Raw genomic sequence first — 57671 nt, 5'->3', positions numbered from 1 at the left:
CGGCCAGCGACTGCACCGACGCGCAGCTGCACGGCGCTGTTGTACTGACGTGTCCGGACGGCTGGACGGCGACACCCGCGGAGTTACCGTTCACGCTGGGCTGCGGCGAGCACCGGGAGGCCGATGTGGGGCTGGCAATTCCGGCCGATGCCGCGCCCGGGCTGTACCCGCTGCGGGTGCAGTTGCGCATCACCGGCGACAAGGTTCCGGCCGCTTGGCGGCAGACGGTCGAGGATGTGTGCGTCGTGGAGGTCGGCGCGGGCCAGGACACCGAGCTGGTCTACCTCGTCGACGGGCCCGACCAGATCGCGCTGCGCGGCGGCGAGACGGCCTGCCTGGCTGTGACGATCGGCAGCCATGCCCGGGCGGACCTGTCGGCCGAGGCGCATCTGATCAGCCCCTGGGGCACCTGGGAGTGGATCGGTCCGGCCAGCCTCGGTACGGTGCTGCCGGCCCGCGGCACCGTCGAACTCGGCTTCGACGTCAGCCCGCCCGTGTGGTTGGAACCCGGCGAATGGTGGGCCCTGATCCGGGTCGGCTGTGCCGGCCGGCTGGTCTATTCGCCCGCGGTCAAGGTGACCGTGACATGAGCGTGCACCCGGTTGCTACCGTCGCCGGCACGCCCGTCGCGGTCGAGGAAGTCGACGCGGCCGAGGCGCGACTGCGCAACGGCCCAGCCGCTGCCGCGCTGCCGGCCAGCCGCACCAGCGAGGGCCGCCAACTGCGGCGCTGGCTGACGCACTGCTGGTAACTGAACGCGTGCTCGCGGCTGAGATCGCAGCCCGCGGATTGACCGCGCACGGCGCACCGGCCGAGGACGAGCTGCTGCCCGACGTGACGGCTCGGCTGGAGATCGGCAGCGTGGCAGCGGCGGCGCTGGGGGACCCGCGGGCCCGGGCGCTGTTCGCCGACGTGACCTCGGCGGTCCGGGTCAGCGATCGCGAGGTGGCTGACTACCACGCCCGCAATCCGCTGCGGTTCGCCGCGGCGCGCCCCGACCAGCACGGCTGGCTCGCGCCGTCGTCCGTCGCGCCGCCGCTGGCCCAGGTCCGGTCCGCGATCACCGAGCACTTGGGTGGCGCCGCGCGGCGCCGTGCCTTCCGGATGTGGCTGGATGCCCGACGGTCCGCACTGGTCGAGCTTGCTCCGGGCTACGAGCACCCCGGCGACCCGCGCCAACCCGACAACACCCATCGGCACTGATCCGCCATGCTCACTCTCTGCCTGGACATCGGTGGCACGAAAATCGCTGTGGGCCTTGCTGATTCCGAAGGGTCGCTGGTGTACACCGCGACCCGGCCCACCCCGGCAGGCGGTTCAGCCGATCAGGTGTGGGCAGTGGTCGCCGCGATGATCGCCGAGGCGTTGGCGGCGGCCGACGGTGTGGTGCGTGCGGTGGGCATCGCCTCGGCGGGCCCCATCGACCTGCACAGCGGAACGGTCAGCCCGATCAACATCGAGGGCTGGCAAGGGTTTCCGCTACGGGACCGGGTCGCCGCCGCGGTGCCCGGCGTGCCGGTACGGCTGGGCGGCGACGGCGTATGCATGGCACTCGGCGAACACTGGCTCGGCGCGGGGCGGGGTGCGCGCTTCCTGTTGGCGATGGTGGTGTCGACCGGTGTGGGCGGCGGATTGGTGCTCGACGGGGCGCCCTATCCCGGGCGCAGCGGCAATGCCGGGCACGTCGGTCACGTGGTGATCGAACAAGACGGCGAGCCGTGTACCTGCGGGGGCCGCGGCTGCGTCGAAACGGTGGCGGCCGGACCCTGGCTGGTGCGCTGGGCGCGGGCTCACGGCTGGTCCGCACCGCGCTCAGCCGACGCCCGCGAGCTGGCCGCCGCGGCGACGGCCGGCGACGAGGTCGCGTTGCGTGCGTTCGACAGGGGCGCCACCGCGCTCGCGATGATGATCGCGTCGGTGGCGGCGGTTTGCGACCTGGACCTTGTCATCATCGGGGGAGGCGTGGCCAAATCCGGGCACCTGCTGTTCGACCCGCTGCGCGCGGCGCTGGCCGGTTACGCCGGGCTGGATTTTCTGTCCGGTCTGCGCGTGGTGCCGGCCGCTCTCGGCGGCGAGGCCGGCCTGATTGGTGCGGCCCGGCTTGCGGGAGCCTAACCAACTTCGTTGCGTTGCATGTGCTTTCGTCCCCAGTCGCACAAGCTCGCCAGCACCGGGCCCAGCGTCAATCCGTACTCGGAAATCGAGTAGTGCACGCAGGGCGGAACGGTGCGGGCGTCGTGGCGCTGGATGATCCCGGCGTCAACCAGCTCGTGCAGGTGACGGATCAGCATCCGTTCGGTGATGCCCGGGATGCTGCGCCGCAGCTCGGCAGTGCGCAGCGGTCCGTCGTACAACCGCCAAAGGATGGTGCCCTTCCAGCGGCCGTCGATCACCGACAGCGCGGCGTCGATCGGGCAGTCGCCGACTTCCTTTTTTGATACTGGCATTGCAGTTCCCAGCCTCGCAGCTATACTGACTAATTTGTCAATACCGTGATATTTGGCAGCATAACAGCCAGGGTCGTTCTGATGAGCGACATTCTGAACGCGGTTGCGGTTATGGTCACCGGCCCGATGGTGGGGGTGGAGTTATCGGTCGCCGCGTTCTTCAACCCACTGTTCGCGCGGCTGCCCGACGATGCCTTCCGCGCGGCGCGCGGGCGGGCCGCGCGGGTCCTGGGTGCGGTGATGCCGTTCTGGTACATGGGCACCCTGTTGGTCCTGGCCGTCGCCGCCGTCCGCGCGTGGGGCGGGACGGCCGGCTGGCTGTGTGGCGTCGCCGCGGGTCTGATGGCCGCCGCCGTGCTGTTGACGGTGACGATGTTGGTGCCGATCAACAATCGCATCGCGAAGTGGCCGGCCACCGGTGAGATATCGCGCGAGCTTGCGGCGCGCTGGGACCGTCTGCACTGGCTGCGGGTGCTGGTGCTGCTGGCCCTGCTGGCTCTGCTGAGTGTCGCCGTCACCTGAGATTCGCCGTTTTGGTGACCAGAGCTTGTCACGCTATTCTTGGTCCCGATCCACCGAAGACCGTCGGTCACCGAGCAATCGGTCGAAGGTCCGGGACATCCCGGCGGCCCACGCAGGAGGACGAGGCATTACCGCCGGCACCTGTGCCGGTGTATCCCAACGCCCCGTGCTGCTTCCTGCGCCGGGGCGTTCGTCGTTCCTCGGGTGATCACAGACGACACGTCTAACCGTGACTTTTCACCGAGGAGGTATGCATGGCCAGAGCCGACAAGGCCACCGCCGTTGCGGACATTGTCGAGCAGTTCAGCACCTCGACCGCGACCGTCATCACTGAATACCGGGGCCTGACGGTTGCCAACCTGGCAGAGCTGCGCCGCTCGTTGTCTGGATCGGCCACCTACACCGTGGCCAAGAACACGCTGATCAAGCGGGCTGCGACAGAAGCGGGGATCGAAGGTCTCGACGAGCTGTTCGTAGGCCCGACGGCCATCGCGTTCGTCAGCGGCGAGCCCGTCGACGCCGCCAAGGCCATCAAGACCTTCGCCAAAGACAACAAGGCGCTGGTCATCAAGGGTGGCTACATGGACGGCCACGCGCTGACGGTGGCCGAAGTCGAGCGCATCGCCGACCTGGAATCGCGCGAGGTGTTGCTGGCCAAGCTGGCGGGTGCCATGAAGGGCAACCTCGCCAAGGCCGCCGGCCTATTCAACGCGCCGGCCTCGCAGTTCGCCCGCCTCGCGGCCGCCCTGCAGGAGAAGAAGGCGGCCGAGCCGGCCACGACCCCGGCCGCCGAACCAGCTGCGGAAGCACCCGCTGCCGCAGCACCCGCCGATTCACCGGCCGACGCGGCACCCGCTGCGGAGGCACCCGCCGAGACATCCGCCGACGCCGAATAACCCAAAAACCCAAATTCAGGAAGGACCCACACCATGGCAAAAATCTCCACCGACGACCTGCTTGACGTCTTCAAGGAAATGACCCTGTTGGAGCTCTCGGAGTTCGTGAAGAAGTTCGAGGACACCTTCGAGGTCACCGCGGCCGCTCCGGTCGCCGTCGCTGCTGCAGGTGGTGCCGCCGCCGGTGGCGCGCCCGCCGAGGCCGCCGAGGAGCAGTCGGAGTTCGACGTCATCCTCGAAGCCGCTGGCGACAAGAAGATCGGCGTCATCAAGGTTGTCCGCGAGATCGTCTCCGGCCTAGGCCTCAAAGAGGCCAAGGACCTGGTCGACGGCGCGCCCAAGCCGCTGCTGGAGAAGGTCGCCAAGGAAGCTGCCGAGGAGGCCAAGGGCAAGCTCGAGGCCGCCGGCGCGACCGTCAGCGTCAAGTAGTTCAACTCGCGCAAACCCCCGGGAACCTAGTAGCTGGCCAGCTACTAGGTTCCCGGGGGTTTCGTGTGCTCAGGCCGAGATCGCGGACTGCAGCGATTGAGCCACATGCTCCGTTGAATCTCCCAGCGCGACAAGAAGATTTGACGTCATGGCGCCGAGCACCGGGGTGACGGCCGAGCCGTCGTCGCCGTAGTAGCCGGCGAGTTCTAGCATCACGAACCCGTGGATCAACGCCCAGAACTGCGCCGCGGTGGCGACGACGGCAGCATCGTCTTCTGCCGAGCCGACAGTGATCCGCCCGGCCTGCATGCACCGGTGCACGCCGCGCACCACGTGCGCAAAGCTCTGATAGCGCTCCTCGATCTCGGCGAGCGTCAGCGTTAGGACGTTGTGCGCGGGGGCGTTGATGCCGTGCGCACTGGTGCTGCCGAACATCAGCCGATACATGTGCGGTCGCTCGATGGCATAGCGGCGGTAGGCGCCGCCGACAATGAACAGGTCGGCGACCGGGTCGTCGGACGGCGGCACCGTCAACGCCTCGTCGAATTGCCGCAACCCCTCGTCAGCGACCGCTGCGATCAGCGCTTGCATCCCGCCGAAGTGGGTGTACACCGACATCGTCGAGGTCCCCGCGGCGCCGGCCACCTTGCGGGTCTGCAATGCGTCGGGCCCGTGCTCGTCGAGCAGGGCAACCGCGGCGTGCAGCATCTCGTCGCGGACACCGCGCTGAATTTCCGTAGCCATCTCTCCAACCATCTCCGATGAGGCCTTGCCATCTTCTCACCGCCGGCGTACCGTCTCAATAACGCTGAAATATCAATGTTATAGGAGTTCGGCCATGACTTCCACCCAAACCGCTAAATCCGAGAACCCGTATCTCGAGGGCTTCCTGGCGCCCGTCGCCGCTGAGGTAACCGCGACCGACCTGCATGTCACCGGGCAGATCCCGGAGCACCTGGACGGGCGCTACCTGCGTAACGGGCCCAACCCAGCCGCGGAGGTCGACCCGGCCACCTATCACTGGTTCACCGGCGACGCGATGGTGCACGGCGTGGCCTTACGCGACGGCAAGGCCTGCTGGTATCGCAACCGCTGGGTCCGCACCCCATCCACGTCCGCCGCGCTGGGCGAGCCCGAGCCCAAGGGTCTGAATGCACGGGCCGGGATGTTGTCGGTCGGCCCCAACACCAACGTGCTGACCCACGCGGGGCGCACGTTGGCGCTCGTCGAGGGGGGTGGCGCCAACTACCAGCTCACCGACGACCTCGACACAGTCGGCCCATGCGACTTCGACGGAACGCTGTTCGGCGGCTACACCGCTCACCCGCACCGGGATCCGCGCACCGGCGAACTGCACGCGGTGTCCTATAGCTTCGGCCGCGGGCATACCGTGCAGTACTCGGTGATCGACACCGCCGGCCATGCGCGGCGCACCGTCGACATCGAGGTGACCGGGTCGCCGATGATGCATGACTTCTCGCTGACGGATAAGTACGTGGTGATCTACGACCTGCCGGTGACGTTCGACCCGGCGCAGGTGCTGCCGGCCAACGCCCCGCGCTGGCTGAGTTTGCCGGCCCGCCTGGTGCTGCAGTCGGTGCTCGGTCGGGTCCGGATTCCCAGTCCGCTGATGACGGCGCTGAACAGCAATCAGCAACCCATTCATCGGATGCCCTACAGCTGGAAGGACAGCTACCCGGCGCGCATCGGGGTGATGCCCCGGGAAGGCGGCAACGCGGACGTGCGCTGGTTCGATATCGAACCCTGCTACGTCTTCCACCCGCTCAACGCCTACTCGGAGATGCGTGACGGCGCCCGAAAAAAGGAAGAGGTCCTGGTGCTCGACGTTGTCAGCTACGCGCGGATGTTCGAAGCCGACCTGCGGGGTCCCGGCGACAGCCGACCCGTGCTGGAGCGCTGGACCATCAACCTGACGACCGGCGCAGTGACTACCGAATGCCGCGACGATCGCCCGCAGGAGTTCCCGCGCATCGACGAGACCCTGCTGGGTGGGCGGCACCGATTCGGCTACGCCGTTGGGATGGATGGCGGCTACCTGTCCGGTGGCATGACCGAGATGACCTCGGCGCTCTACAAGCACGACTACGCGACGGGATCGAGCTCGGCCGCGACCCTGGACCCCGACGTTTTGATCGGCGAGATGTCCTTTGTGTCGAATCCCGCAAACGGCACAAAGGAGCGGGCCGAAGACGACGGCGTCCTGATGGGTTACGGATATCACCGTGGCCGTGACGAAGGGCAATTGCTGTTGCTGGACGCCCAGACTCTCGAGTCGGTTGCGACCGTTCACCTGCCCCAGCGCATACCTATGGGTTTCCACGGAAACTGGGCTCGGGCCACCTGAGCCCTTTACCGGCACGGCCATGACCACTAGCCTCCGTGCAGGGCGGGTCTCAGGTCAGCGAATTTTTCACTCCGGTGCTGTGCAACCATGCTGCGCGGTCCCGGGCGTGCGCTACAGTGACTCAAGCTACACAAAGGGGCAGGTGGCAGCAGGTGTCGACGGAAGGATTCCAATGGGCGTCGCTATCGAGGTCAGTGGTCTGACCAAGTCCTTCGGATCCTCGAGGATTTGGGAAGACGTGACCCTGGATATCCCCTCTGGGGAGGTCAGCGTTTTGCTGGGCCCGTCGGGTACCGGCAAGTCCGTGTTCTTGAAGTCCTTGATCGGCCTCCTTCGTCCGGAACGTGGCTCGATTGTCATCGACGGCACCGACATCATTGAGTGTTCGGCCAAGGAGCTCTACGAGATCCGCACGCTGTTCGGTGTGCTGTTCCAGGACGGCGCGCTGTTCGGTTCGATGAATCTCTACGACAACACCGCCTTCCCGCTGCGCGAGCACACCAAGAAGAAGGAAAGCGAGATCCGTGACATCGTCATGGAGAAGCTCGAGATGGTCGGCCTCGGCGGTGACGAAAGAAAGTTCCCCGGCGAGATCTCCGGTGGTATGCGCAAGCGTGCCGGCCTGGCCCGCGCCCTGGTGCTGGACCCGCAGATCATTCTCTGCGACGAGCCCGACTCCGGTCTGGACCCGGTCCGTACGGCCTACCTGAGCCAGCTGATCCTCGACATCAACGCGCAGATCGACGCCACGATCCTGATCGTGACGCACAACATCAGCGTCGCCCGCACCGTGCCGGACAACATCGGCATGTTGTTCCGCAAGCACCTGGTGATGTTCGGCCCGCGCGAGGTCCTGCTGACCAGCGATGAGCCGGTGGTGCGCCAGTTCCTCAATGGCCGCCGTATCGGTCCGATCGGCATGTCCGAGGAGAAGGACGAGGCGACGATGGCCGAAGAGCAAGCGATGGTCGACGCCGGTCACCACTCCGGCGGCACCGAGGAGATCGAGGGTGTGCCACCCCAGATCGTCGCGACGCCGGGCATGCCGGAGCGCAAGGGCGTGGCTCGCCGCCAGGCCCGGGTGCGCGAGATGTTGCACACCTTGCCGAAGAAGGCGCAGGCGGCGATCCTCGACGACCTCGAGGGCACCCACAAGTACCAGACGCACGAATTCCGCGACTAGTCGCAACCGTCTGATCGTCCTACCCGCCCCCGACTTGCGGGGTGGGGTCTGGCCCTGCGTGCCCGAAACTGCAGCCACAGGATTTTGCACACAACTTGCCGCGCCTTCCTCTTGACGAACGGGCGTGCACAGGTCAATCTGTTGGGCAGCATGTACCCGCGGGAAAGTCGAGATGCCGGCCAGCGCCGATCTCCCTGACTGGGTAGTTGAGGAATGCGCGCGCCTGCGCTATTGTTGGACGTTGCGCTGGCTACTTCCTGCCCACCTCACCCGCCACTTGACACCGTGGTCTTAGCCTGAGCCCCCTCTGCGGCTCAGCTATTTAGTTGCGCGCGTGAGGCTCGGGTAGATCGTTCGCCGGCTTAACCGACACAATTCGCGGCGAACAGGTCCGGTGGCCCCGGTTCTCGTGAGTCGCACGAGGTGCTGGAAGGATGCATCTTGGCAGTTTCTCGCCAGAGCAAGACGGATTCCTCTTCTAACAACTCCGTGCCCGGAGCACCCGACCGAGTATCTTTCGCCAAGCTCCGCGAACCGCTCGAGGTTCCGGGGCTACTCGACGTGCAGACGGACTCGTTTGAGTGGTTGATCGGTGCGCCGCGTTGGCGCGAGATCGCCTCCGGCCGCGGGGACGTCAACCCGGTCGGTGGCCTCGAAGAGGTGCTGTACGAGTTGTCGCCGATCGAGGACTTCTCGGGCTCCATGTCGCTGTCGTTCTCCGACCCTCGCTTCGACGAAGTCAAGGCGCCGGTGGATGAATGCAAAGACAAGGACATGACGTACGCGGCGCCGCTGTTCGTCACGGCCGAGTTCATCAACAACAACACCGGTGAGATTAAGAGCCAGACGGTCTTCATGGGTGATTTCCCGATGATGACCGAAAAAGGCACCTTCATCATCAACGGCACCGAGCGCGTCGTGGTCAGCCAGCTGGTCCGGTCGCCCGGTGTGTACTTCGACGAGTCGATCGACAAGTCGACCGAGAAGCTGCTGCACAGCGTCAAGGTGATTCCGAGTCGCGGTGCGTGGCTGGAGTTCGACGTCGACAAGCGCGACACCGTCGGTGTGCGCATTGACCGCAAGCGCCGCCAGCCGGTCACCGTGCTGCTCAAGGCACTGGGCTGGACCAACGAGCAGATCCACGAGCGGTTCGGCTTCTCCGAGATCATGATGTCGACGCTGGAGAAGGACAACACCGCCGGTACCGACGAGGCGCTGCTGGACATCTACCGCAAGCTGCGTCCAGGCGAGCCGCCGACCAAGGAATCCGCGCAGACCCTGCTGGAGAACCTGTTCTTCAAGGAGAAGCGCTACGACCTGGCCCGCGTCGGCCGCTACAAGGTCAACAAGAAGCTCGGACTGAACGCCGGCAAGCCGATCACGTCGTCGACGCTGACCGAAGAAGACGTCGTCGCCACCATCGAGTACCTGGTGCGCCTGCACGAGGGCCAGCCGACCATGACGGTTCCCGGCGGCAGCGAGGTTCCGGTGGAGACCGACGACATCGACCACTTCGGCAACCGCCGCCTGCGTACCGTCGGTGAGCTGATCCAGAACCAGATCCGGGTCGGCATGTCCCGGATGGAGCGGGTCGTCCGTGAGCGGATGACCACGCAGGACGTCGAGGCCATCACCCCGCAGACCCTGATCAACATCCGGCCGGTCGTCGCCGCGATCAAGGAGTTCTTCGGTACCAGCCAGCTGTCCCAGTTCATGGACCAGAACAACCCGCTGTCGGGTCTGACCCACAAGCGCCGGTTGTCGGCCCTGGGCCCGGGCGGTCTGTCGCGTGAACGCGCGGGCCTCGAGGTTCGCGACGTGCACCCGTCGCACTACGGCCGCATGTGCCCGATCGAGACCCCTGAGGGTCCGAACATCGGTCTGATCGGTTCGCTATCGGTGTACGCGCGGGTCAACCCGTTCGGGTTCATCGAGACGCCGTACCGCAAGGTGGTCGACGGTGTGGTCACCGACCAGATCGACTACCTGACCGCCGACGAGGAGGACCGCCACGTCGTGGCGCAGGCCAACTCGCCGATCGACGCGAACGGCCGATTCGAAGAGTCGCGCGTGCTGGTTCGCCGGAAGGCGGGCGAGGTCGAGTACGTGCCGTCCTCCGAGGTCGACTACATGGACGTCTCGCCGCGCCAGATGGTGTCGGTGGCCACGGCCATGATTCCGTTCCTCGAGCACGACGACGCCAACCGTGCCCTGATGGGTGCCAACATGCAGCGCCAGGCGGTTCCGCTGGTGCGCAGCGAGGCTCCGCTGGTCGGCACCGGTATGGAGCTGCGCGCCGCGATCGATGCCGGCGATGTGGTCGTCGCCGACAAGGCGGGCGTCATCGAGGAGGTGTCCGCCGACTACATCACCGTGATGGCTGACGACGGCACCCGGCACACCTACCGGATGCGCAAGTTCGCCCGTTCCAACCACGGCACCTGCGCCAACCAGTCGCCGATCGTCGACGCGGGAGACCGGGTCGAGGCCGGACAGGTGATCGCCGACGGCCCTTGCACCGAAAACGGTGAGATGGCGCTCGGTAAGAACCTGCTGGTGGCGGTCATGCCGTGGGAAGGGCACAACTACGAGGACGCGATCATCCTCTCCAACCGCCTGGTTGAAGAGGACGTGCTCACCTCGATTCACATCGAAGAGCATGAGATCGATGCCCGCGACACCAAGCTGGGCGCCGAGGAGATCACCCGGGACATCCCGAACGTCTCCGACGAGGTGCTCGCCGACTTGGACGAGCGGGGCATCGTGCGCATCGGGGCCGAGGTTCGCGACGGCGACATCCTGGTCGGCAAGGTCACCCCGAAGGGGGAAACCGAGCTGACTCCGGAGGAGCGGCTGCTTCGGGCGATCTTCGGTGAGAAAGCCCGCGAGGTTCGCGACACCTCACTGAAGGTGCCGCACGGCGAGTCCGGCAAGGTGATCGGCATTCGGGTGTTCTCCCGCGAGGACGACGACGAGCTGCCCGCCGGTGTCAACGAACTCGTCCGCGTCTACGTGGCCCAGAAGCGCAAGATCTCCGACGGTGACAAGCTGGCCGGCCGACACGGCAACAAGGGCGTCATCGGCAAGATCCTGCCGGTCGAGGACATGCCGTTCATGCCGGACGGCACTCCGGTGGACATTATCCTGAACACCCACGGTGTGCCGCGACGGATGAACATCGGCCAGATCCTGGAGACTCACCTCGGTTGGGTCGCCAAGGCCGGTTGGAACATCGAGGGTGCCCCCGAGTGGGCGGCGAACCTGCCGGAGGACCTGCGGCATGCCGCGCCGGACCAGATCGTGTCGACTCCGGTGTTCGACGGTGCCAAGGAAGAGGAGCTGCAGGGGCTGCTGTCCTGCACGCTGCCAAACCGTGACGGCGACGTGATGGTGAACGCAGACGGCAAGTCCAGGCTGTTCGACGGCCGCAGTGGCGAACCGTTCCCGTACCCGGTGACCGTTGGCTACATGTACATCATGAAGCTGCACCACCTGGTGGACGACAAGATCCACGCGCGGTCCACGGGTCCGTACTCGATGATCACGCAGCAGCCGCTGGGTGGTAAGGCGCAGTTCGGTGGACAGCGGTTCGGTGAGATGGAGTGCTGGGCCATGCAGGCCTACGGCGCGGCGTACACGCTGCAGGAGCTCTTGACCATCAAGTCCGACGACACCGTCGGCCGGGTCAAGGTGTACGAGGCGATCGTCAAGGGCGAGAACATCCCGGAGCCGGGTATCCCCGAGTCGTTCAAGGTGTTGCTCAAGGAGCTGCAGTCACTGTGCCTCAACGTAGAGGTGCTGTCCTCGGACGGCGCGGCGATCGAACTGCGCGAGGGCGAGGACGAAGACCTCGAACGTGCCGCGGCGAACTTGGGAATCAACCTGTCTCGCAACGAATCTGCGTCCGTTGAGGATCTGGCCTGACCGCGGCGTAGCCGCGGCGCTAACTGGTTACTAAACCCGCAAGGGGAAAGGAAGTTACGTGCTCGACGTCAACTTCTTCGATGAACTCCGTATCGGCCTGGCCACCGCGGAGGACATCAGGCAATGGTCTTACGGCGAGGTCAAGAAGCCGGAGACAATCAACTACCGCACGCTGAAGCCAGAGAAGGACGGCCTGTTCTGCGAGAAGATCTTCGGACCTACTCGCGACTGGGAGTGCTACTGCGGCAAGTACAAGCGCGTGCGCTTCAAGGGCATCATCTGTGAGCGCTGTGGCGTCGAGGTGACTCGCGCCAAGGTGCGTCGGGAACGGATGGGGCACATCGAGCTGGCCGCGCCGGTCACGCACATCTGGTACTTCAAGGGTGTGCCGAGCCGGTTGGGTTACCTGCTCGACCTGGCGCCCAAGGACCTCGAGAAGATCATCTACTTCGCGGCGTATGTCATCGTCGGGGTCGACGATGAGATGCGGCACAACGAGCTGTCGACGCTCGAGGCCGAAATGGTGGTGGAGCGCAAGGGTGTTGAGGACCAGCGCGATGCCGACCTGGAAGCCCGCGCGCAGAAGCTAGAGGCCGACCTGGCCGAGCTCGAGGCCGAGGGCGCGAAAGCCGATGCACGGCGCAAGGTTCGGGACGGCGGCGAGCGTGAAATGCGTCAGCTCCGCGACCGCGCCCAGCGTGAGCTGGACCGGCTGGAGGACATCTGGACGACCTTCACCAAGCTGGCTCCCAAGCAGCTGATCGTCGACGAGAACCTCTACCGTGAGCTCATCGACCGTTACGGCGAGTACTTCACCGGTGCCATGGGTGCGGAGTCGATCCAGAAGCTGATCGAGAACTTCGACATCAACGCCGAGGCCGACATCCTGCGCGACGTCATCCGGAATGGCAAGGGACAGAAGAAGCTTCGTGCGCTGAAGCGTCTGAAGGTCGTCGCGGCCTTCCAGCAGTCGGGCAACTCGCCGATGGGCATGGTTCTCGACGCGGTGCCGGTGATCCCACCGGAGCTGCGTCCGATGGTGCAGCTCGACGGTGGCCGGTTCGCTACCAGCGACCTCAACGACTTGTACCGCCGCGTGATCAACCGCAACAACCGTCTCAAGAGGCTGATTGACCTCGGTGCGCCCGAGATCATCGTCAACAACGAGAAGCGGATGCTGCAGGAGTCCGTCGACGCGCTGTTCGACAACGGTCGTCGTGGCCGTCCGGTCACCGGGCCGGGTAACCGCCCACTCAAGTCGCTGTCGGATCTGCTCAAGGGTAAGCAGGGCCGGTTCCGGCAGAACCTGCTCGGAAAGCGTGTCGACTACTCGGGCCGTTCGGTCATCGTGGTCGGTCCGCAGCTCAAGCTGCACCAGTGCGGTCTGCCCAAGCTGATGGCGCTGGAGCTGTTCAAGCCCTTTGTGATGAAGCGGCTGGTCGACCTCAACCACGCGCAGAACATCAAGAGTGCCAAGCGAATGGTCGAGCGTCAGCGTCCCCAGGTGTGGGACGTGCTCGAAGAGGTCATCGCCGAGCACCCGGTTCTGCTGAACCGCGCGCCTACCCTGCACCGACTCGGCATTCAAGCCTTCGAGCCAATGCTGGTGGAGGGCAAGGCCATTCAGCTGCACCCGTTGGTTTGTGAGGCCTTCAACGCCGACTTCGACGGTGACCAGATGGCGGTGCACCTGCCGCTGAGTGCCGAGGCGCAGGCTGAGGCTCGCATCCTGATGTTGTCGAGCAACAACATCTTGTCGCCCGCGTCCGGCCGTCCGTTGGCCATGCCGCGACTCGACATGGTCACCGGCCTGTTCTACCTGACCACCGAGGTGGACGGGGCCGAGGGCGAATACCAGCCGGCTGCCAAGGATCAACCCGAGGTGGGCGTGTATTCCTCGCCGGCCGAGGCGATCATGGCGTCGGACCGCGGTGTGCTCTCGGTGCGGGCCAAGATCAAGGTGCGGCTGACGCAGCTGCGTCCGCCGGCCGAGATTGAAGCCGAGCTGTTCGGTCAGAACGGTTGGCAGCCCGGTGATTCGTGGACGGCCGATACGACCCTGGGCCGGGTGCTGTTCAACGAGCTGCTGCCGCTGGGCTATGCGTTCGTGAACAAGCAGATGCACAAGAAGGTGCAGGCTGCCATCATCAACGACCTGGCCGAGCGCTACCCGATGATCGTGGTTGCGCAGACGGTCGACAAGCTCAAGGACGCCGGTTTCTACTGGGCGACCCGAAGCGGTGTCACGGTCTCGATGGCCGACGTGTTGGTTCCGCCGCGTAAGAAGGAGATCCTCGACCACTACGAGGACCGGGCGGACAAGGTCGAAAAGCAGTTCCAGCGTGGTGCTTTGAACCACGACGAGCGCAACGAGGCGCTGGTGGAGATCTGGAAGGAAGCCACCGACGAGGTCGGTAAGGCGCTGCGGGAGCACTACCCGGCCGATAACCCGATCATCACGATCGTCGACTCGGGCGCCACGGGTAACTTCACCCAGACCCGAACGCTGGCCGGCATGAAGGGTCTGGTGACCAACCCGAAGGGTGAGTTCATCCCGCGTCCGGTCAAGTCGTCGTTCCGCGAGGGCCTTACCGTGCTGGAGTACTTCATCAACACGCACGGTGCTCGAAAGGGCTTGGCGGACACCGCGTTGCGTACCGCCGACTCCGGGTACCTGACCCGTCGTCTGGTGGACGTGAGCCAGGACGTCATCGTCCGCGAGCACGACTGCGAGACCGAGCGTGGCATCATCGTCGAGCTGGCTGAGCGTCAGCCCGACGGCACCCTGATCCGCGACCCGTACATCGAAACCTCGGCGTACGCACGGACTTTGGGCGCCGACGCGGTTGACGAGGCCGGCAACGTCGTCGTCGCGCGTGGTGAAGACCTGGGTGACCCGTCGATCGAGGCTCTGCTGTCCGCGGGCATCACGCAGATCAAGGTGCGTTCGGTGCTGACCTGCACCACCGGCACCGGCGTCTGCGCGACCTGCTACGGGCGCTCGATGGCCACTGGCAAGCTGGTGGACATCGGCGAGGCCGTCGGTATCGTCGCGGCGCAGTCCATCGGTGAGCCCGGCACGCAGCTGACCATGCGTACCTTCCACCAGGGTGGTGTCGGTGAGGACATCACTGGCGGTCTGCCTCGTGTGCAGGAGCTGTTCGAGGCGCGGGTGCCGCGCGGTAAGGCGCCGATCGCCGACGTCACCGGGCGGATTCAGCTCGAGGACGGCGAGCGCTTCTACAAGATCACCATCGTCCCCGACGATGGTGGCGAGGAAGTCGTCTACGACAAGCTCTCCAAGCGGCAGCGGCTGCGTGTGTTCAAGCACGAAGACGGTTCCGAGCGAGTGCTTTCCGACGGCGATCACGTCGAGGTGGGCCAGCAGCTGATGGAAGGCTCGGCTGACCCGCACGAGGTGCTGCGCGTGCAGGGCCCCCGCGAGGTGCAGATCCACCTGGTCCGCGAGGTCCAGGAGGTCTACCGCGCTCAGGGTGTGTCGATCCACGACAAGCACATCGAGGTGATCGTTCGCCAGATGCTGCGCCGCGTCACGATCATCGACTCGGGTGCGACCGAGTTCCTGCCGGGTTCGCTGATCGAGCGTGCCGGGTTCGAGTCGGAGAACCGTCGGGTGGTGGCCGAGGGTGGCGAGCCCGCCGCCGGCCGTCCGGTGCTGATGGGTATCACGAAGGCGTCGCTGGCGACCGACTCGTGGCTGAGTGCGGCGTCGTTCCAGGAGACCACGCGAGTGCTGACCGATGCGGCGATCAACTGCCGCAGCGACAGGCTCAACGGTCTGAAGGAGAACGTGATCATCGGAAAGCTGATCCCGGCGGGTACCGGTATCAACCGGTACCGCAACATCCAGGTGCAGCCGACCGAAGAAGCCCGTGCTGCGGCGTACACGATCCCGTCCTACGAGGATCAGTACTACAGCCCGGACTTCGGCCAGGCCGCCGGTGCTGCGGTTCCGCTGGACGACTACGGCTACAGCGACTACCGCTAAGTCAACAATCGAAAAAGCCCCGGGTTTACCCCCGGGGCTTTTTCGTGCGCCCGGGTCGTCGTCGGACAGACGCGACCCTTGGTGTGTTTCGCGAACCTCTAGCCGGTCTGCGACGGGTTGGCGACACCTTCAGCCGCCGGCAGGCTGGACATGTTGGACAAGTCCGCGGCGATCACCGTCTGGGTGGCGCAGGAGACGTGCGGCGCGAAGTGCGCGGCCGTGGTCATGGCCGGTTCGGACAACGCTTCGGCGCACTGGCGCCGAAGCGTCCGGCCGTGAAAGAAGCTCGGCGATATTGCCCACCAAGTGAACATCAGGACCACCCCGAGCACCATCGAGCCGACGCCGACCACAGCCACCGCGCCGAACCCAAAGATCGTGACATTGCGATCGTGGTCGACGAGCCAGTCCGCCTTGGCGTATTCGATCAGGCCGAAGACGAAGACGATTGTCAGCAGGACCCCGCCTAGTAGAGGAAGCACTCCGCGCATCACGAAGTCGCGTAGTGAGTTGGTGAGGGTCTTGCGGTAGTACCGGACGCAGGCGTAGCCGGTGAGCCCGTAGTAGAACGCGATCACCAATCCGACCGACCCGATCAGGGCGCTGAGCAAACTCGAACTGATCACCGTAAACAGGACGTAGAACAGGATCGATGCCGCTCCCATCACGATCGTCGACACGGTCGGCGTCAGGTATCGGGGGTGCATCTTCGTGAAGGAGTCGGGCAGCGCCTTAAACACCGCCATCGACAGCGTGGTCCGCGCGGTCGGCATGATGGTCGTCTGTGTCGAGGCCGACGCCGACGTCAGAATCGATGCCGAGAGCAACAGCAGCCCGACCTTGCCGAGCAAGCCGTCGCCGAACAGGGCTGGGCCGAACGCGGAGAATACATCCTCGGAGTTATCCGGATTGCCCAAGCCGCTGCCTTCGACGCCGATGCCGGCGAACGCGATGGTCGACACCGTCACCAAGGCGTAGGTCGCCAGCAGCAGGAAGGTCGAGAGTACGGCCGCGCGCCCGGGGGTGTGGCCGGGATCGTCGGACTCTTCGTTGCACGCCACCGCGGTGTCAAAGCCCCAGTAGATGAAAATTGTGATGAGCAACGCCGGGGCGATGGACGTGCTGAAGTCCAGACCGCCGGGCCAGAACCAGGACAGCGACGGCCGCAGCGAGCCCGGCGGGGCGTTGTTGGTGTAAACCCTAATCAGCGCGATAGCCGAGATGGCTACCAACACAACGATTTCGACGGATAGCAGTATGTACTGAAGCCGGGCGGACACTTCAATGCCGCGGTAACAAATGTAGGTCATCGCTGCGATCCAGATCACGCCCGAGAGCGTGGTCCACACTGTACTGCTGGCCAGGCCGGCAACCGAATGCCAGCCGAGATCTGCGACGAACGTGAACGAGTACGTGCCGGCGATTTGCGCCAGGTTAGCCATCACGATCACGTCGGCAGCGATAATGCCCCAGCCGCCGAGCCATCCGGTGATCGGCCCGAATGCGCGCGATGCCCACGTGAATGTCGTCCCGCAGTCGGGTTCGGCTTTGTTCAGCTCCTGGTACGCGACCGCGATCAGATACATCGGGATGAACGAGAGCAGCACGATCGCCGGGGCCTTCACACCGCAAAGCAACGTGCCGCGGTGAGCGACGATGAGCCCCAACGTCGCCGCCAAGCTGTAAGCCGGTGCGGTGGAGGCCGTGCCGATGACGATGCTGGAGAGCAACCCGACCACGCCGCCTTTGAGGCCCTTGTTATTCACGGGAATGCTCGTGGCTTCGCCCTTGCTCATCCAACCTCCTGCTGATCGCTTGGTCCGGCAAAGCGTGCGGTTGTGCGGTGAGTCTGCTTGCTCGCCAACTGAATCGGTTCTGCACCGTGACCACAAGGCCACGGATGTAACTCAACTTCGGATGGGTAACTCTTGTAAGCCCCACGGCGACCCGTAGGCGCTGAGTAGCTCTAAGAAGGGCACCGAGTCGAACGCTTCCGGGCCCAGCACTCCCGAACCGCGCCAGGTCCCGCTGGCCAACAGCTCAAGCGCCACAACCGGATTGATCGCCGTCTGCCAGACCACACACTGGTGCCCATACTCGTCCATCGACCATTGGTTATCGACGACGTGATACAGGTATGTCGACCGCGGGTTGCCGTCCTTGCCGGTTCCGGTCACCCACAGACCTGCACAGGTCTTTCCGTGCATCTTCGGTCCCAGGGTCGCCGGATCGGGCAGGCATCCCGCGACCACGTCGCGCGGGCTGACTTGCGCGCCACCGACCGCGACCTTGCCCGTGCGGTCCAGCCCGAGCTTGTGGAGCGTCTTGAGCACGTCGATGAACTCAGAGCCAAGACCGTATTTGAAGGTAACCCGCTTAGCTTTGACCCAGCGCGGCATCAGCAGCACTTCCTCGTGCTCCACGTTGACGCATTCCACCGGGCCGATGCCGTCTGGGAAGTCGAAAACCTCTGGCTCGCTGAAGGGTTCAGTGACGAACCAGCCGCGGTCGTGCTCCCAGATAACCGGCGGGTTGAGGCACTCCTCGATAGTGGTCCAGATCGAAAACGACGGCGCGAAGTCGTACCCATCCACGGTAAGATTGGCGCCGTCACGGGTGCCAAGCTCGTCGATTTCGGCGAACAGGTGATCGGCGGCATACCGGGCAAATACGTCGGAAAGCCCCGGCTCAACCCCCATGCCGAGCAGCGCAAGCCGATCAGCCGCCCGCCATTGCTCGCCGGCGGAGAACTGCTGGTCGCCGAGCTTGATTCCGGCCAGCCGATAGGGCTCTTCGGGGTGGCGCTGGGACAAGCTCATCGCCATGTCCAGATAGTCGGCTCCGGCGGCCAGCGCCCCATCGAAGATCGGCATCACGAATCGCGGGTCGACCGCGTTCACTACGTGGGTGATTCGGTGTTGCCGTGCCGCGGCGGCCACCGCGTCCGCGGATCCAGCGTCCAGGCGATCTGCGGTAAATCGGCTATCGGCCAACGCTTGGGTGACTTGATTCGCTTTTGCTTCGTTGTAATCACAGACCACGACGTGCTGAAAGAAGTTGCGGCGCGACGCAATCGAGCAGAACGCGGCGCCCACACCCCCGGCGCCTACTAACAAGATTCGCATCGGTGAACTGCCCGATTGCGGAATCGTGGCAGATGACGATTTGTGCTGCACTTCCGACTTGGTCATGCGCTATCTAGACCTTCCTGATCAGCTCGGAGATATCGGACGGAAACGGCGTGTGCCGCAGAAGCTGGGTGCATCGAAGAGCGGTCGTAGGACGACCGGGACGTCAGTTGCGGATCGCAAAAACTGTTCGATGCCAAGGTTTTTCGGCCACTCCGGTGATGTCGCTCATCACGTGTTTGATGGTCAGGTACTCCTCGAGCGAATAGTCGGACATGTCCTTGCCAAAGCCGGACGCACCGACGCCGCCGTGTGGCATCTCGCTGATGATCGGGATGTGGTCGTTGATCCAGACGCAGCCGGCCTTGATCTCGCGCGAAGCCCGCTGCGCCCGGTAGATGTCGCGGGTCCATGCAGAGGCCGCCAGGCCATAGTCGGTGTCGTTGGCCTGCCGCAGCGCATCATCGTCGCCGTCGTGCGGTCGCACTGTGAGCACCGGGCCGAATATCTCGTCGCGATAGGCTTGCGAGCGTTCGTCGACGTCGGCGAGCAGCGTCGGTGGGTAGAACGCGCCGATCGAATCTGGCGATGTGCCGCCGACGATTATGCGGGCTCCCTCAGCTGGCGCTCTGGCAACGATGTCCGCCACCCTGCGGCGATGGGCGAGTGAAATCAGGGGCCCTAAGTCGGTATCGGGATCGGTGGGATCGCCCACCACTACCTTCGACATCACCTCGGCCACTCCGCAGATGAAGTCGTCGTAGAGGTCACGGGCCACGATCGCGCGGGTGGCCGCGGTGCAGTCCTGGCCCGAGTTGATCAACGCGCCAGCCACCGCGCCGTGCACGGCGGCATCGATGTCGGCGTCGTCGAACACCACGAATGGCGCCTTGCCGCCGAGCTCAAGCTGGGTACGGTGACCGTGGACGGCCGCAGCCGCCATCACATTGCGGCCCACCGCCGTCGAGCCGGTGAAAGTAACCATATCCACGCCTGGGTGGGCAGCCAACGCGGTCCCGACGTCGGCGCCCAGGCCGGTGACGACGTTGAACACACCGTCGGGTAGTCCAGATTCGGTCGCGAGCCGGGCCAGCGTCAGTGTTGTGAGTGGGGTGAGTTCGCTGGGCTTGATGACGACGGTGCAGCCGGCTGCCAACGCCGGCAACGTCTTCCACACCGCCATTTGCAGCGGATAGTTCCAGGGCGTGATAGCAGCCACCACGCCGAGCGCTTCGCGGCGGATGTTCGAGGTGTGCTCGGCAGAGTACTCCGCGCTTGCCAGTCCATGCAGATGTCTTGCGGCGCCGGCGAAGAACCCGATGTTGTCGACGCTGCCGGGCACATCGAATTCCTCGGCCAATCGCAGGGGCTTACCGGTTTGGCGCACCTCTTCATCGACGAGTTCACGCGCGTGTAGCTCGGTCAGGTCCGCCAGCCTGGTCAGCACGGTGCAGCGTTGCGCGGGGGTGGCGGTGGCCCATTCCTGCAGCGCGAGACGCGCCGCGGCAACTGCGCGATCGACGTCGGCGGGCGTACCAAGGGTCAATTCCGCCACCGTTTCCTGGTTGGCAGGGTTTGTCACCGCGTGCCGACCCCCAGAGGTGACTTCCGAGGCGCCGTTGATCCAACTTCCGGCGAGCGACACGGTTGCTGTCATGAGGCCAAGATAGCCGACTATCAGAAGGAAATGCGATGTATATCGCACTTCTGGCCAATGATAACGACGTTTTAACTATTGAAATTGCCATTCAACAACGGATTCCGTAGTCCGGCGGCGTGGTGACCGAAACGGGAGCGACTGCACACGGGATGCGGCAAGTTAGCCGACCAGACTGCGACGCTGCCCGGCTTGCTCTCAACCCGGCGTTATTTACTCCAAATGCGTTGAACTGTAATGGAATTAGTGAGAATGAATGACAGACCTCTCCGCCGCCGCCGAGCTATTTCGAACAAGTGCAAGAGATCTGCGATGAATACGACGAGCTGCTTGTCTGCGATGAGTTGATTTATGCGTTCGGCTGCCTAGGAGTGAGGTTCGTGCGCAATGAATTTGGCTACGCGTCGGATACCCGCCCCGATCGATACGGGCAACATCACGTTAAAGCGAGCGTGCCCACCTTCCGTACCACGTTGGAGAAGCTGTTCGATTTGCTGATCGTCGGCGATGTGCGCGACGCCACTGCGGGCCGTCGGAACCCCTTACTAGACTGGCCAGGGTGCTCATTGGTTCACACGTCAGTCCGCAAGATCCGCTGGCCGCAGCGGAGGCCGAGGGCGCTGACGTAGTACAGATTTTCCTTGGCAACCCGCAGAGTTGGAAGGCGCCCAAGCCGCGCGAGGACGCCGCCGTCTTGAAGGCCGCGGCGTTGCCGATATACGTGCATGCGCCCTACCTGATCAATGTCGCGTCGGCGAACAATCGGGTACGGATTCCGTCGCGCAAGATCCTGCAGCAGACCTGCGACGCGGCCGCCGACATCGGCGCGGCGGCGGTCATCGTGCACGGTGGCGATGTCGCCGACGACAACGATCTCGATGAGGGTTTTGCGCGCTGGCGCAAGGCGCTCGATCAGCTGGAATCCGCCGTGCCGGTGTACCTGGAAAACACCGCGGGCGGGGACCATGCGATGGCCCGCCATTTCGATACCATCGCCAGGCTGTGGGATGTCATCGGCGACACCGGAATTGGCTTCTGTCTCGACACTTGCCACACCTGGGCGGCCGGTGAGGCCCTGATCAATGCCGTCGATCGGATCAAGGCGATCACCGGACAGATCGATCTGGTGCACTGCAACGACTCCAAGGACGAGGCCGGCTCCGGCCGGGACCGCCACGCCAATTTGGGCACCGGACAGATCGATCCCGACTTGCTGGTCGCTGCCGTCAAAGCCGCGGACGCTCCGGTGATCTGTGAAACCTCCGACGAGGGCCGCAAGGACGACATCGCGTTCCTGCGCGAGAACACCACCGGCTGAGCCAAGGCGCGCCGGGCCAGTATTACACCGCTTGTGCGGTTGTTGGAAAAATGTAATATGGGTGGCATGTCAGACACGCACGTCGTCACCAACCAGGTTCCACAGCTGGAGAACTACAACTCCGCGACAGCACCCATGCTTGTCGAGGCGCTGATTCGCGAGGGCGGCCAGTGGGGGCTGGACGAGGTGAACGCGGTCGGCGCGCTGTCGGCCAGCCACGAAGCCCAGCGCTGGGGTGAGCTTGCCGACCGCAACGTGCCCGTCCTGCACACCCACGACCGCACCGGGCACCGTGTCGACGAGGTCGAGTACGACCCGGCTTACCACCAGCTGATGCGCGCGGCCATCGCGCACGGCCTGCATGCCGCGCCGTGGGCCGACGAACGCCCGGGCGCCCATGTGGTGCGGGCGGCCAAGATGTCGGCCTGGAACGTGGAGCCGGGCCACGTCTGCCCGATCTCGATGACCTACGCCGTCGTCCCGGCACTGCGTTACAACCCCGAGCTGGCGGCGGTCTACGAACCGCTGCTGACCAGTCGCGAGTACGACCCGGAACTCAAGCTGGCCACCACCAAGGCCGGTATCACCGCGGGCATGTCGATGACCGAGAAGCAGGGCGGCTCCGACGTGCGTGCCGGCACCACGCAGGCGACCCCGAACGGCGACGGCACTTACAGCCTGATCGGCCACAAATGGTTCACCTCGGCGCCGATGTGCGACATCTTCTTGGTGCTGGCGCAGGCACCGGGCGGGCTGTCGTGCTTCATGCTGCCCAGGGTCCTGCCCGACGGCACACGTAACCGGATGTTCTTGCAGCGCCTCAAGGACAAGCTCGGCAACCATGCCAACGCGTCCAGCGAGGTCGAATACGACGGTGCCACAGCGTGGTTGGTGGGGGAAGAGGGCCGTGGTGTACCGACCATCATCGAGATGGTCAACCTCACCCGACTGGATTGCACGCTGGGCAGTGCCACCAGCATGCGTACCGGTCTGACCCGCGCGATCCATCACGCCCAGCACCGAAAAGCCTTCGGCGCCTATCTGATCGACCAGCCGCTGATGCGCAATGTGCTCGCCGACCTGGCCCTCGAGGCCGAGGCCGCGACGATCGTCGCGATGCGGATGGCCGGTGCCACCGACAGCGCGTTGCGCGGAGACGAGAAGGAGACGCTGCTGCGCAGAATCGGCTTGGCGGCAAGCAAGTACTGGGTATGCAAGCGTTCCACCCCGCACGCCGCCGAAGCGCTGGAATGCCTGGGCGGCAACGGCTTCGTCGAAGAGTCCGGGATGCCGCGCCTGTACCGGGAAGCGCCACTGATGGGCATCTGGGAGGGATCCGGCAACGTCAGCGCGCTGGATACCCTGCGCGCCATGGCAACTCGCCCGGAATGTGTCGAGGTACTCTTCGCCGAACTGGCCGAGAGCGCTGGCCAGGATCCACGCCTGGGGAGCCACATCGAGCGGTTACGGCAAGACCTGACCGATCTGGACACCATCGCCTATCGCGCCCGCAAGGTCGCCGAGGACATCTGCCTGGCCCTGCAGGGCTCGCTGCTGGTGCGTCACGGTCATCCCGCCGTCGCCGAGGCATTCCTGGCCACCAGGCTGGGTGGGCAGTGGGGCGGCGCATTCGGCACCATGCCGACGGGGCTGGATTTGGCGCCCATCCTGGAGCGCGTCCTGGTAAAGGGCTGAGTCGCAACATGACTCATGCGATCAGGCCGGTCGATTTCGGCAATCTGAAGACGATGACCTACGAGGTCACCGACCGGATTGCGCGGATCACGTTCAACCGGCCGGAGAAGGGCAACGCGATTGTCGCGGACACCCCGTTGGAGCTGTCGGCATTGGTGGAGCGAGCCGATCTGGACCCCAACGTGCACGTCATTCTGGTATCCGGTCGCGGGGAAGGCTTTTGCGCGGGCTTCGACTTGTCCGCCTACGCCGACCGCACCGGCTCTGCCGGCGACGCGGGCCTCAAAGGTGCGTATGCGGGCACCGTGCTGGACGGTAGGACCCAGGGCGTCAATCACATGCCGGATCGCCCGTGGGACCCGATGATCGACTATCAGATGATGAGCCGCTTCGTGCGTGGCTTCTCCAGTCTGATGCACGCGGACAAGCCAACGGTGGTGAAGATCCACGGCTATTGCGTGGCCGGCGGCACCGACATCGCGCTGCACGCCGACCAGGTGATCGCCGCCGCCGACGCCAAAATCGGTTATCCGCCCACGCGGGTGTGGGGTGTTCCGGCGGCGGGCCTGTGGGCACACCGGCTCGGTGACCAGCGGGCCAAACGCCTACTTTTCACCGGTGATTCCATCACCGGCGCGCAGGCCGCCGAATGGGGCCTGGCGGTCGAGGCGCCGGATCCCAAAGACCTCGACGAGCGTACTGAGCGACTGGTGGAACGCATTGCGGCCGTCCCGGTCAACCAGCTGATCATGATCAAACTCGCGCTGAATTCGGCTCTGCTGCAACAGGGTGTGGCCACCAGCCGGATGGTGAGCACGGTGTTCGACGGTGTTGCGCGGCATACCCAAGAGGGGCACGACTTCGTTGCCGATTCGGTCGAGCACGGCTTCCGCGAAGCGGTACGGCATCGCGACGAGCCATTCGGCGACTACGGCCGCCGCGCCTCCGGGGTGTAGCCATGCCGAACATGACGGCCCGATCGGTGGTATTGAGCGTGCTGCTCGGCGCTCACCCTGCCTGGGCAACGGCGAGCGAATTGATCAGACTGACAGCTGATTTCGGAATCAAGGAGTCGACGTTGCGGGTAGCGCTGACCCGGATGGTCGGCGCCGGTGACCTGATCCGCTCCGCCGACGGCTACCGTCTCTCCGATCGACTGCTGGCCCGCCAGAGCCGCCAGGACGAAGCCATGCGACCGCAAACCCGGGCCTGGCGCGGGCACTGGCACGTGGTGATCGTCACCAGCGTCGGCGCCGATGCTCGCACCCGGGCGGCGCAGCGAGCCAGTATGTACCGCAAGCGCTTCGGTGAACTGCGCGAAGGTGTGTGGATGCGGCCCGACAACCTCGACCTCGACTTGGAACCCGGTGTTGCCGATCGGGTGCGGGTGCTCAACGCGCGCGACGACGCACCCGGGCAGCTGGCCGCCGAGCTGTGGGATCTGCCCGCGTGGGCGAGTGCCGGTCAGCAGTTGGTTGACGAAATGGCCGATACCCCAGATGTTCCCGGCCGATTCATGGTGGCGGCGGGGATAGTGCGACACCTGCTCACCGACCCGATGCTGCCTGCCGAACTGCTGCCCGATGATTGGCCGGGGGCGCGGCTGCGCAGCGCCTACCACGACTTCGCGACCGAGCTGCTGGATCGGCGCGATGCAACTCAACTCTTGGAGGCGACATGAGTGATCCGGTGCGGGTGGAACGTAACGGCCCGGTGACCACGGTGATCATCAATCGGCCGGGCGCGCGCAACGCCGTCAACGGTCCGACCGCCACCGCGCTGTACGCGGCGTTCGAGGAATTCGACCGTGACGATGCCGCGTCGGTGGCCGTGTTGTGGGGTGAGGGCGGAACCTTCTGCGCCGGAGCCGATTTGAAGGCGTTCGCTACGCCGGACGCCAATATCGTGCATCGGACCGGTCCCGGCCCGATAGGCCCGTCGCGAATGGTGTTGTCCAAGCCCGTGATTGCCGCGGTGAGCGGCTACGCCGTCGCTGGGGGTCTAGAGCTGGCCATCTGGTGCGATCTGCGGGTGGCCGAGCAGGATGCCGTGTTCGGTGTGTACTGCCGGCGATGGGGGGTGCCGCTGATCGATGGCGGCACCGTGCGGCTGCCACGCCTGATCGGGCAGAGCCGGGCGATGGACATGATCCTCACCGGCCGCAGTGTCGACGCCGATGAAGCACTCGCGATCGGACTCGCCAATCGCGTTGTCCCCAAAGGCCAAGCGCGACAGGCGGCTGAGGAGTTGGCCGCTGAATTGACCGCCCTGCCCCAGCAGTGTCTGCGCGCGGATCGGCTTTCGGCGCTACATCAGTGGGGGTTGCCGGAGCCGGAGGCCATCGACCAAGAATTCGCGAGCATCGCCAAAGTTGCCGTGGAGGCCAGTGCAGGGGCGGGGCGGTTCGCCGCCGGCGCCGGCCGCCATGGGGCGCCCGCAAGCTAGGCCTTCGCCAGGGTCAGCTGGCCTTATTGATGGTGTTGCCCGAGCCGAGGTTGTCTACCTTCGGGTCGCCGTCCTTGTAAGTGATGGTGTTGTCCAAGCCCAGCACCGTGATTCGGGTTTCGACCTTGTCGATGGTGATCTTGTTGTTCGCGCCGCCGATGCTCACCGTCACGCAGGAGCCGGTGACGGTCAGAGTGTTGTTGGAGCCGGCGACATTCAGGGACTTGCCGGTGGCGCAGTCCAGCGTGCTCGTGGTCCCCATCGATCCGTAGTTCAGCGTGTTCCCGATCTCGACGGAAGCGGTGGTGCTTTCGCCGCTCGTCCCGGTCGTCGGTGCGGCCGCGCTGGTCTTCGTTGTCGTTGTCGTGCTGGGGCCCCCGGGCGGGTTGGCTGTCGAGCTGCAACCGGACAGCAGCACAGCCGCGGCCGCCGGCGCCAGAGCGAGTGCCGCGAGCCGCGACGATCGGTCAGTGATGTGGACGCGCATATTCCCCTCCTCGGTGCGGCAACGGCAGTCGCTGAGCCTCAGGCAGGCACCTGCTGCAGCCGATTAACCATTCCCAGTTCGCGGCCGCGGTCCCAAAGGATCGGCGCGCCAGTGTGATAAAAGACGGTCTGGTCGTAGCCGTACACCGTGATGTCGTGCGTGACCGAGTCCGCGATGATGGTGTTGCCCGAGCCCATCACCGTCACCGCCCAGCAGTTGCCCATCGCGTTGACGTAATTCCCGCTGCCGTTGACGATCAGGGTCGCGTCATTGCAGTCCAGTGTCTGCTGGAGGCCCTGTCCAATGACGTGGGTGTCGCCGTTCTTGGCCTGCGCGACCGGCGTCAAAGCGGAGGGCGTGGCGGCGATTGTGATGACACATGTTGCAAGCGACCCGGCGACGGTTCTCCAAAGCACCGCTGCCCCCTTCGCTGGGTATGTCTCTGACGGGAATCTGCTGGATTGAGCCTACGTGCATTTGCTTGATTGATGGCAAATAATTTTCGTCGCGGCCAACTGCGACCCGCCCCGGATCCGCCCGGGTAGATTGGCGACTCCGTCAACTAGAGTCATTAGTTGACCTTCACCAATTCACCGCAATCGAAGGGCGATCGCCATGGCAGTTCACCCGGAACAGCCGTCGGCGGGTGGGCGCCCGCGTGCCGGCAGGTCCGGATCCCGGCCCGGCAAGCTGAGCCGCGACGGCATCGTCGATGGCGCGCTGACGTTCCTGGACCGGGAGGGCTGGGACTCCCTGACCATCAACGCGCTGGCGACTCAGCTGGGTACCAAGGGGCCATCGCTCTACAACCACGTAGACAGTCTGGAAGACCTGCGTCGCGCGGTTCGGATCCGGGTCATCGACGACATCATCATGATGCTGAATCGGGTCGGTGAGGGCCGCTTCCGCGACGACGCGGTGCTGGTGATGGCCGGCGCCTACCGCAGTTATGCCCACCACCACCCGGGGCGGTACTCGGCCTTCACCCGGATGCCGCTGGGCGGCGACGATCCCGAGTACACCGCGGCGACCCGAGGGGCGGCCGCACCCGTGATCGCCGTGTTGTCCTCTTACGGTCTTGATGGCGAAGAGGCATTTTTCGCCGCACTGGAATTCTGGTCGGCGTTGCACGGGTTCGTCTTGCTCGAAATGACCGGTGTCATGGACGATATCGACACGGATGCCCTGTTCACCGAGATGGTGTTGAGGCTGGCGACAGGCATGGACAAGCGCAGCGCGCCGGACGGTCCGGTACCGAAATAGCTGCCGACTGGACACGCGCGCCGAGGTGAGCGGTTTGGGTGCAGCTGGCGCTTTGACCTGCCAGACCAGCGGCGGGTATTGTGGTGCCTCGTGCCTGGCGGCTTACGGCGCCTGACGTAAGGAAGTGGATGCCGGGCGAATTCGCATGTCCACCACGCATCGGATGAATCCGGTGTCGAGCGGGTGCGACACACCCGGCCGCGGGGTAGTGCGGCAGGGCATAACTGCAGTACAGAGACTTGACACCGAACGAAACACAGAAAGCCGGTAGATGCCAACCATTCAGCAGCTGGTCCGCAAGGGTCGCCGCGACAAGATCGCCAAGGTCAAGACCGCGGCCCTGAAAGGCAGCCCGCAGCGCCGTGGCGTATGCACGCGCGTGTACACCACCACCCCGAAGAAGCCGAACTCGGCGCTTCGGAAGGTCGCGCGCGTGAAGCTGACTAGCCAGGTCGAGGTCACTGCCTACATCCCCGGCGAGGGCCACAACCTGCAGGAGCACTCGATGGTGCTGGTGCGCGGTGGTCGTGTGAAGGACCTGCCCGGTGTGCGGTACAAGATCATCCGCGGCTCGCTGGACACCCAGGGTGTCAAGAACCGCAAGCAGGCTCGCAGCCGTTACGGCGCCAAGAAGGAGAAGAGCTAATGCCGCGCAAGGGGCCCGCGCCGAAGCGTCCGCTGGTCAATGATCCGGTCTACGGGTCGCAGCTGGTAACGCAGCTCGTCAACAAAGTCTTGCTGGACGGGAAGAAATCCCTGGCCGAACGCATTGTTTATGGTGCGCTCGAGCAAGCTCGCGACAAGACCGGCACGGATCCCGTAATCACGCTGAAGCGCGCCATGGACAACGTCAAGCCCGCCCTTGAGGTGCGCAGCCGCCGCGTCGGTGGTGCGACTTACCAGGTCCCGGTCGAGGTGCGTCCGGAACGCTCGGTGACGCTGGCACTGCGTTGGCTGGTCAGCTTCTCCAAGCAACGTCGCGAGAAGACGATGATCGAGCGCCTGGCGAACGAGATCCTGGACGCCAGCAATGGCCTGGGTGCTGCCGTCAAGCGGCGTGAGGACACGCACAAGATGGCCGAGGCTAACCGCGCCTTTGCCCACTATCGCTGGTAGAGCAATGCGCGGCTCCCAGAGCTGCGAAGGTGGCGACATCAGCGAAGATGCCGGGCGTAAACCGACAGCGAACTAACTACGCAATCGAAAGAGTGGGAAGACTTCTGTGGCACAGAAGGACGTGCTGACCGACCTGACCAAGGTCCGCAACATCGGCATCATGGCGCACATCGACGCGGGCAAGACGACGACGACCGAGCGCATCCTCTACTACACCGGTATCAGCTACAAGATCGGTGAGGTCCACGACGGCGCCGCCACGATGGACTGGATGGAGCAGGAGCAAGAGCGCGGAATCACCATCACCTCCGCTGCCACCACCTGCTTCTGGAATGACAACCAGATCAACATCATCGACACCCCCGGCCACGTCGACTTCACCGTCGAGGTGGAGCGCAGCCTGCGCGTGCTCGACGGTGCCGTAGCCGTCTTCGACGGCAAGGAAGGTGTCGAGCCACAGTCCGAGCAGGTCTGGCGTCAGGCCGACAAGTACGACATCCCGCGCATCTGCTTCGTCAACAAGATGGACAAGATCGGTGCCGACTTCTACTTCTCGGTCAAGACCATGGAAGACCGGCTGGGCGCCAACGTCATCCCGATCCAGCTGCCCGTCGGTTCCGAGGGTGACTTCGAGGGCGTCGTCGACCTGGTCGAGATGAAGGCCAAGGTCTGGCGCGGCGAGACCAAGCTCGGCGAGACCTACGAGACCATCGACATCCCCGCCGAACTTCAGGAGAAGGCCGACGAGTACCGCACCAAGCTGCTCGAGGCTGTCGCGGAAACCGACGAGGCGCTGCTGGAGAAGTATTTTGGGGGCGAGGAGCTGTCGGTCGCCGAGATCAAGGGCGCGCTGCGCAAGCTGACCATCAGCTCTACGGCCTACCTGGTGTTGTGCGGTAGCGCGTTCAAGAACAAGGGCGTGCAGCCGATGCTGGACGCGGTCATCGACTACCTGCCCTCGCCGCTGGACGTGCCGCCGGCCGTCGGCCACGCGCCGGGCAAGGAAGACGTCGAGATCACCCGCAAGCCGTCGACCGACGAGCCGTTCTCCGCGCTGGCGTTCAAGGTCGCCACGCACCCGTTCTTCGGCAAGCTCACCTACGTCCGGGTGTACTCGGGCAAGGTCGACTCCGGCAGCCAGGTCATCAACGCCACCAAGGGCAAAAAGGAGCGGCTGGGCAAGCTGTTCCAGATGCACTCCAACAAGGAAAACCCGGTGGAGACGGCGTCGGCGGGTCACATCTACGCGGTGATCGGCTTGAAGGACACCACCACCGGTGACACCCTGAGCGACCCGAACGACCAGATCGTGCTCGAATCGATGACGTTCCCCGATCCCGTGATCGAGGTGGCCATTGAGCCGAAGACCAAGAGCGACCAGGAAAAGCTGAGCCTGTCGATTCAGAAGCTGGCCGAAGAAGACCCGACGTTCAAGGTGCACCAGGACGCCGAGACCGGCCAGACCGTGATCGGCGGCATGGGCGAGCTGCACCTGGACATCCTGGTCGACCGGATGCGCCGCGAGTTCAAGGTTGAGGCCAACGTCGGTAAGCCGCAGGTTGCCTACAAGGAAACCATCAAGCGGACCGTGGAGAAGGTCGAGTTCACCCACAAGAAGCAGACGGGTGGCTCGGGCCAGTTCGCGAAGGTGCTTATCAGCCTCGAGCCGTTCCACGGCGAGGATGGTGCCACCTACGAATTCGAGAACAAGGTCACCGGTGGCCGTATCCCGCGTGAGTACATCCCGTCGGTGGACGCCGGGGCCCAGGACGCGATGCAGTACGGCGTGCTGGCCGGTTATCCGCTGGTGAATGTGAAGGTCATCTTGCTCGACGGGGCCTACCACGAGGTGGACTCGTCGGAAATGGCCTTCAAGATCGCAGGTTCGCAGGTGCTGAAAAAGGCTGCGCACCAAGCCCAGCCGGTGATCCTGGAGCCGATTATGGCGGTCGAAGTGACCACACCCGAGGACTACATGGGTGACGTGATCGGCGACCTGAACTCCCGCCGTGGCCAGATTCAGGCCATGGAGGAGCGGTCTGGTGCGCGCGTCGTGAGGGCGCACGTGCCGCTGTCGGAGATGTTCGGCTATGTCGGGGACCTGCGGTCCAAGACTCAAGGCCGGGCGAACTACTCCATGGTGTTCGACTCGTATGCCGAAGTCCCAGCGAACGTCTCGAAGGAGATCATCGCGAAGGCGACGGGCGAGTGAATATCAGCTCGGAGTAACCTGGCCCGGTTACCACCGCGGCACTTACAACAACATCAACACTGCTTTAACCAAAGCACCAACAAGTCCAGGAGGACACAGAAGTGGCGAAGGCGAAGTTCGAGCGGACGAAGCCGCACGTCAACATCGGGACCATCGGTCACGTTGACCACGGCAAGACCACACTCACCGCGGCGATCACCAAAGTTCTGCATGACAAGTACCCGAACCTCAACGAGTCGCGCGCCTTCGACCAGATCGACAACGCGCCCGAGGAGCGTCAGCGCGGTATCACGATCAACATCTCCCACGTGGAGTACCAGACCGAGAAGCGCCACTACGCCCACGTGGACGCCCCGGGTCACGCCGACTACATCAAGAACATGATCACCGGCGCGGCCCAGATGGACGGCGCGATCCTGGTGGTGGCCGCCACCGACGGCCCGATGCCGCAGACGCGTGAGCACGTGCTGCTCGCCCGTCAGGTGGGTGTGCCCTACATCCTGGTCGCCCTGAACAAGGCCGACATGGTGGACGACGAGGAGCTGCTCGAGCTCGTCGAGCTGGAGGTCCGCGAACTGCTGGCCGCCCAGGAATTCGACGAGGAGGCTCCGGTTATCCGGGTCTCGGCGCTCAAGGCACTCGAGGGCGACGAGAAGTGGGTCAAGTCCGTCGAAGAGCTGATGGATGCGGTCGACGAGTCGATTCCGGACCCGGTTCGCGAGACCGACCGTCCGTTCCTGATGCCCGTCGAGGACGTCTTCACGATCACCGGTCGTGGCACCGTGGTCACCGGGCGTGTCGAGCGTGGTGTGGTCAACGTGAACGAGGAAGTCGAGATCGTCGGCATCAAGCCGACCAGCACCAAGACCACGGTCACCGGTGTGGAGATGTTCCGCAAGCTGCTCGACCAGGGGCAGGCCGGCGACAACGTCGGGCTGTTGCTGCGTGGTATCAAGCGGGAAGACGTCGAGCGCGGCCAGGTTGTGGTCAAGCCCGGCACCACCACGCCGCACACCGAGTTCGAGGGCAGCGTCTACATCCTGTCCAAGGACGAGGGCGGCCGGCACACGCCGTTCTTCAACAACTACCGTCCGCAGTTCTACTTCCGCACCACCGACGTGACCGGTGTGGTGACACTGCCGGAGGGCACCGAAATGGTGATGCCCGGTGACAACACCAACATCTCGGTGAAGCTGATTCAGCCCGTCGCCATGGACGACGGTCTGCGCTTCGCGATCCGCGAGGGTGGCCGTACCGTCGGCGCCGGCCGGGTCGTCAAGATCATCAACTAGTTCTACCGCAGCGCAAGGCCCGGATTGCCGATTTCGGCGGTTCGGGCTTTGCGCATTTCGACTGCGAAGAACCGGCATAAATGGCGGGCAAAATTCCGGTAAGCTATCTCGATGTCAGTAATTGACGGTTGGGGTATTTGACCGTCGCCGTCTGGCCAGGAGGTTCGGATGTCGTTCGTGAATGCGACGCCGGAGTATGTGGCGTCTGCCGCATCTGACTTGGCAAAAATCGGGTCCGCCATCGAGTACGCCAACTCGACAGCGTCGGGCGTGACCTCGGCCGTTGAGGCAGCCGGCGCCGACGCGGTGTCGACGAGCATTTCGCGACTGTTCGGCGCGCACGCCGCCGCCTATCAAGCGATCAGCTCCCAGGCGGTGCTGTTCCATCAGCAGTTTGTGCAGCTTATGAGCGGTGGTGCGACGGAATATGCGAGTGCCGAGGTCGCCAACGCCGCACCCCTGGATATCGCGCCGCAGGCCGTGCTGGGCGCGGCCAATGCCTCCGGTCACGCGCTAGGCGCCCAGCAGCCGGTCATCGGAGCCGCGGCACAAGCAAGTGCCTTGGCGTCTGGGGTACCGGTGGGTGCTGCGATGCAGCCCGGTGCCGCGGTGCCGGCGGCCGTGTCAGCGACGGCGGCTGCGCCGGCAACGGCGCCGATCGCTCCGATGGCCGCGACTACCTCGGTGGCAGCCGCGCCGGCGGGATCCGCGGCCCAGGGAGCCTCGGGAGGGGCTTCGAACGCGCAGACACCGGCTTATGCACCGGTGGCGGCGACCGCCGCGGCGGCAGCCGCGGCCACGGCAGCTGCACCGGACGTGTCCGGCCCGCTGACCGCCTCGACCGCCCCGGCGGCTGTGGCAAGCGCAGAACTCACTTCGGCCACCATGCTGCCGACGGCGATGCCGACACCGTCGACCGGTCCGGCCACGCCGCCCCCGCCGGCCTCTCCGAAGAGCCGCCCGCCTACACCGTCGCGCTGACTGGCCGGGCGGATGCCCGGATGCGGTTTGCACCTAAGGCGCACGCGACAGCGCTAATCTGACACGAACTTCCCGGCAAGGCGAGGAGACTCACGTGTTGGCGCGCTATCTCAAGACGCAGTTAATAGTTTTGCTGTGCGGCGGTTTGGTCGGGCCGATCTTTCTGGTCGTCTACTTCACTCTCGGCCTGGGCAGCCTGCTGCAGTGGATGTTCTATGTCGGCCTGCTCATCACTGTGGCCGACGTCCTCATCGCACTCGCGCTCACCAACTACGGCGCGAAGTCGGCGGCCAAATCAGCGTTGCTGGAGCAACACGGGGTACTGGCGCTCGCGCAGATCACCGGGCTCCACGAGACGGGTACCCGAATCAACGAACAGCCGCTGGTCAAGGTCGATCTGCACATCGCCGGACCGGGGTTCACGGCGTTCGACAGTCAGGACCGGGTCATCGCCAACGTGACCAGGTTGGGCAATCTCACCGCGCGCAAGCTCGTGGTACTGGTCGACCCCACCACGCAGCAATACCAAATCGACTGGGAGCGAAGCGCTTTGGTCAACGGGCTGATGCCCGCGCAGTTCACGGTGGCCGAGGACAACCGGACCTACGACCTGAGTGGGCAAGCCGGGCCGTTGATGGAGATCCTGCAGATCCTCAAGGACAACAACATTGCGCTTAACCGGATGGTCGACATCCGGTCAAACCCGGCACTGCGTCAGCAGATCCAGGCGGTGGTGCGCCGCGCGGCGCAGCAGGCACCCGCGGCGCAAGGAGCCCCGGCCGGGGCGGCGCCGGTCGGCACAACCCCTCAGACGTCGATCGGTGAGCGGCTCCAGCAGCTCGAGACGTTGCGCGCCAGTGGCGCTTTGACCGATGACGAGTACAACGCGCGCCGGACCCAGATCATCTCGGAGATCTGAACCCTCCCGGTCGTCTAGCCGAGTTAGAACACGTTTCAGTTCCGCTGCTAGCCTGTGATTCGGCGAGAGGCCGGCGAAAGGGGCGTGCTGTGGCGGGACGTGAAGGATCACTGCAAGGACGGGTGGCATTCGTTACCGGTGCCGCCCGCGCGCAAGGGCGCGCACACGCGGTACGGCTGGCCGTCGAGGGCGCCGACATCATCGCGCTCGACATCTGCGCGTCGGCGTCGAGCACCATTACCTACACGCCGGCCACACCCGATGACCTCAACGAGACCGTCCGCTTGGTGGAGGCGCAGGGCCGCAAGGTGCTGGCCCGCGAGGTGGACATTCGCGACGACCCCGCGGTGCGGCAGCTGGTGGCCGACGGCGTTGAGCAGTTCGGCCGGCTCGACATTCTGGTGGCCAACGCCGGAGTGCTGGGCTGGGGCCGGGTCTGGGAACTCAGCGACGAGCAGTGGGACACCGTCATCGGGGTCAATTTGACCGGCACCTGGCGCACTCTGCGCGCCGCGATACCCGTGATGATCGAGGCCGGCAACGGTGGATCCATCGTGGTCGTGAGCTCGTCGGCCGGTATCAAGGCCACGCCCGGCAACGGCCACTACGCGGCCAGCAAATTCGGATTGACCGCGCTGACCAACACCCTGGCTATCGAGCTCGGCGAATACAACATCCGGGTCAACTCCATCCACCCCTACTCGATCGACACCCCGATGATCGAACCGGAAGCGATGATGGAGATCTTCGCCAAGCATCCCCGCTTCGTGCACAGCTTCCCGCCAATGCCGATGCAGTACAAGGGATTCATGGCGCCCGAAGAGGTTTCCGACGTTGTCGCCTGGTTGGCCGGCGACGGCTCGGACACGGTGACGGGCATGCAGATCCCCGTTGATAAGGGTGCCCTAAAGTACTGACCGCCGCGCGTGCTATGAACTCCACGTGAGCAATAACGGAATCGTGATCGTCGGGGGAGGGCTCGCTGCTGCCCGCACAGCCGAGCAATTGCGCCGGTCGGAGTACACCGGGCCCGTCACGATCGTCAGCGACGAGGTGCATCTGCCCTACGACCGGCCGCCGCTGTCCAAGGAAGTGCTGCGCAAAGAGGTCGATGACGTGGCCCTCAAGCCGCGTGAGTTCTACGACGAGAACAACATCACGCTGCGGCTGGGTGCGGCGGCCACCAGCTTGGACACCGCCGCGCAGACGCTGACTCTGTCCGACGGCACGTCGCTTGGCTACGACGAGCTGGTGATAGCGACCGGATTGGTGCCGCGGCGCATTCCAGCGTTCCCGGATCTCGACGGCATCCGCGTGCTGCGGTCGTTCGACGAGAGCGTGGCGCTGCGCGAGCACGCGTCCGAGGCGCAGCGCGCGGTGGTGGTCGGCGCCGGTTTCATCGGCTGCGAGGTCGCGGCGAGCTTACGCAGTCTGGGGGTTGAGGTCGTGCTGGTGGAGCCGCAGCCGACGCCGTTGGCCTCGGTGCTCGGCGAACAGATCGGTGAATTGGTGACGCGGTTGCATCGCGGCGAGGGTGTCGATGTGCGCACCGGTATCGGTGTTGCCGAGGTACGCGGCCAGCGGCACGTGGAGACGGTCTTGCTGACCGATGGCAGCGAGCTGGTGACAGACCTCGTTGTCGTCGGGATCGGATCACGGCCGGCCACCGAGTGGGCTGTAGGGCAGCGGCGTCGACGTCGACAACGGTGTCATCTGCGACGAGGCCGGGCGTACGAGTGCGCCCAACGTGTGGGCGCTCGGTGACGTTGCCTCCTGGCGCGATGCGACGGGACATCAAGCACGCGTGGAGCATTGGAGCAACGTTGCAGATCAGGCCCGGGTTGTGGTGCCCGCGATGCTCGGCCAAGAGGTGCCTTCGATCACGGTCGTTCCGTACTTCTGGAGCGACCAGTACGACGTCAAGATCCAGTGCCTGGGGGAGCCGGAAGCCACCGACATCGTGCATCTGGTCGAGGACGACGGACGAAAGTTCTTAGCCTACTACGAGCGTGACGGGGTAGTGGTGGGCGTGGTCGGCGGCGGCCTGCCGGGCAAGGTCATGAAGGCTCGCGGCAAAATCGCTGCCGCAACACCTATTTCGGAGCTGCTAGGCTGACGGCCATGCCCCGGGTGGCGATACTCGACGACTACGCCGACATGGCACTCGAGCTCGCCGACTGGTCTTCAGTGCAGAGCCGATCTGAGATCACCGTCTTCGACCGGCATTTGTCCGAAGCGGAAGCGGCGGACGTTCTGCAGCCGTTCGACGTGATCTGTACCCTGCGCGAACGTATGGCGTTGCCGCGCACGCTGATCGAGCGACTACCCAACTTGAAGCTGATCACGATCGTGGGCATGAGCCTGCCGAATTTGGACATGGCCGCGGCCAGCGAACACGGTGTGCTGGTTGCCCATTCGGATTTCGCCAACCCCCGGTACCGGGCCCTGCGCGATTCCACCCCCGAGCTCGCCTGGGGCCTGCTGATCGCGACGGTGCGCAATCTGGCCGAAGAGCATCGGCGGATGCGCGATGGTGGGTGGCAGAGCAGCGTCGGCGTGACGCTTGCCGGTAAGACACTTGGGTTGCTGGGTCTGGGCAGGACGGGCAAGCGGATGGCCGAATACGGAGGCGTGTTTGGCATGGAAGTCGTTGCGTGGAGCCAGAATCTCACAGAGGAGGCCGCGATCGCGGCTGGCGCGCGCCGGGTCGAGAAAGCGGCCTTGTTCGAATCCTCCGATGTGGTCTCGATCCACCTGGTGCTCTCCGAACGGACGAGAGGTTTGGTCGGCGAACCCGAACTGGCTCTGATGAAGCCGCACGCCTACTTGGTCAACACGTCGCGCGGCCCGATCGTCGACGAGGCGGCGCTGATCGCGGCGCTGCAAAGCGGACGCATCGCCGCAGCCGGACTCGACGTCTTCGACGCCGAACCGCCCCCCTCGGACCATCCGCTGTGCCGCCTGCCGAATGTGACGTTGTCCCCCCACCTGGGGTACGTCACCCGCGAAATGCTGAACGCCTTCTACTCGGACAGCATCGAAGCCGTGGTGTCTTGGCTGGACGGAACGCCGATTCGGATCGCCAACCCCGAGGCGCTGACCTAGAGATCAGGTTGCGGTTGTCGCCTGCAGAATACCGGGGGCGCAAGCGGTTTCGACGATTGTCGTGAGTTCGCGGGCGATGCCCGGCGCGGTGGCGATCGTCGAGGCGCAGCGGTGGGTGTGCGGATTGCCTTGCGCGTCGACGACATGCGCTCCGGCTTCACGGGCGATCAGCGTTCCCGCGGCGGTGTCCCATGGCTTGTTGGACATCATGACGCAGGCGTCCAGTGCTCCCTCGGCGACGAACGCGAGGTCGAGTGTCGCGGCGCCGACCATCCGAATGCGTTCTACCCGAGGCACCAGCTCGGCGGTGAGCGCGAGCCGGGGCTCGTTGAGCGCGGCAGCATCGTGGCCGACGGCGTAGTCGCCGAGAGACACGATTGCCTCGGCGAGGCGGGTGGAGCCGCTGACGTCGATCGGCTCACCGTTGAGGAAGGCGCCCTGATTCTGGATGGCGTGATACCTGCGGCCAAGCAACGGCGCGTGGGTGACGGCGACGACGGTGGTGCCGCGGTACATCAAGGCCAGCGAGACCGAGCACAGCGGTAGCCCATGCACGAAATTCGACGTTCCGTCGATCGGGTCCAGCACCCAGAGCCATTCCGCGGTGTCGATATCGGGTTGCGCGGGCGATTCCTCGGCAAGCAGCGGGATGTCGGGTGTGGCTTTGCGCAGGTAGTCGTCGATGTCGCGTTGAATCGCAAGATCGATATCGGTCACCAGATCGCGGTCACCCTTGTGATGCACAGCGTCCGGATTCGACGTCTCGAGCGTTATCGCACCGATTTGTGTTGCATCGCAAGCAATTTTGAATAGGTCGTCGTAGGTCTTCATCTGGCGACATGCCTCGCTTCCAGAGTCTGGGCGGGTGTTCGGCTCCCCGAGCATAGAGGCTGTCGGATTCCGCTTTGCGCGCGGCCGTTGTGCGGATATTTCTCCCGCCCGCCGCAATGGACGGTAAATATGCTGTCGCACAACATATTGCGCGCCAGCGCAACCGTGCGCGGCAAATAGTATTCGGTGGTGATGCACCTCACGAAATCGCTACGTTTGAATGCGACCAAGGCGATTTGCCAAGCGGTGTATTCGATGTCACACCGATAGCCGAAGGATGCTCATAAATTGGTCTGTGCTGGCGGGCGGTGACTCATACCGTCTCAATACTTTTGCCGCGCCGACATGCCGTGCCGCTGCGATTGGGCGCAAGCTGACCAATTCGACTAGCTTTCGAAGGCGATCGGTGTCGGTGGACCTCGTGAAATCCAGATGGGCTCGGCCTCTTGGAGATTCGCGGGTTGTGGACAACGAAGTCCGGCTCAACGGCTGCTGCCGGCCCGGTCTCCACAGAGATGACAAGCAATATGGCAGGCAGGTGACGACGAATGACCGTTATTGACGACGTATGCAGTACGCCGAAAATCCCGACGATCACTCTCAACGACGACGCGAAGATGCCGGTGCTCGGGCTCGGTGTCGCCAAGTTGTCGGACGCTGAAGCGGAACGTTCGGTCACCGCTGCGTTGGAAGTCGGCTGCCGATTGATTGACACCGCTGCCGCTTACGGCAACGAGGGCGCCGTCGGCCGGGCGATCGCCAAGTCGGGACTTGGTCGCGACGAACTGTTCGTCACCACAAAGCTGGGCACGTCGAACCAGGGCTTCGAAACCGCCCAAGCCGCCTGCCACGCAAGCCTGGACCGGCTGGGGCTGGATTACCTCGACCTGTATCTGATCCACTGGCCCGCGCCGGCGCTGGGCAAGTTCGTGGAGAGTTTCGAAGGCATGATCCAGTCCAAAGAGCAGGGTCATGTCCGCTCGATCGGAGTTTCCAACTTCACCGAGGACCATCTCTCGATGATCATCGAACAGACATCCGAGGTGCCGGCTGTCAACCAAATCGAGCTGCATCCGCGTCTGAACCAGGCCGACTTGCGGCAAACCCACGCCGAACACGACGTTGTCACCCAGTCCTACAGCCCGCTGGGGGTCGGCAGGTTGATCGACGAACAGATTGTCACGTCGATCGCCGCGCAGTAGGGTCGCTCACCCGCGCAGGTGCTGGTCCGCTGGAACCTGCAATTGAACAACGTCGTCGTCTCGCGGTCTTCCAAGCCTGAGCGCGTCGCGCAGAACCTCGATGTCTTCGACTTCACTCTGGAACCCGAACACATGGTGGCGATCGAGGCGCTGCATGACGGCACCCGGGTGCTGCACGACCCGATGACCTTCACCGGTACTTAGAGCTGCCCTAGGTAGAACCGCGCGCCTTGGTTGTCGGTGCACTCGGCGGTCATGCCGTAGGGCTGGCGGGCGGGATCGGCAACCACGGTGCCGCCGGCCTCGCGGACCCGCGTGACCGCCGCGTCGATGTCGGCCACTGTCCACATCGGCACGGTGCTGGCACGCTCGCTGCCACCGGCAGCGCCGGCCATCGGATGCGTGCCTACCACCTGCCAGCCGTCGGCCACGCGGCCGGGCTCGAAGCTCCAGCCCAACAGCCGGCCATAGAAATCGCGGAATTCGGCCGAATCCGGTACTTGGTAGGTGACGTAGGACAGCTCGCCGGGCCCAGAGCCGTTGACTTCCGGGCGCTTTCGACCCGCGGTGGGTTGGTGAACCGCGAACGCCGCGCCCTGCGGATCGGTGGCATCGAGCAGGATGCCGTACTCGGTCTGCCGGATCTCGCCCGGGACGCCGCCGGCCTCGGCTATCGCGTCGCGAGCAACCTGAAGGTCGTCGACGGCATAGCAGCAGAACAAGGTGGCGGGTTGCGCGGTGGCAAAGATTCCGGTCGGGAGGTCGGTATTCGTCACCCGATGCGATGCGGGGTCGTAGGTCCAGCCCAGCACATGTCCGTAGAAGGCGGCCGCGCGGTCGGCGTCCGGGGTCCAGATCGAGACGTATCCGATGTCGCCGTGCCGAATGCTGGCAATGGGCACCGCCGTCGGCCCGGACAACATCCAGCGGTGCCCGAATGGATCGACGATGGTCGCGTTGCGCGTTCCGTAGTTTTCGTAGATCTCCCGCTCGACGGTGGCACCGTGTTTGCGAGCTTGCTGCAGGGCGGCTTCGGTGTCCGCGACCTGCAGCATCAGGCTGACCGAAACAGCGTGCAGTGCAGGCGCTTTCAAGCCATACTCAGGGTATTCGTCGGCCAGATACAGCACGCCGTCGGCCATCGCGATCTCGGCGTGCCCAATGCGCCCGTCGTCCATGACGATGGGATCGCCGACTACGACGGCGCCGAACGCATCGGCGTACCAGGCGATGGCCGCACGTGCGTTCGCCACGCTCAGGTAGGGCAGTGCCGCCGGCCGCGGTGCACGCGGCGCAGCGGGTTCGGCCAGTTCGGCGATGGCACTGGTGGTGCCGCTCATGACAACTCCTTCCGGTAGGGATAGTGCGGATTCCAATTGCCGGCGCAGCCGCGCGGCAAAATCCGGATCGGGTTGAACCGGAAGGTCATTGGCGTGCAGCACGCTGAGCGGGTCGCTATGGTCGCGCGGGTTCATGACATGCCTCCCTCCGGATACTGCTTCTTGAACGCGCGGCGCGCCCGCACCAGTAAGGCTTCGGTAGCGTGCACCGTGCGCCCGATCAGCTCGGCACATTCGCCGACGCTGCAGTCGTCCATATAGCGCAGCACCAGCACGGTGCGGTGCGGCTCAGCCAGTCGGGCCAGCACGGCTTCGGCGACCATGCGGTCCAGTTCGGTATCCCAGTCGTCGGGCGTATCGACCGGCTCCGGCAGCTCGGCCATCGGCACACTGAGCCGGTCCGGACCGCGCCGGTAGTGGTCGGCCAATTTGTGTCGTGCCACGCCGAGTAACCACGCAAGCGACATCGGCGGCGGCTCGGCTTTGCGCGCGGCGTCCATCGCGGCGAGGAACGTCTCCGACGTCAGGTCCTCCGCCGCCCCGCGATCGCCACAGCGTCGGACGAAATAGCCGTAGACCGCCGGCAACGCCTCGTCGTAGAGCGTCACAAGCGCACGTCGAGCGTCGGATTGGTGATCCGTTTCGGCGCCCACACCCTTATCGTCGCCGCGGCAATACAAACTCCGACGGGTTGTGAGCGAAAAATTTTCCAGATTGTGGCTATTGCCAGTTCACGGGTGGGCCATGCGCATGGCATTCACCCAGCACGACAAGTTCGCCGCGCGGCCAGCGACGCGTGCGCACCAAGAACTTCAGTGCAGCGCCTGGGCCGTCGCGAGCGGGCTCCATCGTCAAATACGCAAAGGGCGAGCGGGCATCGGCGCGTGCACCCAGCGAACTGACGTGAGCGCGCACGGCCGTGCGTTCGTTCTCGGACAGGTACTGCCAGGTGACCGAATGCCACAGCACGGTCAACGCGCCCTCGGCCAGCGTCAAGCCGGCGACCGCGCCGGCGGCGCTGAGCCGCACCAGTTGTGCCGGTACCTTGCGGGCGATCGCGATGGCGCCCCGCAACCGCTGCAGCCGGGCGGCCTGATCGGGCCAGACATAGCTCAACGCGGTGATCTCCCCGTCGGTGACGGTGACATCGACGGGCGCGATGTCGTACCCGCGCCGTTCCACGATCTGTACCGAACCGGTGGGTGGCAACTGCCCCTGCCACGCGTCGTCGATCAGTACCGGCGAGTCGCTCGGTCCCCACTGCCCGCTGCCGTAGCGATAGCGGTATTTGTCGGCCCGCAGGTTCAGCCCGGCGCTGGATCCAATCTCGAAAAGCCGTACCGGGAATCCGATTTCGTGATTGATGCGCAGCAGCGCGCCGATCAGTGCGGCAGATCGACCCACCTCGTTGGTTTGCGGCGGATGACCGAGCGCCGCGCGCAGCGAGTCGGCATGGTCGAACGCGACGGCCGTGATCGCGGGCCACGCGCTGCCGGCATCCCAGGTGCCGCCGGTGCTGGGATACCACTGGCGCAATGCCGGCGCCCGGTCGCCGAGCACCAACCGGTGCAAACCACCCAGCAGGCGCAGTGGCACCGCCTCGCGCGACGGGTCGTCTTCGTGGCCGGAGAGAATCGACGCGAAGATGCCGCCGGCTTCGACATCGGAGGCCACCAGCTCGAACAGGTCGTCATACATCCTGGACCCGGACGCGCCGCAGAACCGCCCCTGCGATCGCAAGGTGTGCAGCAGATGCCCGGTGTTGGCGGTCACGGCTTCAGCCTCTCCAGCCCGGCGCCGACGACGTCGAAGGCGTTGCCGAGAGCCACCGGCAACGGGACGGATTCGTCGCCCAGCCAATGCTCGTAGGCCGAAAGTGCGACACCGAGCAGCGTCCATGCGACGGTCTGGGGCCCCAAGTCGCTCGTCTTGGCGCCCGAGCGCCGGGCGACGAATTCCGCAATCACCTCACGCCAGCCGGCGTACATCGTCATCGAATACGCCTGCAGTTCGGCGGTCTGCAGGATGACCCGCATCCGCTGGCGATGCTGGACGGTCTCGGAGTCGTCAAAGGTGTTGAACGCCAACAGTGCCGTCCGAAGCGCCTCACCCAGCGGAACTTGCGGGCCGACCATGTCGAGCAGTTCCCGAAGGTGTGCGAGATGGGTGTCGAACTCACCCCACAAGATGGCGTTCTTGGACGCGTAGTAGCGGAACAGCGTGCGCCGCGAGATCCCGGCAGCCTGTGCGACATCGTCGACGCTCACCTCGGCAAATCCCCGCGCGGTGAATAACTCGATGGCGACGTCGGTGATGTCGTGTGGTGTCGTCGAGCGGCGCCGGCCTACCCGCGACTCCGGAAGCATCAGACCCGCCCTTCCATTTCGGCACTCGATGCCATATTCTGACGACGATTGTGACAAGATCGACCATCGTTGTCGAGACCGTAGGAGAGGCACTTCATATGGACCGCGAGACCGAGACCGACACCGAGCTCGTCACCGAGACTCTGGTTGAAGAGGTGTCCATCGACGGAATGTGCGGGGTCTACTGACCGTGCCGGCGCCCGCGCAGGCTCGGGCGGCGAAAAGCTGCTTCGATCCTGATCGCGGTTGGCGATTGCACCCGCAGGTCGCGGTTCGACCGGAACCGTTTGGCGCGCTGCTCTATCACTTCGGCACCCGCAAGCTGTCTTTCCTGAAGAACCGCACCATCCTTGCGGTGGTGCGATCGCTGGCCGACCATCCCGACATCCGGTCGGCGCTGCGCGCCCAGGGTGTCGACGACTCCGAGCAGGCGCCCTACTTGTACGCGTTGGGTGTGCTGGTCGATTCCCGCATGCTGGTGCCCCAGGAGGATCACCAATGACAACAGCGGCCGTACCACGGCTCATCGAGCAATTCGAACATGGGTTGGACGCGCCCATCTGCCTGACGTGGGAGCTCACGTACGCCTGCAACCTGGCCTGCGTGCACTGCCTTTCCTCCTCGGGTAAGCGCGACCCACGCGAGCTGTCCACCCGCCAGTGCATGGACATCATCGATGAGCTGGAACGCATGCAGGTGTTCTACGTGAACATCGGTGGCGGGGAACCCACTGTGCGCCCGGACTTTTGGGAGCTAGTGGACTACGCCACCGAGCACCACGTCGGAGTGAAGTTCTCGACCAACGGGGTCCGCATTACACCGGAGGTCGCCGGGCGGCTGGCCGCCAGCGACTACGTCGATGTGCAAATCTCGCTGGACGGCGCGACCGCCGAGGTCAACGATGCCGTCCGGGGTCCCGGATCGTTCGCCATGGCGGTGCGCGCGCTGGAGAACCTGGCCGCGGCCGGATTCAAAGACGCCAAGATCTCCGTCGTGGTCACCCGGCACAACGTCGACCAGCTCGACGAATTCGCCGCTCTGGCAAGCCGTTACGGGGCGACGCTGCGGATCACCCGATTGCGGCCCTCGGGGCGTGGCGCAGACGTCTGGGAAGACCTGCACCCGACCGCGGCGCAGCAGGTTCAGCTCTATGACTGGCTCGTCGCCAAGGGGGATGGGGTGCTCACCGGCGACTCCTTCTTTCATCTGGCCCCGCTCGGCTCCTCGGGAGCGCTGTCCGGCCTGAACATGTGCGGCGCCGGCCGGGTGGTGTGCTTGATCGACCCGGTCGGCGACGTGTATGCCTGCCCGTTTGCCATCCACGACCGCTTCCTGGCCGGAAATATCCTGTCCGACAGCGGCTTTGACAACGTCTGGAAGAACGCTCCACTATTCCGTGAGCTGCGCGAGCCGCAGTCGGCGGGCGCGTGTGGCAGTTGCGGGCACTACGACAGCTGCCGCGGCGGTTGCATGGCGGCCAAGTTCTTTACCGGCCTGCCGATGGACGGGCCGGATCCCGAGTGCGTCCAGGGGCACAGCGCGTCGGCGCTGGCCCGTGACCGGGAGACGCCGCGCCCGCGCGCCGATCATTCACGCGGACAAAAGGTGCGCCAGCCGGTGCCGCTGACGCTGTCCGTGCGACCCCCGCAGCAACCACCGGTGCGGCTCTGCAACGAAAGCCCGGTCTAGCCATGGCTGAGGAGTGGTTTGAAACCGTAGCGATCGCTCAGCAGCGCGCAAAGCGCCGGCTGCCGAAATCCGTTTATGCAGCATTGGTTGCGGCCAGCGAAAAGGGAATTACCGTCTCCGACAACGTCGAAGCCTTCGGAGAGCTCGGTTTTGCGCCCCATGTCGTGGGCGCCCAGGAAAAGCGCGATTTGTCGACTACCGTTATGGGACAAGATATTTCCATGCCGGTCTTGATTTCGCCGACCGGCGTCCAGGCCGTCGACCCGGACGGCGAGGTCGCCGTCGCGCGAGCCGCTGCGGCGCGAGGAACGGCGATGGGCTTGTCCTCGTTCGCCAGCAAGCCGATCGAAGAAGTCATCGCCGCAAACTCCAAGCTGTTCTTCCAGGTGTACTGGCTGGGCGGGCGCGAGGCGATCGCGCAGCGGGTGGAGCGGGCGCGGGCGGCCGGCGCGGTTGGTTTGATCGTCACCACCGACTGGTCTTTCTCGCACGGACGCGACTGGGGCAGCCCCAAGATTCCCGAAGAGATGAACCTGCGGACCATCCTGCGGTTGTCCCCGGAGGCGGTCTTCAAGCCGCGGTGGTTGTGGAAGTTCGGCAAGACGCTGCGGCCACCGGACCTGCGGGTGCCGAACCAGGCCCGCCGCGGCGAGCTCGGCCCGCCCTTCTTTGCCGCCTACGGCGAGTGGATGGGCACGCCGCCGCCGACATGGGAAGACATCGCCTGGCTGCGAGAGCTCTGGGGCGGGCCATTCATGCTCAAGGGGGTCATGCGCGTCGACGACGCGAAAAGGGCTGTGGATGCCGGTGTTTCGGCGATATCGGTGTCGAACCACGGTGGCAACAACCTGGACGGAACGCCCGCGTCGATTCGTGCGCTGCCCGCGGTGGTGGCGGCGGTGGGCGATCAGGTCGAAGTGTTGCTGGACGGCGGCATCCGGCGCGGTAGCGACGTCGTGAAGGCGGTGGCCTTGGGAGCACGGGCGGTGATGATCGGCCGTGCCTATCTGTGGGGCCTCGCCGCGAATGGTCAAGCCGGCGTCGAAAACGTGCTCGACGTCTTGCGCGGCGGCATCGACTCGGCGCTGATGGGTCTGGGGCACGCCTCGGTCCACGACTTGAGCCCGGACGACATTCTGGTGCCGGACGGCTTCACCCGGGCGCTCGGCGAGCCTCCGGTCGCGCCGGCGTAGCCAGGCGGTCGCGCGGCGACGCCCGAGATAATTCGGGGCATATCGGGCGGCTTTACCGAATATGAGGCGGGAGCCACGACAGATCTCGTCGCCGAGCCGCAGAATTCGTGCGGATATGTGATTGCCAGCGAAAATCGACGTGTGCGAAAATTGTGATACGCGCGTGGCAACCGTGACGGACGAGCCGAATTTCGGCGTCTCGATGAACAGCCCAGAAAAAAATAACTTTGAAGGCACAACAATTGGTGCACGCCAGGTGAATTCGGCCTACCATCACCGAGTGCCCGTACTCGGCGAATTAGGAGCTGCGACGTCGAGCGAGCTATTTCCCACCTCGCCGTCGGTAATGGTCCCGCTGGGGTCGACCGAGCAACATGGTCCGCACCTACCGTTGGACACCGATACCCGGATCGCGACCGCGGTTGCCCGGGGGGCCAGGGCTAGCCTCGAGCAGGCATGGTTGGTCGCGCCGGCCATCGCCTACGGCGCCAGCGGGGAGCACCAGAGTTTCCCCGGCACCATCTCCATCGGCACCGATGCCCTGACGCTGCTGCTGGTCGAGTACGGCAGGTCGGCCGCCTGCTGGGCCCAGCGCCTGGTCTTCATCAACGGCCACGGCGGCAACGCGGAGGCGTTGCATCGCGCCGTGACCACACTTCGTGACGAAGGTCGTGACGTCGCCTGGTGCCCCTGCGCCGCCGCTGGCGCCGACGCCCACGCCGGCCATACCGAAACATCGGTGTTGCTGCATATCTCGCCGTCCGATGTATTGACCGACCGGTGGCTCGCCGGGAACCGGGCGCCGCTGCCCGAGTTACTCCCGGCGATGCGCACCGGCGGAGTCGCGGCGGTGAGCCCGGCAGGAGTATTGGGAGACCCGACCACCGCCACCGCGGCCGAGGGCAAGCGAATTTTCTCCGAGATGGTCGACGGCTGCGTGCGCCGGATCGTGCACTGGTCGGCCGGCCCCGACGGGATGCTTACATGAGTCAGCCTCGACTGCCGGACGGGTTCGCCGTTCAGGTCGATCGCCGCGTGCGGGTGCTCGGCGACGGCTCAGCGTTGCTCGGCGGCTCACCGACCCGTCTGCTCAAGCTGGCTCCCGCCGCCCAGGACATGCTCTCGGATGGCCGGCTGAAGGTTCGCGACGACGTCAGCGCCCAGCTGGCCCGTACCCTACTGGACGCCACCGTCGCGCATCCACGGCCTGCCGGCGGACCGTCGCACCGTGATGTAACCGTCGTAATCCCGGTGCGGGACAACGTTTCCGGTGTGAGACGCCTGCTGAACTCGCTGCGCGGCCTGCGGGTGATCGTGGTGGACGACGGTTCGTTGTCGCCGATCGAGGCGGCAGACTTCGCCGGCACGCACGGTGACATCGAGGTGTTGCACCACCCCCGCAGCAAGGGTCCGGCGGCGGCGCGCAACACCGGGCTGGCGGCGTGCACCACCGACTTCGTCGCGTTCATGGACTCCGACGTGTCGCCGCGCCGCGGCTGGCTGGAAGCCCTGCTCGGTCACTTCTGCGACCCCACCGTGGCCCTGGTGGCACCGCGCATCGTGGGTCTGGCACACAGCGAGAACGTGGTAGCCCGGTACGAAGCGGTGCACTCCTCACTGGACCTCGGGCAGCGCGAAGCGCCGGTGTTGCCGCACAGCACAGTGTCCTACGTACCCAGCGCGGCGATCATCTGCCGCCGCTCGGCCATCAGCGAGGTCGGCGGGTTCGACGAGACCATGCAGTCCGGCGAGGACGTCGATCTGTGCTGGCGGCTCATCGAGACGGGCGCCCGGCTACGCTACGAGCCGATTGCTCTGGTCGCGCACGATCACCGCACACAATTGCGGGATTGGCTCGCGCGCAAGGCATTCTACGGTGGTTCGGCGGCGCCGCTGTCGGTACGCCACCCCGACAAGACCGCCCCGGTGGTTATCTCGGGCTGGGCGCTGATGGCCTGGATACTGATGGCGCTCGGGACAAGCTTGTCGCAGGTGGCCTCGATCGTGATCGCGATCTTCACCGGTCGGCGGATCGCCAGAGCCATGCGCAGTGCCGAGACCTCGTTGGCCGATGTCGTGGTAATTGCGGCCCGGGGTCTATGGTCGGCGGCGCTGCAGCTAGCATCGGCCATCTGCCGGCACTATTGGCCCGTGGCGCTGCTCGCGGCCATCATGTCGCGGCATTGCAGACACGTCGTGGTGGTCGCGGCCGTGATGGACGGGGTCGTCGACTGGCTGCGCCGCCGGGACGCCACCGGTGACGAAGCCGAGCCGATCGGGCTGCTGACCTATCTATTGCTCAAACGCGTCGACGACTTGGCCTACGGCCTCGGGCTGTGGTGGGGCGTGGTGCGCGAACGCAACCTGCGCGCGCTCAAGCCGCAAATCCGGAGCTAGCCGTCGCCTTGATCACCACGCACAGCGATGTGCTGATCGTCGGCGCCGGAAGTGCTGGATCGGTTGTTGCCGAACGCCTTTCCGCCGATCCTCGTTGCTCTGTGACCGTACTCGAGGCGGGCCCCGCACTCGCCGACCCAGTGCTGCTGGCGCAAACCACCAATGGGCTGCAGCTGCCGATCGGAGCCGGCAGCCCGCTGGTGCAGCGCTACCGGGCCCGCATCACCGAGCTGCCGATTCGCGAGCTTCCGATCGTGCGGGGGGCGACGGTCGGTGGTTCGGGGGCGATCAATGGTGGATATTTCTGTCGCGGCTTGCCATGCGATTTTGATCGGGCCGCGCTACCGGGCTGGGCATGGTCCGATGTCATCGACCATTTTCGGGCTATCGAGACCGATCTCGATTTCAGCGGCCCCGCACACGGTGATAGTGGTCCGATTCGCATTCGCCGTACGCACGAAATGACAGGTACTACTGAGCGTTTCATTGCTGCAGCGGGGGATGCCGGGTATTCCTGGATTGTTGACCTCAATGATTGCGGCCCTGAGTTGGTACCGGGTGTTGGCGCGGTGCCGCTCAACATTGTCGACGGGGTGCGGATCGGATCCGGCGCTGGATATCTGCTGCCGGCCCTAAGCCGATCCAACCTGACCCTACTGTCGCAGACGCGCGCCGTGGGGTTGCGGTTTGATGGCACCGCCGCTGTGGGTGTCGACGTGGTGGGTTCGCATGGTCCGGCGACGCTTACTGCTGATCGAATCGTACTGTGTGCCGGTGCTATTCAATCGGCGCATCTACTGATGCTGTCCGGCGTCGGCGATGAGTCGATGTTGCGGGGCGTTGGCGTGCCGGTGGTGGCGCCGCTTGCGGTGGGAATGTATTGCTGTGATCACCCTGAATGGGTGTTGCGCACTGACTGGGAGGTGGCTACCGGCCGGCCCGTGCTGGAGGTGGTGCTCAACGCCGCCGATGATATCGAGATTAGACCGTACACCGGCGGCTTCGTCGCGATGACTGGCGATGGCATCGCGGGTCATCCTGACTGGCCGCATATCGGGGTGGCGCTGATGCAACCGCGGACACGCGGGCGTATCTCGCTAGTGTCCGCGGATCCGGCCGTGCCTCCGCAGATCGAGCACCGTTACGACAGCGAGCCGCAGGATGTCACGGCTCTGCAGCGCGGTAGTGAGCTGGCCCGTGAACTTGCTAGTGGGGCAACATATGTCGGGCCGCCAGTATGGGCGACGTCGCAGCACCTGTGCGCTAGTGCCCCGATGGGTTCTGAAGGTGATCCGCATGCGGTCGTCGACCCGACATGTCGCGTGCGTGGGATCGAGAACCTTTGGGTGATCGATGGATCTATCCTGCCCACCATCACTAGCCGTGGACCGCACGCGACCATTGTTATGCTCGGGCATCGAGCGGCGGAATTCGTTCGGTGAGCGGTCTTTCGGCGTGCATGCTTGCGATGGGTCTGACTTGACCTCACCGGGACTAGTGCTGATGGGCTTTAGTCGTCGTGGACCCGCGGGCGAGATCTTCTACAAGATCGGCGGCAGTCACAACGCTTGCGACGGATTTAGTCATCTGGGCGGCGATTTCGCGGGCCCGGGTGGCGTATTCCGGTGCGAGGATGGTGCGAAGGTCGGCAATTAGCGTCGTCTCGGTCATGCGCGACATGCGCCGCGTAGTACCCACTTTGAGTCGCCTGATCTGAGCGCCCCATATTGTTTGGTCAATGTCCGTCGAAAGGATCAGGATGGGCACTCCGGCACGCAAGCTCGCTGCCGTGGTGCCGGTGCCACCGTGGTGCACGACCGCGCGACAGGACGAAAAGGCGGCCGCGAAATTCATCGTACCGACCACCTTCACATGTCGGGGACATGCTGTCGTCCGTTTTAGGACTGATCGGAGGACGCCGGACACCCGCACGCGCGGCTGCGTTACGCGATGTGACGGCGTTCAAAGACAGCATTCTCTCCTGCGAGATGCCTACCACGAGACCGGTGAGTTCAGGCCAAGATGGGTTGGTGCACACACTGGGTCGCAGCGAGATGGCTGGCGATGACTCGCTTTACAGCTTCCGGTGACAATGTGGCCATAAAGAGTTTCTTCAGCCCGCTGCACAACAACATGCTCGATCATCGCCGGTGGGCCGCCCGAGAGTAGGTGACGGTCGCGATGCGCAGCTGTTCACGGGGTCCGGTCAGTAGCGGCGGCGGTTCAGCACGTTCTTTTGCAGCAGGCCAAAGAAGCTCTCCATGGCAGCGTTATCGCCGGCCGCCCCGACGCGACCCATCGATTCGACCATGTCGCAGCGGCCCAGGGCGTGAACAAATCGCCGGCTTCGAAATTGACTGCCCCTATCCGTATGAAGAATGCAGTCAGCGACGTCACCGCGGCGTGCCACCGCACTGGCCAGCGCTTGGGTAGCCAGTCGTGATTTCATCCGCGAGTCGCTCGAGTAGCCGACGATGCGTTTGGAGAACACATCTTTGATGGCACTGAGGTAGAGCTTGCCCTCACCGGTGCGGTGCTCCGTAATATCGGCCAGCCACAACCGATTTGGCGCATCAGCGGCGAAACGTCGACCGACCAGATCATCGTGAACCGGTGGGCCGACCTTGCCGTTTTTGCCGCGCCTGCGTTTACCGAACGCACCTTTCCCGGCAGGTTCGACTGCGACAAATACGCTGCAGCGCGGCGCAGCACCTCATTCTCTTGCTCGAGCAACTTGATCCGTCGACGGGCCTCCCGCAACTCTGAGGACTCGCTCGTCGTCGTTGCCCGCTTGGCGCCGTCATCTATGCCGGCCTGACGCATCCAGTTCGACAGCGTGACCGGATGCACCCCAAAATCGGCGGCGATCTGATCGAGCATCACACCGCTGCCGCGGTTGCGGGCGACCCGCACGACATCATCGCCGGAACTCTTGGGGATACGGGCGCGCCATAGTGACATCCTCTCAGCCCACCCAGTCTGGGCAAGCGAGCTCGGTGACCTGACCTACCTGTTGGGTTCCAGTCGCGGTGGCTAACTGACGGCGGTGAGGGTGTCGTTGGCAAAGGATAGTTCGTACTCGATCGGGGTGCGGTAGCCCAGGGCTGAGTGGCGGCGCTGGCGATTGTGGAAGATCTCGAGGTAGTCGAAGATCGCGTTGGCCAGCTCGACGCGAGTGTGCCACTTTTTGCGGTCGAGCAACTCAATCTGCATGGACGACCAGAAGCTTTCCATCATGGCGTTGTCCAGGCCGTCGCCGACGGTGCCGAAGGATGGGACGAGCCCGGCGGTGCGGATCTTTTCACCGAAAACCCATGAGGTGAACTGAGTTCCGTGATCAGCATGGACGATGCCACCCGGGTCGGGGCGGCGGTTGCGGATGGCCATATCCAACGCGTTGACCACCAGTGTGGAATCAGCCCGCGAATCAATCGACCAGCCCACGATGCGGCGACTGAACGCATCCAGGACAGCGCAACAGTACAGCCATCCTTCCCGCGTGCGGGGTTAAGTTATATCGTTGACCCACAACTCATTTGGGCCAAGCCGATGGAACTTGCGGTTGACCAGATCATCAGCGGTGACCACCCCACGCAACCGTTTAAGGCGGCTCGGCCCGGGCAGCCCGTAAATACCGGCCCGGGTCATCAGCACCGACACCGTGCGCGGGCACACCGTGATACCCATGCCCAGGGTGAGCTCGGCGTGGATGCGGCGATAGCCGTAGGTGCCGCGAGAGGCGACGTGGACTTCGCGAATCAGTCCGGTCAACCATTGCCGCCGCAGCTGGGTCGGCGTGGTCGGTGTGCGCTTGTGCTTGTAGTAATTCTGGCGTGCCACACCGAGAATGCGGCAGCAGCGGTCCACGGGTGCCCCGGCGTCGACGAGTCGGTCGATCACCGGGTAGAGCCTTTTGGGCGGGGCTTGTCCTCACCCAAAATCTTGGCCGCTTGGCGCACGATGGACAGCTCGGTCTCCAATTCCTGGATCCGACGCCGGGCCGCGCGCAGCTCGGCCGATTCGCTCGTCGCCACCCCGGGGCGTGCGCCGCGGTTGATGTCGTCTTGTGTGAGCCACTTCGACAACGTGACCGGGTGGATGCCCAAATCATGGGCGGTCTGCTTCTGGGGCTTGCCGGCCGCACGAGCGCGATCGCGCGGGCACGGAACTCGGCCGGATAAGCACGAGGCATGACTGTCAGCCTTTCGTAGAGGCTGTCAGTTAGTCAGCGAATCTGGAACCCAAACGGTGGGGCAGGTCACGGTGTCACGTATTCATACAGCAGACCCTAACCGAAGCTGCCATCTATCGCAGCATCGGAACGCTGTGGGGCAACAGGGACGGCCCCGAGTTCAGTTGACTCGCGGGGTGGGATTTTCAGGCCGCGGTCGCGACCGGTGTGTGGAGCAGTTCGAACTCTATAGGGGTGAGCCTGCCGAGGGCGCGTTGCCGGCGGCGTCGGTGGTAGGTCCGCTCGATCCAGGTCGAGATCGCCAGGCGTAGTTCGGCTCGGGTGGACCAGCGTCGCCGGTCGAGCACATTGCGTTGCAGAAGGGCGAAGAACGACTCCATGGCAGCGTTGTCACCGCACGCGCCGACGCGACCCATCGATCCGTGTAATCCGTTGTGCGACAGTGCATGGACGAACTTTCGCGAGCGAAATTGGCTACCCCTGTCCGAATGAACGATCGTCGCGGCAGGTGAACGCAACGCCACGGCATGATCCAGGGCGGCCACTGCCAGCGAGGACTTCATCCGCGCGTCCATCGAGTAACCCACGATCCGGTTGGAATAGACGTCTTTGCTCGCGCAGAGGTGGAGCTTGCCTTCATCGGTGCGGTGTTCGGTGATGTCGGCCAGCCAGAGTGGTTGGCGGCCTGGGCGCTGAACTGACGCTGCACGAGGTCGTCGTGAACCGGTGGCCCCGATCGACGGTTCAGTCCTCGCTTCTTGGCGAAGACCGACCAGATGCGCTCCTGGGAACATGACCGTGCGACACGGTTCTCGCTGGCGGAGATCCCGCGCCGGGGAAGTTCGTCGGCGATGAATCGGTAGCCGAATGCGGGGTCGTCGGCGTGGATTCGCGGGCGGCGTTGATCAGGTGCGCATCATCCCAATCTCGCTGCGATAGAGGTGCTTTGCGCCATTTGTAGAACGCCTGGGTGGAGAATCCCAGGACCCGGCAGGTCACCGTGACGGGCACGCCGTCATCGGCAAGGTCGAGGACCAGCGGGTACATCATTTTGGGTTGGCATCCCGGGACAAGTAGCCGACCGCGCGACGCATCACTTCAGCCTCCTGCTCGAGGAGCTTGATCCGCTTATGCGCCTCGCGCAGCTGCGCCGACACATCCTCAGAGACCGCCGCAGACGACGGCCGGTTGGCACCGTCCTCGCGGTCGGCGATCTTAAGCCAGCGATGCAGGCAGGCCTCCGAAATCCCGAAGTCCTTCGCGATCTGGCGCAACGGCGCCTCGCCCTTACGGCCACAGCGATGACATCGGCTCGGAACTCGGCGGGAAACGGTCGCGGCACGGGGTTGATCCTTCCAGCAAGGACGAATCCTCACAGGTCAGGAGTCAACCAAACCGGGGGCAGTCCCACAGCCCAAGTGCATACTATAGAAACTATTGTATATAGTGCTATCGTTCATATAGCCTATGGCGTATCGTACTCCGAACCATCGGACTGACACTTATGGAGAACTGTTGAGTCTCAACCCTTTTGACGACGAGAAGGGCAACTTTCTAGTCCTGGTCAACGATGAAGAGCAACATAGTCTGTGGCCGGTGTTCGCTACTACCCCAGCGGGCTGGCGGGTGGTTTTCGGCGAGGCGGATCGTGCTGCGTGTCTGGACTATATCGAACAGAACTGGCCTGACATACGGCCGAGAAGTTTGCGCGAGAGATTGACAGGTACGCAGTCTGACGCATGGCGTTCGCAGGAACAGGTTTCTTAGCGCCCAGGTGCAGGCGGGCAAGTGGACACGGGTCTGGTTTGTTAAGCCAGTCGTCCACCGGACGCTCTTGTCGAGGTTAGCGGGGCGGGCGTCTTGCGTTGTGCAATAAGCCGACTCAATGACGCTGGGATTTCAGATGCAGGCCTGATGGCCAAAATTAGGGAGTTCGGAGTCATATGCTGGATTTCGGTACGCAATCTGACGCCCTGGGGCCTCTAACTTCCGCGCAGTGGTCGATATGGGCTGCCCAACAACTGCAGCCCGACGTTCCTTATAACTTTGCCGGCTATGTCGCGATCGACCACTTTGTCGACCTTGAGAGGCTGTCGGTTGCCTGCCAAGCTGCGGCGGCGCGGTTTGGCACTCCATGCGCGCGGTTAGCCCTGGACGACGACGGCGAACCGGTCTTTATGGTCGACCGCTCGTTCCCGCAGACTGCGCGCTGTATCGATTTTCGTGCGGAGCATGACCCGCTAGCGGCCGCTAGAAGCTGGATGGACAATGAATACCGCCAGCCTATTGATCTGATCCGGGACCGACTCATCGAGTTCGCGTTGCTGCGGATCACCGACAATCTGTCGTTCTTTTACCTGCGTACCCACCATGTTCTCTGTGACGGGTATGGCGCCCATAACATTGTTCGGCATATTGCGGCTGTTTACTCGGGGTCAGTTGAGGCCACTACCAAAGTCGACTTTTCCGAGTTTGCTTTGATCCGGGACGCCGATCGGAAGTACCAGCAATCTTCGCGCAGTGTCATCGATGCTGAGTACTGGAAGACCGTGGTGCGTGGACCGCTCGACGTTACCGATCTGACAGGGGCAAATAGGTCGGTGGCACCGCGACATCCATTGGTGCATGAAGTGGTATGCAAGCATCGACTGCCGAATAACCAGGGTGATCAACTCCATGTCGCGAGGGTAGTTGCGACGCTTGCGGTGTTCATTGCGAAAACCACAGGGCGTCGCAACATCTGGATGTCGTTGCCGGTTTCTGGGCGTACAACTGCAGCGCTGAAAAGATGCGCGGGCATGGTGTCCAATATGGTGCCGCTGCTTGTCCGCGTGGATGAAAGCGACACCATTGGTGGGCTGACTGATCAGGTCGCCACGGCGTTGATCGGTGCGTTGCGGCATCAACAGTTCCGGCGTTGGCCGAACCTGGTCACCGATGCAACTCGCCTTGGCACGAACGTGGAGTTCGGTCCGATTATCAACATCCTGGACTTCAGTGCTCCGCTTAGTTTCGGTTCTTCGGAAGCAACGAGCCACGTACTGTCGACATTCCCTGTACAAGACATTTCGGTCAACGTCTATCCGCGGCTAAGTGACGCCGCGCCGCTAATTGACTTCGCGTGGAATCCGGACCGCTACACCACTGATGAGATCGCCGCGCACGTAGCCCGTCTGGAACTAGCCTTTGACGGCCTTGTGACCGCTGACCCCGACATGCGGTTGTCGTCGATCGAGGTGCTTGATGCTGGTGAACAAGCCCAGCTTGAGGTGTGGAGTAACCGGGAAGTGCTAGATGTGATACCCGGTGAGCGGGTGTCGNTGACCGCTGACCCCGACATGCGGTTGTCGTCGATCGAGGTGCTTGATGCTGGTGAACAAGCCCAGCTTGAGGTGTGGAGTAACCGGGAAGTGCTAGATGTGATACCCGGTGAGCGGGTGTCGGTGCCTGCGGTGTTCGCGCAGCAGGTGGCTCGGGTTTCAGACGAGGTGGCGGTCAGTTGTTCTGGTGCGTCGTTGACGTATCGGGAGTTGGATGAGGCGTCGGATCGGGTGGCGCAGTGGTTGGTTGGTCGTGGTGTGGGAGCAGGACAGTGTGTGGGGTTGGTGATGCCGCGTTCGCTCGAGGCGATCACCGCGATCGTGGGCATCCTTAAAACCGGGGCGGCGTATGTGCCGATCGATCCCACCGTGCCTGATACCCGTCTTGAGTTTGTGTTGACGGATGCGGCTCCGGTCGCAGTGATTACCACCACGGCGTTGGTGGAGCGTGTTGCGGGTCTGGCTGGCCAGGATTTGTGGGTGATTGATATTCATGATCCGGCGATCGCGGCGCAGCCGGTGACTGCGGTGGTGTCTGGGCCGGATGCTGACGATATTGCGTATGTCATTTACACCTCGGGTACTACTGGTGTGCCTAAAGGTGTTGGGATTGCGCACCACAACATCGCCCGGCTCTTCGAACAACCGGATGCACTTTTCGCGTTGTCGGCGGGGCAGGTGTGNACGCAGTGNCATTCGTATGCGTTCGATNTNTCGGTGTGGGAGATCTTTGGTGCCCTGCTCCATGGTGGGCGCCTAGTCGTGGTGCCTGAGGACGTGGTTTCCTCGCCGCAGGATTTCCATGCGTTGTTGGTGGCNGAGCAGGTCACGGTGTTGGCCCAGACTCCGTCGGCGGTTGCGGCGTTGAGCCCGCAGGGTTTGGAGTCGGTGGCGTTGGTGGTTGCTGGTGAGGCGTGTCCGCCTGAGTTGGTGGATCGGTGGGCGGCGTCGGGTCGGGTGATGGTCAACGGCTATGGTCCGACTGAGACCACGGTGTTTGCCACATTTAGTGCGCCGTTGGTGGCGGGGTCGGGGGTGGCGCCTGTTGGTGTGGCGGTGTCGGGGGCGGCGTTGTTTGTGTTGGATGGGTGGTTGCGTCCGGTGCCGGTGGGTGTGGTGGGTGAGTTGTATGTGGCTGGTCGTGGTGTGGGTGTGGGGTATGTGGGTCGGTCGGGGTTGACGGGTTCGCGGTTTGTGGCGTGTCCGTTTGGGGGTGTGGGTGCGCGGATGTATCGCACGGGGGATGTGGTGCGTTGGAATGTGCAGGGGCAGTTGGAGTATGTGGGGCGTTCGGATGAGCAGGTCAAGGTGCGTGGGTATCGCATTGAGTTGGGTGAGGTGCGTGCGGCGTTAGCGGCTGTGGCTGGTGTGGAGTCTGCGGTCGTGGTGGCGCGTGAGGATGCGCCGGGTGTGAAGCGGTTGGTGGGGTATGTCACCGAATCGGTGACGGGGATTGTGGATTCGGTGGTGGTGCGTGAGGAGCTGGGTGCGCGGTTGCCGTCGTATATGGTGCCCGCTGCGGTGGTGGTGTTGGATGTGTTGCCGTTGACGGTGAACGGCAAGTTGGATGTGCGGGCGTTGCCGGCGCCGGAGTATGGGGATGCGCAACAGTATCGGGCTCCGCAGGGTGCGGTTGAGGAGGTTGTGGCGGGGATTTTCGCCCAGGTGTTGGGTGTGGAGCGGGTTGGGGTGGATGACTCGTTTTTTGATTTGGGTGGGGATTCGTTGTTGGTGATGCGGGTGGTTGC

45 protein-coding genes and 6 pseudogenes (1 of these 51 running past the window's edge) are annotated in these 57671 nt (G+C 64.5%); 35 read left to right on the top strand and 16 right to left on the bottom strand.

Going from position 1 to position 57671, the window contains the following annotated elements; all coding sequences use genetic code 11:
* The 3 genes and pseudogenes from H7K34_RS20130 to H7K34_RS20120 all read left to right on the top strand — a co-directional run.
* Window positions 1-590 carry the 3' portion of a glycoside hydrolase family 38 N-terminal domain-containing protein gene (locus H7K34_RS20130; protein WP_264063851.1) on the top strand. Its footprint begins 3574 nt before the window's first position, so 590 of the gene's 4164 nt are visible here — the last part of the coding sequence; its start codon lies beyond the left edge, outside the window; it ends in the stop codon at window positions 588-590.
* Window positions 587-1203, top strand: a pseudogene (locus tag H7K34_RS20125) (DUF7158 domain-containing protein). Before H7K34_RS20130 ends, H7K34_RS20125 begins: the two are co-directional and overlap by 4 nt.
* Before the next feature lie 6 nt (window positions 1204-1209).
* On the top strand, window positions 1210-2115 hold the full coding sequence (locus H7K34_RS20120; RefSeq protein WP_264063850.1) for an ROK family protein: 906 nt from the start codon (window positions 1210-1212) through the stop codon (window positions 2113-2115).
* Here the strand turns inward: H7K34_RS20120 and H7K34_RS20115 are convergent.
* Window positions 2112-2447, bottom strand: coding sequence for a winged helix-turn-helix transcriptional regulator (locus H7K34_RS20115; RefSeq protein WP_264063849.1), 336 nt, complete (start codon window positions 2445-2447; stop codon window positions 2112-2114). The two genes, H7K34_RS20120 and H7K34_RS20115, sit on opposite strands and share 4 nt — an antisense overlap.
* An 81-nt stretch (window positions 2448-2528) precedes the next feature.
* Here H7K34_RS20115 and H7K34_RS20110 point away from each other — a divergent pair, with 81 nt between their 5' ends.
* The 3 genes from H7K34_RS20110 (at window position 2529) to rplL (ending at window position 4294) form a co-directional block, all read left to right on the top strand.
* Window positions 2529-2969 (top strand): DUF1772 domain-containing protein, encoded by a 441-nt coding sequence (locus H7K34_RS20110; RefSeq protein WP_264063847.1) that lies wholly within the window; start codon window positions 2529-2531, stop codon window positions 2967-2969.
* 254 nt (window positions 2970-3223) lie between these two features.
* A complete protein-coding gene (gene rplJ, locus H7K34_RS20105) occupies window positions 3224-3865 on the top strand; it encodes a 50S ribosomal protein L10 (protein ID WP_264063846.1) in 642 nt (213 codons plus the stop codon).
* A gap of 33 nt (window positions 3866-3898) precedes the next feature.
* Window positions 3899-4294 (top strand): 50S ribosomal protein L7/L12, encoded by a 396-nt coding sequence (rplL, locus tag H7K34_RS20100; RefSeq protein ID WP_108926229.1) that lies wholly within the window; start codon window positions 3899-3901, stop codon window positions 4292-4294.
* Between the two features lie 69 nt (window positions 4295-4363).
* Here the strand turns inward: rplL and H7K34_RS20095 are convergent, their stop codons facing one another.
* Window positions 4364-5038, bottom strand: coding sequence for a TetR/AcrR family transcriptional regulator (locus tag H7K34_RS20095; protein ID WP_264063845.1), 675 nt, complete (start codon window positions 5036-5038; stop codon window positions 4364-4366).
* Window positions 5039-5132: 94 nt separating this feature from the next.
* Between H7K34_RS20095 and H7K34_RS20090 the strand changes: the two genes are divergently transcribed.
* From H7K34_RS20090 to H7K34_RS20075, 4 genes are all read left to right on the top strand, one after another.
* Window positions 5133-6659 carry a carotenoid oxygenase family protein gene (locus H7K34_RS20090; protein WP_264063844.1) on the top strand — a complete coding sequence of 509 codons (1527 nt, stop codon included), beginning with the start codon at window positions 5133-5135 and terminating at the stop codon, window positions 6657-6659.
* Window positions 6660-6831: 172 nt separating this feature from the next.
* Window positions 6832-7842: an ABC transporter ATP-binding protein gene (locus H7K34_RS20085; RefSeq protein WP_201263619.1), complete on the top strand. Its 1011-nt coding sequence runs from the start codon at window positions 6832-6834 to the stop codon at window positions 7840-7842.
* A 441-nt stretch (window positions 7843-8283) separates the two neighbouring features.
* Entirely contained in the window at window positions 8284-11766 is a 3483-nt protein-coding gene (rpoB, locus tag H7K34_RS20080) for a DNA-directed RNA polymerase subunit beta (protein ID WP_372510820.1), read from the top strand.
* Between the two features lie 58 nt (window positions 11767-11824).
* Window positions 11825-15775 (top strand): DNA-directed RNA polymerase subunit beta', encoded by a 3951-nt coding sequence (locus H7K34_RS20075; RefSeq protein ID WP_264063842.1) that lies wholly within the window; start codon window positions 11825-11827, stop codon window positions 15773-15775.
* 98 nt (window positions 15776-15873) lie between these two features.
* Here H7K34_RS20075 and H7K34_RS20070 read toward each other — a convergent pair whose 3' ends face one another.
* The 3 genes from H7K34_RS20070 to H7K34_RS20060 form a co-directional block, all read right to left on the bottom strand.
* On the bottom strand, window positions 15874-17571 hold the full coding sequence (locus tag H7K34_RS20070) for an APC family permease (protein WP_264063841.1): 1698 nt from the start codon (window positions 17569-17571) through the stop codon (window positions 15874-15876).
* A gap of 111 nt (window positions 17572-17682) precedes the next feature.
* A complete protein-coding gene (locus tag H7K34_RS20065; protein ID WP_264064802.1) occupies window positions 17683-18900 on the bottom strand; it encodes a saccharopine dehydrogenase family protein in 1218 nt (405 codons plus the stop codon).
* Between the two features lie 169 nt (window positions 18901-19069).
* Window positions 19070-20560 carry a gamma-aminobutyraldehyde dehydrogenase gene (locus tag H7K34_RS20060; protein ID WP_264063840.1) on the bottom strand — a complete coding sequence of 497 codons (1491 nt, stop codon included), beginning with the start codon at window positions 20558-20560 and terminating at the stop codon, window positions 19070-19072.
* 559 nt (window positions 20561-21119) lie between these two features.
* Between H7K34_RS20060 and H7K34_RS20050 the strand changes: the two genes are divergently transcribed.
* The 5 genes from H7K34_RS20050 (at window position 21120) to H7K34_RS20030 (ending at window position 26018) form a co-directional block, all read left to right on the top strand.
* On the top strand, window positions 21120-21878 hold the full coding sequence (locus H7K34_RS20050; RefSeq protein ID WP_264063839.1) for a deoxyribonuclease IV: 759 nt from the start codon (window positions 21120-21122) through the stop codon (window positions 21876-21878).
* Between the two features lie 66 nt (window positions 21879-21944).
* A complete protein-coding gene (locus tag H7K34_RS20045) occupies window positions 21945-23573 on the top strand; it encodes an acyl-CoA dehydrogenase family protein (protein WP_264063838.1) in 1629 nt (542 codons plus the stop codon).
* A gap of 8 nt (window positions 23574-23581) precedes the next feature.
* Window positions 23582-24529 carry a crotonase/enoyl-CoA hydratase family protein gene (locus H7K34_RS20040; RefSeq protein WP_264063837.1) on the top strand — a complete coding sequence of 316 codons (948 nt, stop codon included), beginning with the start codon at window positions 23582-23584 and terminating at the stop codon, window positions 24527-24529.
* Window positions 24530-24531: 2 nt separating this feature from the next.
* Window positions 24532-25254 (top strand): PaaX family transcriptional regulator C-terminal domain-containing protein, encoded by a 723-nt coding sequence (locus tag H7K34_RS20035; RefSeq protein WP_264063836.1) that lies wholly within the window; start codon window positions 24532-24534, stop codon window positions 25252-25254.
* Window positions 25251-26018: a crotonase/enoyl-CoA hydratase family protein gene (locus H7K34_RS20030; RefSeq protein WP_264063835.1), complete on the top strand. Its 768-nt coding sequence runs from the start codon at window positions 25251-25253 to the stop codon at window positions 26016-26018. The genes H7K34_RS20035 and H7K34_RS20030 overlap by 4 nt, the downstream gene beginning before the upstream one ends.
* Window positions 26019-26031: 13 nt before the next feature.
* Here the strand turns inward: H7K34_RS20030 and H7K34_RS20025 are convergent, their stop codons facing one another.
* Complete coding sequence (locus H7K34_RS20025) at window positions 26032-26505, bottom strand: DUF3060 domain-containing protein (RefSeq protein ID WP_264063834.1); 474 nt, start codon at window positions 26503-26505, stop codon at window positions 26032-26034.
* Between the two features lie 38 nt (window positions 26506-26543).
* Window positions 26544-26921 carry a DUF3060 domain-containing protein gene (locus H7K34_RS20020; RefSeq protein WP_108926243.1) on the bottom strand — a complete coding sequence of 126 codons (378 nt, stop codon included), beginning with the start codon at window positions 26919-26921 and terminating at the stop codon, window positions 26544-26546.
* Between the two features lie 199 nt (window positions 26922-27120).
* Here H7K34_RS20020 and H7K34_RS20015 point away from each other — a divergent pair, with 199 nt between their 5' ends.
* The 10 genes and pseudogenes from H7K34_RS20015 to H7K34_RS19970 all read left to right on the top strand — a co-directional run bounded on the left by H7K34_RS20015 (window position 27121) and on the right by H7K34_RS19970 (window position 37393).
* Window positions 27121-27768, top strand: coding sequence for a TetR/AcrR family transcriptional regulator (locus H7K34_RS20015; protein WP_264063833.1), 648 nt, complete (start codon window positions 27121-27123; stop codon window positions 27766-27768).
* 271 nt (window positions 27769-28039) lie between these two features.
* Window positions 28040-28414 (top strand): 30S ribosomal protein S12, encoded by a 375-nt coding sequence (rpsL, locus tag H7K34_RS20010; protein WP_007167812.1) that lies wholly within the window; start codon window positions 28040-28042, stop codon window positions 28412-28414.
* On the top strand, window positions 28414-28884 hold the full coding sequence (gene rpsG, locus H7K34_RS20005) for a 30S ribosomal protein S7 (RefSeq protein ID WP_108926244.1): 471 nt from the start codon (window positions 28414-28416) through the stop codon (window positions 28882-28884). Before rpsL ends, rpsG begins: the two co-directional genes overlap by 1 nt.
* 106 nt (window positions 28885-28990) lie before the next feature.
* Window positions 28991-31096, top strand: coding sequence for an elongation factor G (fusA, locus tag H7K34_RS20000; protein ID WP_264063832.1), 2106 nt, complete (start codon window positions 28991-28993; stop codon window positions 31094-31096).
* A gap of 101 nt (window positions 31097-31197) precedes the next feature.
* Complete coding sequence (gene tuf / locus H7K34_RS19995; protein WP_077086305.1) at window positions 31198-32388, top strand: elongation factor Tu; 1191 nt, start codon at window positions 31198-31200, stop codon at window positions 32386-32388.
* A gap of 168 nt (window positions 32389-32556) precedes the next feature.
* Window positions 32557-33369 carry a PE family protein gene (locus tag H7K34_RS19990; protein WP_133251056.1) on the top strand — a complete coding sequence of 271 codons (813 nt, stop codon included), beginning with the start codon at window positions 32557-32559 and terminating at the stop codon, window positions 33367-33369.
* 94 nt (window positions 33370-33463) lie between these two features.
* Window positions 33464-34288: an SHOCT domain-containing protein gene (locus H7K34_RS19985; protein ID WP_264063830.1), complete on the top strand. Its 825-nt coding sequence runs from the start codon at window positions 33464-33466 to the stop codon at window positions 34286-34288.
* 89 nt (window positions 34289-34377) lie between these two features.
* Window positions 34378-35205: a mycofactocin-coupled SDR family oxidoreductase gene (locus H7K34_RS19980; RefSeq protein ID WP_264063829.1), complete on the top strand. Its 828-nt coding sequence runs from the start codon at window positions 34378-34380 to the stop codon at window positions 35203-35205.
* A gap of 25 nt (window positions 35206-35230) precedes the next feature.
* Window positions 35231-36404: pseudogene (locus H7K34_RS19975) on the top strand (NAD(P)/FAD-dependent oxidoreductase).
* A 5-nt stretch (window positions 36405-36409) separates the two neighbouring features.
* Window positions 36410-37393: a D-2-hydroxyacid dehydrogenase family protein gene (locus H7K34_RS19970; RefSeq protein WP_264063828.1), complete on the top strand. Its 984-nt coding sequence runs from the start codon at window positions 36410-36412 to the stop codon at window positions 37391-37393.
* Between the two features lie 3 nt (window positions 37394-37396).
* On the opposite strand, the gene H7K34_RS19965 is transcribed toward H7K34_RS19970, so the two are convergent.
* Window positions 37397-38224: an inositol monophosphatase family protein gene (locus tag H7K34_RS19965; protein ID WP_264063827.1), complete on the bottom strand. Its 828-nt coding sequence runs from the start codon at window positions 38222-38224 to the stop codon at window positions 37397-37399.
* 548 nt (window positions 38225-38772) lie between these two features.
* Here H7K34_RS19965 and H7K34_RS19960 point away from each other — a divergent pair.
* Window positions 38773-39630: pseudogene (locus H7K34_RS19960) on the top strand (aldo/keto reductase).
* Here H7K34_RS19960 and H7K34_RS19955 read toward each other — a convergent pair.
* The 4 genes from H7K34_RS19955 to mftR form a co-directional block, all read right to left on the bottom strand.
* Complete coding sequence (locus H7K34_RS19955; protein WP_264063826.1) at window positions 39627-40901, bottom strand: VOC family protein; 1275 nt, start codon at window positions 40899-40901, stop codon at window positions 39627-39629. The pseudogene H7K34_RS19960 and the gene H7K34_RS19955 overlap by 4 nt on opposite strands.
* Complete coding sequence (locus H7K34_RS19950) at window positions 40898-41419, bottom strand: RNA polymerase sigma factor (RefSeq protein ID WP_264063825.1); 522 nt, start codon at window positions 41417-41419, stop codon at window positions 40898-40900. Before H7K34_RS19950 ends, H7K34_RS19955 begins: the two co-directional genes overlap by 4 nt.
* Window positions 41420-41486: 67 nt before the next feature.
* Window positions 41487-42539 (bottom strand): DUF2332 domain-containing protein, encoded by a 1053-nt coding sequence (locus H7K34_RS19945; RefSeq protein WP_264063824.1) that lies wholly within the window; start codon window positions 42537-42539, stop codon window positions 41487-41489.
* Complete coding sequence (mftR, locus tag H7K34_RS19940; protein WP_264063823.1) at window positions 42536-43132, bottom strand: mycofactocin system transcriptional regulator; 597 nt, start codon at window positions 43130-43132, stop codon at window positions 42536-42538. Before mftR ends, H7K34_RS19945 begins: the two co-directional genes overlap by 4 nt.
* Window positions 43133-43230: 98 nt before the next feature.
* Between mftR and mftA the strand changes: the two genes are divergently transcribed.
* The 7 genes from mftA (at window position 43231) to mftG (ending at window position 49853) form a co-directional block, all read left to right on the top strand.
* On the top strand, window positions 43231-43320 hold the full coding sequence (gene mftA / locus H7K34_RS19935; protein WP_264064801.1) for a mycofactocin precursor MftA: 90 nt from the start codon (window positions 43231-43233) through the stop codon (window positions 43318-43320).
* On the top strand, window positions 43305-43634 hold the full coding sequence (gene mftB / locus H7K34_RS19930) for a mycofactocin biosynthesis chaperone MftB (protein ID WP_264063822.1): 330 nt from the start codon (window positions 43305-43307) through the stop codon (window positions 43632-43634). Before mftA ends, mftB begins: the two co-directional genes overlap by 16 nt.
* Window positions 43631-44821, top strand: coding sequence for a mycofactocin radical SAM maturase (gene mftC / locus H7K34_RS19925; RefSeq protein ID WP_264063820.1), 1191 nt, complete (start codon window positions 43631-43633; stop codon window positions 44819-44821). The genes mftB and mftC overlap by 4 nt, the downstream gene beginning before the upstream one ends.
* Before the next feature lie 2 nt (window positions 44822-44823).
* Window positions 44824-46014, top strand: coding sequence for a pre-mycofactocin synthase MftD (gene mftD, locus H7K34_RS19920; protein ID WP_264063819.1), 1191 nt, complete (start codon window positions 44824-44826; stop codon window positions 46012-46014).
* 256 nt (window positions 46015-46270) lie between these two features.
* A complete protein-coding gene (gene mftE, locus H7K34_RS19915) occupies window positions 46271-47002 on the top strand; it encodes a mycofactocin biosynthesis peptidyl-dipeptidase MftE (RefSeq protein WP_108926259.1) in 732 nt (243 codons plus the stop codon).
* Window positions 46999-48411: a mycofactocin biosynthesis glycosyltransferase MftF gene (gene mftF, locus H7K34_RS19910; RefSeq protein ID WP_264063818.1), complete on the top strand. Its 1413-nt coding sequence runs from the start codon at window positions 46999-47001 to the stop codon at window positions 48409-48411. The genes mftE and mftF overlap by 4 nt, the downstream gene beginning before the upstream one ends.
* A gap of 8 nt (window positions 48412-48419) precedes the next feature.
* On the top strand, window positions 48420-49853 hold the full coding sequence (mftG, locus tag H7K34_RS19905; RefSeq protein ID WP_264063817.1) for a mycofactocin dehydrogenase MftG: 1434 nt from the start codon (window positions 48420-48422) through the stop codon (window positions 49851-49853).
* A gap of 52 nt (window positions 49854-49905) precedes the next feature.
* Here the strand turns inward: mftG and H7K34_RS19900 are convergent, their stop codons facing one another.
* From H7K34_RS19900 to H7K34_RS19885, 4 genes and pseudogenes are all read right to left on the bottom strand, one after another.
* Window positions 49906-50343, bottom strand: coding sequence for a glycosyltransferase (locus H7K34_RS19900; RefSeq protein WP_372510818.1), 438 nt, complete (start codon window positions 50341-50343; stop codon window positions 49906-49908).
* Window positions 50344-50555: 212 nt separating this feature from the next.
* Window positions 50556-51364: pseudogene (locus tag H7K34_RS19895) on the bottom strand (IS3 family transposase); the annotation flags it as partial.
* Window positions 51365-51444: 80 nt separating this feature from the next.
* A pseudogene (locus tag H7K34_RS19890) lies at window positions 51445-52603 on the bottom strand (IS3 family transposase).
* A gap of 185 nt (window positions 52604-52788) precedes the next feature.
* Window positions 52789-53945, bottom strand: a pseudogene (locus H7K34_RS19885) (IS3 family transposase).
* 173 nt (window positions 53946-54118) lie between these two features.
* Between H7K34_RS19885 and H7K34_RS19880 the strand changes: the two are divergent.
* Both H7K34_RS19880 and H7K34_RS19875 read left to right on the top strand, forming a co-directional pair.
* Window positions 54119-54370 (top strand): MbtH family protein, encoded by a 252-nt coding sequence (locus tag H7K34_RS19880; RefSeq protein WP_264063816.1) that lies wholly within the window; start codon window positions 54119-54121, stop codon window positions 54368-54370.
* Window positions 54371-54546: 176 nt separating this feature from the next.
* On the top strand, window positions 54547-57671 hold a 3125-nt coding region (locus H7K34_RS19875), incomplete at its 3' end, for a non-ribosomal peptide synthetase (protein ID WP_264063815.1).

Source organism: Mycobacterium montefiorense (assembly GCF_025823255.1).
Taxonomy (GTDB): domain Bacteria; phylum Actinomycetota; class Actinomycetes; order Mycobacteriales; family Mycobacteriaceae; genus Mycobacterium; species Mycobacterium montefiorense.
This window is presented reverse-complemented; position numbering and strand designations above follow the sequence as displayed.

Excerpts from the sequence above, each read along its gene's own strand:
- H7K34_RS20120 (WP_264063850.1), top strand. The coding sequence starts at position 1,210 with ATGCTCACTCTCTGCCTGGACATCGGTGGCACGAAAATCGCTGTGGGC.
- H7K34_RS20115 (WP_264063849.1), bottom strand. The coding sequence starts at position 2,447 with ATGCCAGTATCAAAAAAGGAAGTCGGCGACTGCCCGATCGACGCCGCG.
- H7K34_RS20110 (WP_264063847.1), top strand. The coding sequence starts at position 2,529 with ATGAGCGACATTCTGAACGCGGTTGCGGTTATGGTCACCGGCCCGATG.
- rplJ (WP_264063846.1), top strand. The coding sequence starts at position 3,224 with ATGGCCAGAGCCGACAAGGCCACCGCCGTTGCGGACATTGTCGAGCAG.
- rplL (WP_108926229.1), top strand. The coding sequence starts at position 3,899 with ATGGCAAAAATCTCCACCGACGACCTGCTTGACGTCTTCAAGGAAATG.
- H7K34_RS20095 (WP_264063845.1), bottom strand. The coding sequence starts at position 5,038 with ATGGCTACGGAAATTCAGCGCGGTGTCCGCGACGAGATGCTGCACGCC.
- H7K34_RS20090 (WP_264063844.1), top strand. The coding sequence starts at position 5,133 with ATGACTTCCACCCAAACCGCTAAATCCGAGAACCCGTATCTCGAGGGC.
- H7K34_RS20085 (WP_201263619.1), top strand. The coding sequence starts at position 6,832 with ATGGGCGTCGCTATCGAGGTCAGTGGTCTGACCAAGTCCTTCGGATCC.
- H7K34_RS20070 (WP_264063841.1), bottom strand. The coding sequence starts at position 17,571 with ATGAGCAAGGGCGAAGCCACGAGCATTCCCGTGAATAACAAGGGCCTC.
- H7K34_RS20065 (WP_264064802.1), bottom strand. The coding sequence starts at position 18,900 with ATGCGAATCTTGTTAGTAGGCGCCGGGGGTGTGGGCGCCGCGTTCTGC.
- H7K34_RS20060 (WP_264063840.1), bottom strand. The coding sequence starts at position 20,560 with ATGACAGCAACCGTGTCGCTCGCCGGAAGTTGGATCAACGGCGCCTCG.
- H7K34_RS20045 (WP_264063838.1), top strand. The coding sequence starts at position 21,945 with ATGTCAGACACGCACGTCGTCACCAACCAGGTTCCACAGCTGGAGAAC.
- H7K34_RS20040 (WP_264063837.1), top strand. The coding sequence starts at position 23,582 with ATGACTCATGCGATCAGGCCGGTCGATTTCGGCAATCTGAAGACGATG.
- H7K34_RS20035 (WP_264063836.1), top strand. The coding sequence starts at position 24,532 with ATGCCGAACATGACGGCCCGATCGGTGGTATTGAGCGTGCTGCTCGGC.
- H7K34_RS20030 (WP_264063835.1), top strand. The coding sequence starts at position 25,251 with ATGAGTGATCCGGTGCGGGTGGAACGTAACGGCCCGGTGACCACGGTG.
- H7K34_RS20025 (WP_264063834.1), bottom strand. The coding sequence starts at position 26,505 with ATGCGCGTCCACATCACTGACCGATCGTCGCGGCTCGCGGCACTCGCT.
- H7K34_RS20015 (WP_264063833.1), top strand. The coding sequence starts at position 27,121 with ATGGCAGTTCACCCGGAACAGCCGTCGGCGGGTGGGCGCCCGCGTGCC.
- rpsL (WP_007167812.1), top strand. The coding sequence starts at position 28,040 with ATGCCAACCATTCAGCAGCTGGTCCGCAAGGGTCGCCGCGACAAGATC.
- rpsG (WP_108926244.1), top strand. The coding sequence starts at position 28,414 with ATGCCGCGCAAGGGGCCCGCGCCGAAGCGTCCGCTGGTCAATGATCCG.
- H7K34_RS19990 (WP_133251056.1), top strand. The coding sequence starts at position 32,557 with ATGTCGTTCGTGAATGCGACGCCGGAGTATGTGGCGTCTGCCGCATCT.
- H7K34_RS19970 (WP_264063828.1), top strand. The coding sequence starts at position 36,410 with ATGCCCCGGGTGGCGATACTCGACGACTACGCCGACATGGCACTCGAG.
- H7K34_RS19965 (WP_264063827.1), bottom strand. The coding sequence starts at position 38,224 with ATGAAGACCTACGACGACCTATTCAAAATTGCTTGCGATGCAACACAA.
- H7K34_RS19955 (WP_264063826.1), bottom strand. The coding sequence starts at position 40,901 with ATGAACCCGCGCGACCATAGCGACCCGCTCAGCGTGCTGCACGCCAAT.
- mftR (WP_264063823.1), bottom strand. The coding sequence starts at position 43,132 with ATGCTTCCGGAGTCGCGGGTAGGCCGGCGCCGCTCGACGACACCACAC.
- mftA (WP_264064801.1), top strand. The coding sequence starts at position 43,231 with ATGGACCGCGAGACCGAGACCGACACCGAGCTCGTCACCGAGACTCTG.
- mftC (WP_264063820.1), top strand. The coding sequence starts at position 43,631 with ATGACAACAGCGGCCGTACCACGGCTCATCGAGCAATTCGAACATGGG.
- mftD (WP_264063819.1), top strand. The coding sequence starts at position 44,824 with ATGGCTGAGGAGTGGTTTGAAACCGTAGCGATCGCTCAGCAGCGCGCA.
- mftF (WP_264063818.1), top strand. The coding sequence starts at position 46,999 with ATGAGTCAGCCTCGACTGCCGGACGGGTTCGCCGTTCAGGTCGATCGC.